The organism is Paenibacillus oryzisoli (assembly GCF_050467285.1).
Lineage (GTDB): Bacteria > Bacillota > Bacilli > Paenibacillales > NBRC-103111 > Paenibacillus_E > Paenibacillus_E oryzisoli_A.
In genome coordinates this window covers 1-57,671 of sequence record NZ_JBCMUN010000031.1, presented here as the reverse complement: position 1 = coordinate 57,671, position 57,671 = coordinate 1, and the positions used below count along the sequence as shown (strand labels likewise).

Sequence of the window (57,671 nt, the reverse complement as noted above, 5' to 3'; positions counted from 1 at the left end):
TGTAAGGGAGTGCGCAAAGCTTGGCTTTGCCGTCCGGATGATAGAACTTATGATCCAGGAACATATGCGGCGTCCCAGGGTCCTCTTCATTGCGGCATGGCCAGAATACGCCATTTTGCTTCTCGATTTTCTCCCAGGTTGCGCCGTAGTAATCGGCATAGCCGCCTTTGGAAGCAAACCGGAATTCTTCGGCTACATCCTTGGCCGTCCTCAGGTGGCTGAAGTATTGCCCCCTGCCGAGTCGTTCAGCCAATTCCGTTTGAATCTGCCAGTCCGGCTTGGATTCACCGATCGGCTCCTGTGCTTTATTGATTTTAATGATGCGGCCTTCCAGATTCGTCACCGTTCCCTCGTCTTCCGACCACGTTACGGAAGGAAGCACCACATCGGCGAATTCCGCCGATTCGGACAGATAAATATCCGCGCATACCATAAAATCGAGCTTCTTGAGCGCCGCACGAACAAAGTTCTGATTCGGCGCGGACACGGCCGGGTTCGAGCACAACAGATACAGACCGCGAATCGTCTGCTGATCCATCAGCTCGAACATTTCATAGGCGGATACCCCGGGCTGAGGCATTTCTTCGGGGGTGATTCCCCACACCTTGCAGATCTCTTCGACATGCTTCGGATTGGTCAGCTTGCGGTAGCCGGGCAGCAAGTCGGACTTCTGCCCATGCTCCCTGCCGCCTTGGCCGTTTCCTTGCCCGGTAAAGGTCGCCACGCCCGCTTTCGGACGGCCGATTTTACCGGTGACTAAGCACATATTCGTGTAGGCAGATACGTTATCGGCCCCTTTGTGCTGCTGCTCGATCCCGCGAGCAAACATCACGATCGCGTTCGGCGCTTTGCCATAGATCTCCGCAGCGCGGAGTAACTTCTCCGGCGCGACTCCCGTGATTTCACTTGTATATTCAACTGTGAATTCTTTCACAATCTCTTTCATTTCATCAAAGCCATTCGTGTGATCGGCGATAAAGGCTGCATCCACGTGACCGCCCTGGATCAACAGATTCACCATGCAGTTCGCCAGCGCCAGATCGGTACCTGGACGCAAATCAAGATGAACGTCCGCACGGCGTGCGATCGGCGTTTCCCGAGGGTCCGCTACGATCAGATAGCCGCCGCGGTTCTGCACTTCCCATACCCGGAACATCGAGGTCGGGTGACATTCCGCTGTGTTGCTGCCTGCAATGAACAGGCAATCCGTTTCATGGAGATCCGTCCAAGGCAGCGTAGAGCCTCTGTCGACCCCGAAGCTGCGAAGAAAGCCTGCGGCCGCGCTCGACATACAGAATCGGCCATTATAATCGATGTACCGCGTTTGCAGAGCGACCCGCGCAAATTTGCCTGTCAGGTAGCACTTCTCATTGGTCATGGAAACGCCGCTGAATACGGAAAGCGCATCTTTGCCATACGTCTTTTGCATAGCTTGAAATTTCTTCACGATCAACGCATAAGCTTCGTCCCAGCTTGCTTCCCGGAACCCTTCTTTCGTGCCTTTGAGCGAGGCATCGTCACGGATCAGAGGACGCAGCAGCCGATCAGCGTGGTTCGTTTGTTGATACGCTGTTACACCCTTCGGGCACATTTTGCCTAAAGTGACAGGCCAATCATATCGCGGTTCTACACCGATAATTGTATTGGTTGATTTATCTACGCGAAGATTCATACCGCACTGCATGCCGCAGTAAGAACAATGTGTCGGCACCAACGTTTCGTTCGGATGCTGTTTATTGGCAATCGTCTTGAAGAACTTATCCTTTTGCATGCTGGTTGGCCTCCTTCACGCGAATCTGATGAGTGGGTATGCCCGTGAAACGGGACATTCGGTATTTCCGACGGCACGGGAGGCAAAGCTCAGCCAAGTGAAAGCCCTCTTCCGTTTTGAACTCGATCTCGTTCACCTTCAGAACCGCGATAACGTCATTGGATTGCTCAACCGATACAAAGCCGTTTCCGCAAACCTTGCAGCTTTTGGTCGCTTGTTCGGCGTAGTGCTCCCGATAATTGCGGGCAAACACGCTCATCGGACGGAACGGGATATGCGCCAGCTTGCCGAAAGGGATATAGATCAACGTCACGATCACAGACCATTGGTGAACTAAGGTAACGATTGGGTGACCGTAGCCGTGAAGAACCATATTGCAGAAGGTGAGCATCAGCCCTGTCAAGCTTACGAACAGCAGCATATAGAGCGGGAGGAAATCATAGATTAACGTTTGTTCCGCACGTGCCTGCATGTTTTTAATTCTGCGGTACAACGCCATACACACGCCGCCGATGACCATGAAGGCTGTGATATTCAAAGCGTTGTAGAAAAGAAAGCCCAGCAAGCCATCCGCTTTAATCCGCATAATGTCAATACCGAAGCCGACGACCGTATAGAATCCGTTCTCCTCCATCGTGAAGTACATCCAGCCGAATACGAGCGGGAACGTGACGAAGGCTGACAAGATGCAGCCCCAACCGAGAAGAACGTGCTGTGTCCATCGGTACCAGCCGCGGTTCCAAATGAAACGGTACGTAACCAGATGCTCGGCCGTCGTCTTTGGCGTGCTTTTTCGGAACAGCAGCTTGATGCCTTTCTTCAGGATGATCTTTGTCGGCGGGCGCTCCCCCCAAGCAATAAAGCGATAAAAGAAACCGCACACGAATACGACAGTGCCTACCATATATCCGTATAGAGCCATGTCGATATGTGTAAACATTCTTGAGCCGATTCCCATAAGAATAACCAAACCGCAAACGGTAAGAAAAACACATTTAGCGAACTTTGATGCGAATGCTCGATCCATGTTTATCATTGTCCCTTCCTCTTCAATCTCTTGATTGTATTAAACCATGAGTCGACTGCTGCGCTCTGTGAGAAAAATCACTGTGAACCATTTTCGCATCGGAAACCTGCACGATTCGTTTCTCTTACCGAGTGAACACACGGGCGATTAGGCTCATATACAGCAGCGAACATACCGAAAGCAAGCAGCCCCCGATCCCGACTAGCGGGATGCCGTTCATGGCAAGCCCGGCAAGGATCAGCAGAAGGCCGCCGCACATGCCCGCCATTCCGTACTTCACGTACCGGTCGTTAATCAGATCATTCATAACGGGAACCTTCCTCGTCCCTGCCAGCGGCCCGTACTTGTGCGTCCACCACAGGAAAGGGACAATCTTCGACAGGTAGCCAAGTATGGTCAAAGCCACCCAACCGTATAAATACAGCCACCCTGTCAGGCTTAGAAACCTCGCGTTACCGAAGAGATCCGGGTTAACGAGCCATCTGACAACAAGGAATCCGGCAAATACAAGGAGCCCCCTGGTACAGTAAACGGTCCACAGAATTCCGGAACCAGGTGATCCTTTATGACGATGTTGACGGATATCTCTGATGTGAATCTCATATAAAATAAGCGCAGCCAGTATGAGCACCAAGGTAATCCCCATGAGATAGGCAGGGCCATTCATTAAAAAATGAAGCGCTCCGAGCAGCGTCGCCGCGTTCCAAAGGAGGACAATGATTCGCGGCCGTTTCGTTGATTCTCCATGGGATAAATAAAACATCGGCAGCATTTTGTAGCTGAAACCCGTAATGAGCAATCCGAACCATCCGACCGTTCCCATCCATATATGGGCTGCAAGCAAGCGATCGTGAATACCGCCCCAGATCGGATGCACGAAGTCAACTCCCATCATCATCCCTAGTACTCCTGTCGCAACCAGATACCCTGCCGCACAAGCCGCACTTATCGTAATCGCATTCCATTTTGCGGTAAGACGCATCGTCTGGCCGATATTCCAAGCGAACAGGCAAATGCCTGTCCAGGCTGTGACAGCCCCCGCGGCGATCCAACTGACTTCCAAACAGAGAAAGCCAATCAGCAGAACAGTAGAACCCCCAAGGAAGCAGGCATAATGCACGTAACCCAGCTTACGGCTGTAAAGCTTACGCTGCAGGACAACATCCATCAGCTGATAAACAGCTCCCATTGCGATCATTGTCCCCCAATCCAGCACCAGCAAATGGATGCGGAACCACCCCTCCGGATTTCGAGGCGGCTGCCCAATCCATGTTCCCAGTGAAAACAGGGATAAGACATGAAATCCTACAAAACTGAGAATCCCCGTCGCGATGAACAGCAATGGAAGCTTGAACATGGTGAATGTCCCCCTTAAAAAAAACAGTATCAGCTCGCTAGCTACACGCGATTAAAAAGGATGTTGTTCTCCAGATGGATGTGCTGGAACATATCTGCCTCGAGCTCTTCCAGCTTCAGATACGTCAGACGAAACGTTGTGCAGGCGTCCTCCGGCAATTCGTAATCGTGGGTGATCTCCCGAATTTGCTTAAGCAGATCACCTGAGCCTTCATGCTCTTGCTCCAACAGGTCCAGCGTCTCCAGCAATCGCTCTCGATTCGATGCTGTCGGATCCTTCTCGTAAGCAAGTACAGCCGGGAAAGCTTCCGACTCTTCTTTTTCCATATGATGCTCCATGTCGGTTCGCAGCGTTTCAAACCATTGATAGACCTGAAAGAGATCAGGATGGTTAAGTCCATGCACGCGAGCAATTTTTTTCACATATTCGCTTAATTGCGGCAGCGCGCTTCTTAAATAATCATGGTGGTTGCCGACAATGTAATCGATCAACTCCGCTGATCGTAACTCGGTCCAATTGATCTCTTCGGCTGTCGGTGCTTCGGCTGCCGCTCGAAGGTCGTTCAGCAGATCTTCCTCCTTGATGTCGCGGCTGCTGATAGCTTGGAGGAGCGATTGGTTGCCGCCGCAGCAAAAGTCAATCCGGAATGCCTTGAATACCTCCGCCGTTTTGGGATAGTTGGTCACAATATCTCCCACGCGATCTGTTCCATGTATGTTAACTCCCATATAAAACCCTCCCAATCACTATTTTCTACCTTGACTATACCCGAGTACGGCAAACGTGAATGTGATAGGCGTCACAACAGTTGTTTACGTTCTGTGAACAAAAAAATGGCAGCCACTCTGCGAAATACATCGCGTGAGTGACCGCCATTTGCGCGTACATGTGCCTCAGGAATCCTAACCGCCAATGTGAGACATTTCTACTTTTTGCACAGGTCTCGTCTGTGTAAGTCTTGTTTCCGAATAACGATCCTCCCGCTTGCCCCACACCTCGGCAATGAACGATCTTAACTCGTTATCGCTGGCTCCTGCTCTCATGACACTTAACAGATCTGTCTTGTTCGAGGCGAACAAACAGGTATACAGATGCCCTTCCGCAGAAAGCCTCGCTCTTGTACAGCTTCCGCAGAACGCTTGGGTCACAGAGGAAATCAACCCGATCTCATCCTTCGAACCTTGATAACGGTAACGCGTCGCCACCTCGCCAAAATAATTCGCTTCCGCCGGCTCCAGCGGCATCTCTTGATGAATCATGTCGACAATCTGCTTGCTGGGGACGACATGCTTCATGTTCCAGCCATTGCTGTTGCCGACATCCATAAATTCGACGAATCTTAAAATATGTCCGCGCTCCCGAAAATATCGCGCCATCGGCACAATGTCCTGATCGTTGACTCCCTTTTGGACGACCATATTCACCTTCACGGACAAACCTGCCTCGGCTGCGGCATCAATGCCTTCAAGCACACCCTTTACCGGGAAGCCTCTCCCATTCATCGCGCCAAACCGCTCATCGTTCAAGCTGTCCAGGCTGACGGTGATGCGCGCTAGTCCGGCGTCTTTCAAGGCTTGCGCCTTCTGTTTCAGCAGCGACCCATTGGTCGTCATCGCGATATCTCTAACCCCTTCAATATCGCCGAGCCGCGAAATGATTTCGTCAATATTTTTCCTGAGCAGCGGTTCGCCGCCAGTAATTCGCACCTTCTCAACGCCAAGCGATACGAAAATCCGTGTTAATCTTTCCAATTCAGGCAGGCTCAGCAGCTTTTCCTTCGGAAGGAAGCGAAAATCAGGGCCAAACACCTCTTCGGGCATGCAATACCGACATCTGAAATTGCAGCGATCGGTAACGGATATGCGCAAGTCCCGGAGCGGTCTGCCCAGAGCGTCTGAGACTGGCAGCGCGTGCTTATCACGATTTTCCATCATTCATCCTCCCTTCCGAACAAGGTTATTTCATAAGGCAGCGGAATAATCTCAACCTGCCGGCCGGCGGAAACGCCTCCAGAACCGGACGGAATTAGCATGAGGCAATTCGCATGTTGAATCGAAACCAGCATGCTTGAGCTGTTCTTTTTCAGCGCACTTACGCGCAATTGCTGATTCGCATAGCTCGTAACGCCTCTTACATACCGATCGTGCGGACATCCCTTATCAAAATCATCCGTCAGGATCGCTTGCATTTTAGGATGAAGCGGCTCTGCGATCCCTTGCATGGCGAGCAGCGCCGGACGTACAAACAGTTCAAACCCGACAAAGCAAGCTCCCGGGTTTCCGGACAACCCGAACAAAAGCTTCGTATGCACGGTCGCAGCTGAAGTCGGGCTTCCCGGCCGCATCGCAACTTTATTGAAAAGCAGCTCCATGCCTTTACCGTGCATCGTTGTAAAATATTCAGCCATGACGTCATAATCCCCGACGGAGACTCCTCCGCTCACTAGAAGCATATCACATTCTTCTAACGCTTTTCGAATCATCCCGTTAACTTCATGGATGTCATCGGAAACAGTCCCATACTGGATCGCCATCCCACCGTATTGTTGGATTTGCGCTGCCAGCATGAGAGCATTGCTGTTGCGAATTTTCCCTGGTGTCAGCGGCTCCCCCGGGGGAATCAGCTCGCTGCCGGTTGTTAATACGCCTACTTTCGGGCGGCGGACAACCCGGACTTTCTCATAGCCCAACGAAGCGAGCAGCGCGATTTGGCCGGGACCGATCCGGGTTCCAGCTCCCATCAGCCATTGCCCCGTCGCGATTTCATCCCCTATATTGGCAATGTTTTGTCCACATGCGACCTTATGTTTAATCAGGATACAACCCTGTCCATCCGCCTGAAGCTCTTCTGTCTGCTCGAACATGACAACCGCATTCGCTCCCTCAGGAACGGCTGATCCCGTCATGACGCGAATCGCTGTGCCCGGAACGACCTGTTTGCTTGAAACGCTGCCAGCCGGCACCTCGTCAATGACCTTGAGGCGCGCAGGTATTTGCGGCGTCGCCAATGCTGCATCTTCGCTCGCGACGGCATATCCATCCAATCCCGATCGGCGAAAATGCGGCATGTTCTCTTTGGAGATCACCGATTCGGAGAGTCTTCTATTTAAACTTGCCTCAAGCGGCACATGCTCGAATGCCAACCGCGTTACACGCTGCATGATCAAGCTCAGTGCCTGATCGACCTTGACTGCTCTTCGGGCAAATCTCCGGCTACTGTTGATCATCCCGAACATCCTTTCCGCATCCTCTAGTAGTTGAATCATATCTGTTTAAGCTTGAAACGGATGTGACATTTATCACAATTGATGATGACCTTACAAGCTGAACCTGACTTGAAATGGGCTAAAAAAAACTGAGGTATACAATGGCTCAACACCATGTATACCTCTTTTCTCGCTGCTATCCCTCGCAAGTTACTGGAATCTTACCTCATACTCGCAACGATCGTCGCCATTCACATTGCACTTAACCTCCTTAGCCAGTACGCGCTTACCTGTTATTTTACTCAATGCGCCTTCCATAATGGCGCCCTCCAAATCACAAACGTGCTTGCCCACCATAACCGGTAATCCTTCGCAAAAACAATCATCTACCGCTATGCGCATGATTCGTTCATCCTGCTGAACGATGGAAGGAATTCCGATCTTTAGCTCCTCGAATAATCGCAGCAATTCTTCAATGGAACTAACCGGAAGACTCTCGCCTATTTTTCTCCCGATGGTGAGCGTGGTGCCTTTTCCTCCCAACGGCAGGCTTTGATACATACCGATTAGGCGGATCGTTCGAAAAAGCTCTAGCGGAACCTGATTGCCAAGCTTTTCTCTGTTCATTTTCTTCATGTCGTTAAATGTAAATTGATCTTGGCCCATCCTCTAGCACACTCCCTCGTCGAATGTAAATTCTTACATCACCGTACACCTTCTAGTAGGCAAAATGATCATACCACTCCACGTTTTACCGAGGTGTGAGGGATATCACAGTTTTCCGAAACGCGGTTCGTACACGCACGACCGCCTTCCAAAGAATTCATGCCAGATGTGACCGGGCTCACAAAGATCATCTGCAGCTTCCCCTATAATCAATGGCGTAAGCAACTTATATTACATTTCCAGGAGGAATGAACCCATGCGTACATTTGCCGCTACCATTCATGCAACGGAGTATCCGCCCCACTTGAAACATAAGGTTATCTTCGAAACGTTCAACAACCTAAAGCCTAACGAAGCGATGCTCCTCGTGAACGATCACGATCCTGTGCCGCTTCGGTTCCAGTTCGACTCGATGCATGCAGGGAAGTTCACCTGGGACTATATCGAGCAAGGCCCTCTTACTTTCCAAGTCAAGATCGGAAAATTGTGAAATGAAACTAAAAGGGGTGGTCCGGCTTCCGCCAGATCACCCTCGTATGATGCTACCAACAGTTTTCAAGACTAAGATAAGCCAACTACAGTTTCAGCCACTTCATGGTAATTAACGTAATCGCCCTTCCAGTAATGTGACCTTAAACACACTTCCTAATTCGGAACTCGCCTCCAGTTCAACCGTCCCCTGGAAAAAGGCAAGCAAATGACGCACAATCGACAGACCCAGGCCAGCCCCGCCATTCCGACGTGCCCGTGACGAGTCGACTCGATAAAACCGCTCAAAAATCAGCTCACTGGACGAAGGAGATATTCCCTTCCCTGTGTCCGAAACCCGAACCACAACCCGTCCATCTTCATGCACAACCTGCAGCGTAACGTTCCCATTGGGCCGATTATACCGGATGGCGTTGTCCAGCAGGTTTCGAAAGACCAGAAATAAGAAGCTTTCCTCCCCCTTAACCAAAGCCGTGCAGGGCTCCACCAGATGAAGCGTCACTCCGTATTCGACTGCCATCGGTTCCATAAATGAAGTTGCGTCCGCGAGAATGTTGGCAAGCTCCACAACATTGTGCTCACCATGCGTCCGATCGTACGTCCCGTCAGCCAGCAGCAGCAAATCCTCTGTCAATGACTCTAGCCGCGAAAGCGTCCGCTCCGTTGTCGCCCTGTAGTCTCCCCATTCGCTTGGATCAATACCATCGTCGCTGTCCCCGGCCACTTCCAGATTCGTGCGCAGGATGGAAAGCGGTGTTCGTAATTCATGTGCAGCCGCAGAAACAAAACGGGCCTGCTGTTGAAAAGCGTGTTCCAACCCATCCAGCATCGTATTAAATGTGATCCCGAGCTTCTTCAACTCATCATGAAGCTCGTCAATCTCCAGTCTTTTGTGGAGGGTAGTTGCCGTTATTCCCGCAGCTGTTTCACTCATCCGTTTCACAGGCTTAAGTATAATCACTGCGAGCCACTGCGCGCTGAGAATCATGCCCACCAAAACGACAAGCAAGCTTATGATTCGCCCCTGCGCCTCTGGCACAATCCTGATAACTGAGAAGAAAGCTTCTAAAGCCGTATAGAGAATAAGCAATATCGCCAAAAAAAGAATTTCAAGCAGCGTTAATCTTGCTCGCAGTGAAAGACGATTCCATGGTCTCATGTCGTTTCCTCTTTCTTTCCAGCCATGCTCAGCGCCAATCTATACCCATGGCCTTGAACGGTCTGAATATACCTTTCTCCTGCCTCTGGATCATGGCTCGCGAGCTTTCTTCGCAAGGAATTGATGTGAACCCGGACCGTTGAGGTAAGAGGATCCGCATGGATATCCCAGACGTGCTCAAGGAGCCGTTCAGATGAAATGACCTCGCCGGGATGCAGCATCAGATATTCGAGCAAACCGAATTCTTTTCTCGTCAATGGAATAAGAACATTCTCGAACCAGACTTCCTTCGTTTTCGAATCAAGAGTAAGCTGCTCGAACTGCAGAACGGAGCTTTTCACGGACGAACTCCGGCGAAGGAGCGCCCGGATGCGGGCAAGCAATTCATTGAAAACAAAGGGTTTACGGAGGTAGTCATCTGCACCTGAATCAAGCCCTTCTTCCACCTCATCCGGATGGCTGCGCGCTGTCAGCATGAGGATAAACACATCGCTATGGTGCGATGACCGGCGAATTCGTTGACAAAGTGAAATGCCATCCAGTTCCGGAAGATTGATGTCGAGAAGAATCACATCATACTCATTGGTATCCGCCAACTCCCACCCGATTAGCCCATCCACTGCGATGTCCACTGCATAACCTTCCCGCTTCAAACCCTTGGCCAATGCACGTGAAAGGTCCTCCTCATCTTCAACAATAAGGATTCGCATATCATCACTCCTTCCTTCCATGGCAATAGAATATCACACATTTTTCCGCGAAACGAGGCAAATCCGTCTTTCAGAGCTTTACTTAACAAGGATTTAACAGCTCGAACTTTATAATCAAAATAAATCTTCCTTTTGCCTGGAGGATGTTGAACAGAATGGAAAAGAAGGAGGAGTTCTTTTGTTAATTGAGGTGGTAACAGCCGGACTGGGGTGTTCCATTTGTCAAAAAGCGCTAAAGGTCGTGAAGCAAGTCGCGCTGGAATTTCCGCAAATCGAAACGCAGGAGTTACATGTGGTCGATCAGTTTGAACGTCTCCAGGAACTGGGCATTTTCAGCGCCGGAGCGATTCTCATCAATGGGAAAGTGGAATTTGCCTCTCCCCCCTCAAAGCCTAAGCTTCGTGAACGTGTATATGCATTGCTCAATAATTAAGATCATCCACTGAATAAAAGGAGAGCCAATGGAAAACTTATATCATTTCACAATCACAGGCGGAATTTCCGTCACAACCTACCTACTTGTGTTCATCGTCGGAATCGTGAGCGCAGTTTTGGCCTGCTATTTGCCTGTGCTTGCTATGTTTGCTAGTTATGTCCAGAGAGGAGCAGCCGGTGATAAAAGAAAAGCCATGCTAATTGCGATCAACTTTATCATGGGGATGGTTGTCACCTCACTGTTAGCTGGTTTGATCATCGCGCTGCTTGGCCAGCAGTTCATGCCCTTCGTTGAGAAATACCGTTTACTAAACTGGGTACCGCCCGTCTTTGACATCTTGGCTGGATTGCAACTGCTTGGTATCATTTCATTCGCAATGCCTACTTTCCAAAAGCCGACAAACCGGCCAGAAAGCCCTCAAAGCGCCGTAGCTGCTTTCAAACTAGGGATTCCTTATGGACTTGTCATTTCGCCCTGCGCGGTCCCTATCTTTTTTGCACTGATTAGCTATATTGCACTGCAAGGAAACCCGCTTCACGGAGCATTGCTCATGACTACCTATTCGTTAGGGAAAGGCTTAGTACTCGCCGCTGTTGCAGTCTTTTCCATTTCCATTCTGCGCAAACTGGCAAAGTGGGGCGGTCCTGTAAAAAAAATTGCCGGCTACCTCTCCATCGTGATTGGCATCATTTTTCTCAGTATTGGGTTCATGAAGTAGCAGCTTAACGTAGAAAAAATCACTTTATATTTAGGAGGACATTCATTCATGTCATTAAATCAAACGCTGGAAGAAATGAAACAACAGCTTATCGCCCATTCACCCGCAGAAGTCCAGGCTGCGATGTTCCGTTCCATTCGGGAGCAGATGGCATCGGGCGTGCAGTATGGCCTGCAGGAAGGGCAGAAGGCGAAAGGTTTTACGTTGAAAAATCCGATGGGCATCCCCATTCACTTGTACGACGAACTGGCCAAAGGACCCGTCGTGCTCACCTTCTACCGCGGCGGCTGGTGTCCTTACTGCAACGCCCAGCTCCGGGCGTATCAGAAAGTACTGCCGGAGATTCAAGCGCTGGGCGCCAGGCTCATCGCCGTTAGCCCACAAAGCCCAGACAACACACTTTCCCATCAGGAGAAGGAACAACTCCAGTTCGAGGTGCTGAGCGATACGAACGGTCTGGTGGCCGCCTTTTACAATATCTTGTACGACGTACCGCCGTACATGCAGGAGATCATGACGAACCTGTTCAAGCTGAATCTGGCCGAATACAACGCGACCGAGCGGTGGATACTCCCCATTCCTTCCACCTTCATGATCGACGAGTCCGGCATTATCCGCTCCGCGTACGTCAACCCGGATTTTATGAAACGCTTGGAACCGGAGGATATTCTGGACGAGTTACGGAAATTGTGAACTGCCTGCCATCGACAGGAATTAAGGCAAAGCCCCATGCGCCGACGACGCGTGGGGCTTCTTCTGTCATGACTTAAATACGTTTTATCCTGCTCATAAAATTCAATATAGCTTCAAAGCGTATTTTATCGGCACATTCTTCGCAACAAAAATACTTAACCTTTCTTTCCTTCGCTTGTTTATATTTTAGTGAACCTTCGTATGCTCTAAATGTTTTTTTACAACTAAAACATAGTACCTCATAGTAAAACATTTGATCCCCTCCTAAGTGAGTTCCCTCGACAAAGTTCATCCTATTGACACCATCATCGCGATGCGTTATAACGGAATATATTCTAAATAACACACTGTATTATTTAATTTAGCACAGTGTGTTAAAAAAGACAAGGGAGCGTTACCGTTGCCAAAAATCGTCGACCACGAACAAAAAAGAAAACTAATCGCCGAATCGGCCTGGCGTATTATTGAAGAAAAAGGAATCGAACATGCATCCATCCGCGCCGTCGCCGCTGCGGCAGGATTGTCGCCCGGCGCCTTGCGGCATTATTTTTCAACGCAGGACGAGCTGTTGCTGTTTATCGTGGATTATTACTTGACAAGAGGAGTCGATAGAGCAGCAGAGGGGCTGGTCATCAGCCCTATTCCGATAAAGGCTGCGAAGGAAATTCTGTTACAGCTGCTCCCCGTGGATGAGGAAAAACGAACTGCCGCCGGCGTCTGGTGGATCTTCGCCATCCGCTCCCTCACGAGTTCGGCGTTGCAGACTAAAAAAGACGAGCTCATGGACGGACTCCACCACCTGACTAAAGCCGTCCTTGAAATTCTAGCTCAGGCACAGCTTCTCTCCTCTGCGGTGGACATTCAACTCGAAACCCTACGATTGGCCGCGCTGATCGAAGGCTTGACGATACTTGCCTTGCTTCGCCCGGAGCTCTACACACCGGAGACCGTTGAGCAGATCGTCATCCGCCATCTCCATGAGCTGTGCTCACGTGATGCGGATGGTTAAGTAAAGGCTATGCTACATCTTAATGGTGATTTGCGAAAATAAAAAAACGCCTTCATGAAAAGGCGTTTTTGAGTGATATCATTTTCCGTTCATAAAAAAAGTCCGATGTAAAATCAATCACCGGGACTTGTTGGAGTTACTATCTAATATTTTACTAATAGGTAGGAGCAGGTGGTTCGTCTATTTTCATTCGGAGTAAACTATAAGGCTTCTGCCACAGGTCATTTCCATAATGAAATCTGGACTGCCGATGTAATTGGTTCACGATGAAATATAAGTATTGATCTGGACCAATAGAAAAAGTATCCGGCCATAAAATTCTCGGGTCATGTGCGATGGTTTCCATTATGCCATTCGGCACAATCTTCCGGCTTCTTATGGTATTCGTATTTAAATCTACAGCGACTAACTTCGCCCCCCCTTTGATGGGTTCTGAGAAATTTGGAGCCCCCGTATCCAGTACCCAAAGCGTTCCCTGTCCATCAGCAACGACACTTTGGACACTAATGAAGGACGTTGTAATATTCGATGGGCTCACCACATTAGCGTCTAAACTAGGATAAGGCTGCAATGTACCGCGAACGATTTCGGCAACCGTAAATTTAACATCGTCTCCCCATTTTGGAAAGCAAATGAAAATACGCCCGGTTTCAGAAACAGTAACGCCTGTAGGCATGGCATCGTAAAATAAAAAAACCGCCTCAAACTTACCGAAATACATTTCGCTCGGTAACATCACTTGTATATAATCCCCCTCATCCAGTTCGAACTGCTATCACCTATTTATATGACTGAATGTGGTTCAATTGCCTAAAATATTTTTACGGATCCCCTACCGAAAATGAATTCAATCCCTGCCATGTTCCGGAGCACTTATCAATGAGATTCCTTCCGTAATTTCAAATACTCCGTCGAATAATACGCCATGGCGATGGTTGGCAAGGCGATGCCGATCAGTAATGCCGCCTTCCAGCCCCCCGTTGCGTAAGCCCATCCCCCTGCCGCTGAGCCGATAGCTCCCCCTAAAAAGAAAATGGCCATATACAAACCGTTAAGCCTACTGCGAAATTCCGCTCCTAAAGAGAAAATCACCCGCTGCCCGAGAACCATGTTGGCGGAAACCCCCATGTCAAGTAAAATCGCGGCAACGACGAGGACGGGGACTGCGAGTCCGGTACTTGATGGAACCAACAAGGGAAGCAGCCCGGAAAAGATGACGATGCCCAATGCCCATCCCGTAGCCGGACGAACCCATCCGCGGTCTGCCATACGACCCGCCGCTGGCGCCACAATTGCCCCCATTACCCCGACTAATGCGAACAGTGCGACCCCTTCCTGCGTGAAATGGAACGGCGGACTCGTCAATACTAACGGAACTGTCGTCCAAAACAAACTGAACGTTCCGAATACACAAGCATGGTAAATTGCCCTCCGGCGCAATGCCGGTGTCGCCTTCAGCAGATGCAGCATGGAGTGCAGCAGCGCCGGGTAAGCTGTAGCGGTTGGAGGCCTCCTCGAGGGTAGTGCCTTTGCCAAGACAAGAGCCAGTGCGAAAATCAATGCTGCGGAGATGAAATATATAGCGCGCCAACCCATATACTCCGCCACCAAGCTTGAAATGGGACGCGCGAGCATAATCCCCAGAAGGAGCCCGCTCATGACGTTGCCCACATTGCGACCGCGCACGGCTTCAGGTGAAAGATGCGCCGCATACGGCACAAGGATTTGTGCTGCTACGGAACCAACTCCGATCACGAGTGAAGCAGCGAGGAACAGGATGGCGCTTTTGAGTTCAGCGGCAATTGCCAAAACGGCGGCTGTAAGGAGCAAAGATGACAGGATCAACTTACGATTCTCCAGGATGTCGCCCAACGGTACGATAAATAACAAGCCGATTCCATAGCCGACTTGAGTCAAAGTAACGATGAGTGCGGCAGCCCCGGATGAGAGCCCGATGGTCGAACCGATCGAGCCGATCAATGGTTGAGCATAATAAAGATTGGCCGCGATGATCCCGCAAGCGGCAGCCAGGATAAAAATCAGCGATGGCGAAATTGACTTTTCCTTTGGAATGGAAGCTGAATGCATAGAAAGTCCCCTTTACTCACCAAAAATTTTCCGGAACAATCATTCCGGAATGTGCAAAAAAAAATTTATAGCATTTCTAACACCATGTCTGTCATCTTCTGCATCTTGCTACGGTCACCCTGCACCTTCGCAATGATATTTATACTATGATTCAGGTTTGAGAGCAGATAAGATAATGTCTTGATATCTTTCTCAGGCATGATTTCTCCCGTTTCCTGTCCTTTGCGCAGCAGCTCGTAGAAGGATTTCTCCAATTCGTCAAACCGCTCCCTGATCAGCGCATTCAGTTGCTCATCGGGCGATTCCATGCCGACTGCTGCATTCGTTATAAGACAGCCCTTCGGCGACTCCCCATCCAAGGCGGAATCGATGTGGGTCTCGAAGTACTGCCGGATTCCCGATTTTGCGGATGTCGCATTGACAAGGATGTCCCGCTTGGCTTGCTTCCACTTCTTGTACCAGTTAATCGCCTCGATATACAGCGTTTGTTTGCCCCCGAACGTTTCGTACAGACTTGATCTGCTAAGATCCATCGCCTCCAGTAAATCGGGAATGCTTGCCGCTTCGTAGCCCTTCCTCCAAAAAACAAGCATCGCTTTATGAAGCACCGCTTCTTTATCAAACTCTTTGTAACGCCCCATGGTTCTCCCTCCTTTTCCGTAGGTACAGTATATGCTTTTTCGGAACGATAAGTCCAGTATTTTCTGGAGAAATGAAAGTTAGTTAAGGCTGAGCTTCCGTATTGGGGCATGCCTTGGGCAATAAAAGTTTGCATATTCTTTCCATATGCGATATGATTTTATTATCGACAAATTTGCAGGTCTAATGAAGGAGGTTCACACATCGATGTGCCCCCGTACCAAAGAACAAAATGAACACATTCGCACACAGCGTAGAGAACAAATTCTTGACGCCGCCGCGCGCGCTTACTTCCGCACGGGCGGCAGTTTTGATATTCGCGATGTCGCCCGCGAGGCCGAGCTTGGTTACGGCACGGTTTACCACTATTACCCCAACCGGCATTTATTGATAGAAGATGTGCTGGATAGCGGTTTTGAACGATGCGAGCTCGCCCTAGCTGAATGGGCACACCTCGCCGTCAGAAGCCCTGATGAGCGGCAGGTTCTTCTGTATTGCAAGGCGCTGCTCCGGCTATGGCAGTCGGACGCCCGCGCATATCTCGTCTACAAGATGGCGGCCGAACATTATGCGGGCTTGCCTTACAAGGATCAGCTCCCCGCCCAGAGACGATTCATGGAACGGCTGTACGTGCCGCTCCAATCGATCACCCAACGCAACGACGACAGCGTCGACCATCTGCTTGCCGTGCTGGTCGGCTGCTGCGGGCTGCACTACTATGCAGGTACTTCCGAGCTGGACGTCGATCGAATCGCCCAGCTTGCGATGCAAGCCATCACAAAGGAGCCCTGATTCAAACATGATTATCTTAAAAAGCAAACATGAAATCGAGGCCATCCGCAAGGCATGCCAAGTGGTGGCCGAATGCCATCGCACGATCGCACCGCTCATCCAACCGGGTATCACGACCAACGAGATTGAGCGCATCTTCGAAGACCTTATCTTGAAGCACGGGGCCAAGCCCTACACGAAGGGCTACAAGGGCTATCCCTATGCGACCTGTGCCTCCGTCAACGACGTGATCGCGCATGGCTTTCCTAGCGATAAGCCCCTAAAAGAAGGCGATATCGTGACGATCGACACCGTGGCAGAGCTCGACGGCTGGCTCGGCGATTCGGCCTGGAGCTATGCGGTCGGGAAGATCTCGCCAACGGCAGAGAAGCTGATGCGCATCACGAAGGAATGCCTTGACCTCGGCATCGCGCAGGCGCAGCCCGGCAATCGGCTCGGTGATGTGACGAGCGCGATCCAGCGGCACGCCGAATCGAACGGCTTCGGCGTCGTGCGAGACCTTCTCGCGCATGGCATCGGCCGGGATCTGCACGAGGATCCGAACTATATGCATGTCGGCAAGCCCGGCAAAGGCCCCCGCATCAAGGAAGGCATGGTGTTCACGATCGAGCCCATGATCACCGAAGGCACCTACTACATGACGATTGATGCGGACGGCTGGACCGCAAGGACACTGGATCGCAAGCTCGCCGCACAATACGAGCATACGATTGCCATCACCTCTGAAGGTCCGCAGATCCTGACCTCTCAGTAGAATAAAAAGAAGTCGGCCAACAAGGTGGTCGACTTCTTTTTTAATTTCCGACTTACCGGCTTGCCGCAAACCATCGCTGCCTGCCGACCGTTCTTATGATGACCTCCGGGATGATCAGCAGCAGCGCTATGGCGCAGTAGATACCGATGGTATAGCTGACGGAATAAGTGAAACCGAATCCCTGATGAAACAAGGACGTAAGGAGATGAATCGCCATATTCGTAAAACAAAAGGCGTAGCTTCGAATCATCCAATTCCGATGTTTGAGGATTTGTTTCTTCTTGATTTGGACAAGCGCCGCAATGGTCATCGCCGGCCAGATGAGATTCAGCAGATTGAATCCCATGCTGCTGATCTTGCCACCGGTGGCGTGAGGTGCCATATAGCCGGAGGTTACAACGACAAGCAGAACGGAAACGATATAAACGCAGCCATTGATCCGGTGGAGCTTGCGGCTTTTTTCAAAGAACCGGATGGAGAAGTTAAGCAGCCCCGAAAGCATGGCGACGCAGGCAAAGGCGACGTGCACGTACATGACGTTGAGCCAGACTGAAAGATTCAGCTGACGTTTCAATACGGTTTTATGGCTTAAGAAGCTTTCTGCTCCAGGATCGAACACATAATTTTTCGCTAGCGCGTACAGAATGAACAGGATGCTGACACCGGCAAGCAAGCTATACCATGATACCGCTCTCTTCATAGGATTCTCCTGCCCGTTAATTTGGATGCCGGCAGCATGCCGGCCTTCGCGACCCCCGTCATCTGATCTCCGTCAACAACCACTTCAAATTTCAGATTTAAGCGCATCGGCTTTGTAATTTTCAGCAGCCAGACTAGCTTGTCGCCCTGTAGAACCGCGTCCAAAAAATCAACCGTTTCATTCCCCTGTACGGCCTTTCCGTGAACGACGCCATTGTAGGTAACAATGGATAGCCTCACCTGCAGCTTCCCAATTGGCGTAGCAATCGTCGTATCCCATTCTCCATCAAATGCGAATTCTTGCTGAGTCTTCCCTGTCGGGGGACCAACTTTGATCGCCGCTTGCTTTTCTGCTTTCTGAGGCTCGCCGCCTGTCATCGGCATTGGCGCCATGCCTGTCGCCCGCCAGACCGTTCCCCTTCGCTCGAATTCAAACAAATGTTCGATTTTATGCGCGATGCGCGGTCCAAACTCGCGCTCCACCAGATAGAGAGCCACATCAAGCCCCGACGTGACGCCGCCGCCGGAAACCAGGTTGCCATCATCCACGACGCGCGCCGGGATAGGAACGGCACCGGTCGCATCCAGTAAATCCATGCCCAGATGATTCGTTACTGCCGGTCTTCCTTCAATCAGCCCGGCCATAGCCAACACCAGGGACCCGCCGCATACCGTTGCGACGACGACGTCTTTTTGTTCGAGCGCCTTCCCTAGCATGCCGGGCAATGCCGTATGGACGGTCCGTCCCAAAATGGACGGAACCGTATTGGGGCCTTCTCCTTCAACGGGACCGGACGCTCCGGGCACGAGAATAATGCCCGGGCGCACCGGATCCAGGCGGTCGCCGGCTTCGATTTTTAACCCGTTCGTGCCGCTAGGCACAGATCTTGCCCCCTCGGCAGTAACGAGCTTTACGCTTAACGCGTTTTCCGTCAACATCTCAGCAGCACAAAATACCTCGTAGGGCGCTAGGGCGTCGAGCAGATCGAATCCGTCAAAAAGCACGATTTGAACCGATAACATGCATTCATCCTCCTTCAACCATTTCAGCCGAGCAAGTGATCTTTTTCACATTTGAAGCATAACAAAGGAGTATCTCAAAAGAAGGGACGAAAAAGTCACAAAACCATAAACAAATGATCACAAAATGGCAGACTGCTCTAATCCTTTCACAATACGTGATAAGATAGGGGCAAGAGGTGGGATATGCACATGAGCGATTTCAATACGATTCTCGTTGTGGATGATGACCAAAGCATCGTTGAGCTATTAAGAGACTTTTTGGAGAATGACAACTTTAGGGTTGTAACCGCGAACGATACTGCCCAGGCATGGACCCTGTTTCAACAACATGCCGTGCATTGCATCATCCTGGATATCATGATGCCGGGACAGAATGGATTTGAATTCTGCCGGCAAGTGCGGACGGAGAGCGGCGTTCCGATCCTGTTCCTCAGTGCGCGCAGCGACGATGTGGATAAAATCCGCGGACTAACGCTCGGCGGGGACGACTATATCGTCAAAACCGCATCGCCCGGCGAGATCATCGCCCGCGTGAAGGCGGTCCTTCGACGTACCGCCTCGCAGCAAGATAGCCGTTCCCGCGTGCTCGACTATGGCCGTATCAAGCTTGATTTAACCACACGGGAAGTGCTCATCGATGGTCAAGATATCTCCCTTACGCCAAAGGAGTACGACCTGCTTAAGTTGTTCGCGGAGCATCCGAGACAGGTGTTCACCTATGATCAACTGCTCGCGAAGTTCTGGGACGGCATTGGTGACCGGCATACGATTCGTGTGCATCTAAGTCGTCTTCGCGAGAAAGTCGAGCAGGATCCAGATGAGCCGAAATATTTGACCAACGTATGGGGCGTTGGCTATCGATTCGAGGGTGCTTACTATGAAGAGACTTAACATACGAACGTCTTTTTTTCTGAGTTTGGCGCTGCTTCTGCTGCTGCCTTGGCTTTTTTTCGTGACAACCTTTTGGCTTGCGACGGGGTCGCTGGATATTGGCGGCGGGCAGCCCGGCTCTTATATCGTTACGCATATCGCCGCCTTTGCAGGCCTGCTGCTCGCTTTATTGATCATTGGCCTTCGCATCCGCCGGTATCTGCTTGACCCCCTCGAACAGCTTGGCGCTGCAGCCCGGCGAATAGCCGGCGGGGACTGGGACATCCAACTCCCCCCATCCGCTGTCCGGGAAATCGCCGAGGTTCGGGACGGGTTCGCGTTCATGGTGAACGGACTCCAGAGCTCGAGTCAGAAGCAAGCGGCGCTGGAGGAGGAGCGGCGGTTCGTCATCGCGGCCGTCGCGCATGATCTGCGCACCCCCTTATTTGCGCTGCGGGGGTATTTGGACGGGCTTGAGCAAGGCATTGCGCGCACGCCGGACCAAGTTTCGAAATATGTCGCCGTATGCAAAGAAAAGTCGGCCCAGTTGGACCGGCTGGTTGAGGACCTTTTTACATTTACAAAAATGGAGTATCGGGAGAACGGGCTGAGCAAGGACAACTGCAACTTCTATGACATTGTGCAAAAATCGATTGCGAGCCTGGAGCCCCAAGCGCAGCAGAAACAGATTACAATTCATGCCGGATTCCAATTTGAATCGGGCGAATGCTTAATAAAAGCTGATGCTCATTTGCTGGAGCGCGCGATATGCAATGTCTTGGACAATGCCGTGCGGCACACGCCTGCTCAGAGTCGAGTTGTCTTAGAGTGCCTAAGGGAGAAAGACCGTGTGACGTTCACCATCCAAGATTCAGGTCCCGGGTTTACACCGGAGGAGCTTACCCGGATTTTCGAGCCCCTCTATCGAGGAGAACAATCGAGAAGCCGCGCGACGGGAGGCGCCGGGCTCGGCCTGACCATCTCCCAACGGATCATCCGTCAACATGGAGGCGATCTTGCGGCAAGCAATCATTCGGACGGCGGCGCGGTCCTATCGGGCTGGATACCGTTATAGTGCTGCCGTCTTCTGCGATCCTATTTCCCCCGGGCTAGTTATCATCCTTTCCGTGGCACCCCGTGACTATTTCGGCTACCTACAAAACGGTTTCTTGCTGCGCCTATACCGACAAAAAAGAGCAGGACTGCAGCGCCAAGCAGAATGAAAAGCGGCAGGTTCCAACTATTTGTCGCATCATGCAGATATCCGATAAGAGCAGGACCGACTGCGGCAAGAAGATATCCGATCGATTGCGCCATGCCAGACAGTTCTGCTGCTTGATGCGCATTTTTAGCACGTAGCCCGAAAAACATCATGGACAAACTAAAGGCGAAGCCTCCACCAATGCCCAGCATGATGATCCACAGCAGAATGATGCTAGAGCTTCCATAAAGAAGTCCGATCGTTCCCGTCAACAGCAAAATGGTTGTAATGGCCACTAGCATCCGTTGGCTAGACATGCGCCCAGCAATAACGGGGACTATAAAGGCAAATGGAAGCATAGCAAGCTGCATGATCGAGAGGTACCATCCGGATTGATTGGCGTCAATTCCTTGCTGCTTTAACATTTCAGGCAACCATGCGATCAATACATAGAAAACCATGGACTGTATCCCCATAAACATGGTTACTTGCCAAGCAAGTGGCGATCTCCAAACATTCACATCGTTGCTGGCCATCTTTTGACTCGTCGTGGCTATATGCTTCGTTTGATTTCTTAATTGGGGCAACCAACAGAGAATCGCTACAAAGCTTAGAATTCCCCATATTCCCAATGCTCCCTGCCATTTTAGACCTGCATTCACGGCTAGCGGCACACTGATACCCGAGGCGATTGCTCCACTTAAACTCATTGATATGGAATAAACACCTGTGATGGAGCCAATTTTATTTGGAAAATCCCTCTTGATTATACTTGGCAATAATACATTACATACGGCAATTGCGAATCCAAGAATGGCTGTCCCAATAAACAGATTCACTGCGCCAGATAAAGAACGTATTACAATACCTACCGTTAGAAAGAGTAAGGCGATCATTATGATACGTTCAACCCCATACCTTTGTCCTAATTTTGGTACTAGAGGCGATAAAAAAGCAAAGGTAAGCAAAGGTACCGTTGTAAGCAAGCCTGCTAATGTATTCGAAATATGAACGTCATCTCTTATGAGACTCACTAAAGGACCGACTGACGTTAAGGGCGTGCGTAAATTAGCTGCAATAAAAATAATGCCGAGAATGATCAGCCCTGTAGAGGATGGTACGGCTTTACTTTTTTGTTTGTTCGGCATTCTTAATTTCTCCTTTGCTTCCTGCTGATTGAAAAAAATGATACATCCGCGCGAATAACGAAAGTATATTATAATATACCGTTTTAATCAATAAGTATTTTATAGTATATTATTATTTATCTAAAAACAAAAATACAACTCTGAAATTCCCGTCATGGAATTCAGCGTTGTATGTAATAAGTGGGATTTTCAACTTTAGAAACCGTACTTTAAGGATATATGGAGCACTGTTTCGCTATCCGTATGATTGGTATAAGAATGAGGACAATCTGCACGAAAACTGATCGTATCATATTGATTCAATGTGTAAATCTCTCCGTTGACTTGAATTTCAACAGAACCCGTCATGACTGTCGCGATTTCAGATGTATTGACATGATGACCTTCAGGCTGATACGAGCTATTTGGCTGTAAGTAAGCCCGACACATTTCAATATTGTTACTTTTAAAGACTGGTTCAATGATCCAATTTTTTTGATCATTAGAAAACCGCAGTCCTTCACCTGCTCGATACAAACTAGCAGAATCCTCTGATTTGAACAAAGCCAATAGCGGTAAAGATATACCTTTTGAAATTTTCCATATCATCGCCAACGTTGGATTTGTCTCGCCACGTTCAATATTTCCCAGCGTAAGTTTGCTTACGCCCGTTAGTTCCGATAAGTCGTCTAAGCTCATGTTTTTTTCTTTTCTGTACTTTTTCAAGGCAACACCGATTTGTAATACAATTTCTTTTGAATCATTGATTTCATCCATTAGATTCACCTCAACAAAAAACAGTTATTGCTAGTATATTATTTATCTAGCTTCTTTTCCATTCTAGTTGTATTTACAATTCTTGTTGTCGTCCCCGATATAATGTGTCTAAGATCCATACTGAAAAATACATCCAAAAGATGATTATAATTCCAATTGGCACAAAAGCACCTTCCCAGAAGAGTAAAAGATGACCTCTATACCCCAAATAAATCAAAGTACCAACCGAAACTAAGGTTATTATTTTCCAAATCCAATGTTTTTGGAAATATCCCCATATAACAAGTATATAGTTTACCAAAGTAAAGGTTAGATATAGACCATAACGACTTATTCTAGGGTGGTCAGGGAACAAAGTTGTCGTAAATCGCATATACCCAAATAAATCGAGTACACCCCAAAAAAACAGTATAGTACAGATTGGAAACATGCCCAAGATCAAATAGCCATAAAAGTATATTGATCCGACACCCCGAGTTAAATGAGAATACATCCATTTGGAAATGGCGAAAAAAAGGAACAATGCTATGAACGTCATCCATGTTTTCCACCAATGGTGACGATATATACCCAAAAATTCAAAGAGTACTTCTACCATAGCGTAAATAAAGGAGACAATCACGTTCCAGTAAAAAGGTTTTCGACGAACAGCCAACAGCAGCGCTGATGATGCCACTCCAAACTGCGAGAACAAATTCCCCGCTAATACATCATTATAGGGGTCAAGGTTTGGATTTCGTATGATTTTCGGGAAGTATGCATACGCATCCAAAAAAATTAAGATAAATGTTTCAAAATACAGCGGAAGCCCCACTAGTGATAAATAGAAAGCGAATGTTCTTAAGCGATCCGTTGAATGATACAGCGTATATATGAGTTGAGTTAAGGTTGCTACACCTAATATTAGATACCAGAGGGTGTGTGACCAGAATAAGTTCATAACGTTTTTTCCTTTTGGATGAAAAATATACCAGTATCATTAACCAATTATTGTCGAGTTATTCTGAGCACCATCATTCTTCGGCGGCAAATGATATGCTTTCAAAAATACGTCCTGCCCTACGTCCTCGGCGTTGGAGACCGCTCCCGTCAACTGAGGTTGAACAACAGACCTTTGAGCCATTGTACGTGTCACAGAACGGTTGGCTCGGTCGTTATATGTATGTCGGGCAAAACAAGAGGCTTCATTTAAACCTAATCGCCCAGCAGAAACGGGCTAAAATCCAGGAGGAAATTTATGAAAATTGTAGTGATCGGCGGTAGCGGACTTATCGGTAAAGGGCTTGTACAGAACCTGAACAATTTAGGTCATGAAGCGGTGGCGGCTTCCCCGTCCCTGGGCGTCAATTCGGTAACAGGCGAAGGCCTGAGTGTGGCGCTAGCCAGCGCGCAAGTCGTCGTCGACGTCACCAACTCGCCTTCGTTCGAAGAGCAGGCGGTATTGACGTTCTTCGAAACGTCGACCAAGAATCTGCTGGCCGAGGCGGCGAACGCGGGCGTGCAGCACTATATTGCCCTGTCGATCGTTGGTACGGACCGCCCGCCCGGAAACGCTTATTTTAACGCCAAGGTCGCCCAGGAGAAGCTGATCCAAGCGTCCTCGATTCCTTACACGATCGTCAGGGCGACGCAGTTCTTCGAATTTGCCGGCACCATCGCCTATACGGCGACGGAAGGTCAAACCGTCCGTTTGCCGTCCTCCGCCATGCAGCCGATAGCGGCCGCGGATGTGAGCGAGGCTTTGGCTGACTACGCGCTAGCGGAACCCGTGAACGGCATTGTCGACCTGGCCGGACCCGAGAAGTTCGGGATGGACGAGTTCGTCCGTCTATCCTTGAAGGCGGCTGGGGATAATCGTGAGGTCGTCACGGATAACGAGGCAGGGTACTTCGGCGGTCAAGTGGACGATAGGTCGCTCGTTCCTGCGGACGACAGCAGCACGCGTATTGCACCGACCCGTTTGACGGATTGGCTCGCTCGCTCCTGATTGCAATATCTGGGGGATATATTAGACTCACCCTAAAGTTAGGGCCGCCGCAGCTTATGACTTGAAAAATAAAGTCTTAGACTGTGGCGGCTTTATTGGAGAAATTAGGAGGTAGACATTATGATTAACGTGGAACCAATTGCTTTTGTTAGAAACAGTAGAGAAACAACAGAAGATGATTATTGGGGTGAAGTGATATCCACTATTGAGCTTGCAGATGGATATACGGAGCAAAGTCTTGTGGGCATCGAAGATTTTTCACATGTGGAAGTCATCTTTTACTTTGACAATTTTCACAAGGGCGGTTTTTCTTATGGTCAAATATCAATATTAGCTTAGAAAATAAAGTCGTCGACTTCCTTTTATTATTGAGTTATCGTTCCCACTTAGTTTTACCCATCGTTTATCTTGATATGAATAACTTTAATCAAATCCCACAATTACTCCAATATTAACTTTCCATCGAATCTTTTATAATCCTCAAACACTCTTTGATTGGATTAGCTTCATCCTCTCTTGCACTATATTTACTGATAGCACAAAAGTGCTACTTCTAGATCGAAAGGCTCAATTTAAATAGATTTCACAGGATATTTGTAATTAAATGGCGAATGTTTCCATATGAGGTTAGGGTTAACTGTAAAGTGAGGTGAAAGTTCTTGAAATGCCTCGTCATTACATTAATTTTGCTTACATTTCCTTTCTTGGCGGGAATCCATTCAGCTCATGCTAAGGAAACCTTGGCTTGTTGCATCGAGTCATTGAATATAATCATTCAACCGATAGCAGAAACGGTAACTGATACCTTGAATCCAATCACGGATACAGCTGGGGAGCTGACGGATAAAGTTGTGCAACCGGTCGCAGAAACGGTAACCGATACGTTGAATCCAATCACGGATGCGGCTGGGGAGCTGACAGATAAAGTTGTGCAACCGGTCGCAGAGACGGTAACCGATACGTTGAATCCAATCACGGATGCGGCTGGGGAGCTGACAGATAAAGTTGTGCAACCGGTCGCAGAAACGGTGACTGACACGCTGAAACCGGTCACGGATGCGACTGGGGAGCTGACGGATAAAGTTGTGCAGCCGGTCACAAAGTCGTTGACTGATACGCTGAAACCGGTCACGGATGCGACTGGGGAGCTGACGGATAAAGTTGTGCAGCCGGTCGCACAGACGTTGACTGATACGCTGAAGCCGGTCACGGATGCGACTGGGGAGCTGACGGATAAAGTTGTGCAGCCGGTCGCACAGACGTTGACTGATACGCTGAAGCCGATCACTGATGTGGTAGAAGAGCTAACGAATGCAGTTGTGCAACCAGTCGCAGAAACAGTAACCAATTCGCAGAAGCCGTTCGCGGAAGATGTTGGTGTGCAGTCAGTGTTGTACTTGGATAGTTCGCCCGCTGGGAATGATTCTTCGGATAAATCACCGACTCCGAAAGATAGTTCTTTGGGAATAATACCTTCATCCACCCCTTTATTGCCTGTTGCGAGCCGTTTAGAAACTGCGGGAGGTTCCTATACCACAGCAATTCAATCTATACCGAAGCCTACGCCGCTTTTATCCAAGGAAAAAGGTCACCAAACGGCAATCGTGAATTCGTCAAATAAATTTATATCTGCAAACACAAGTCAATTTCCGGAAAGAGAACCGTTCCCGACCATACCGTTATCAGAACCTACAATGCCTCCACCTGCATCGAATCTAGGCTCGCTGTTGCCTTTGCCTGCTAGTGCCAAAAATGGCAATGCCAAATCTTTGTATGCAGGAAGTGATTTCAAAGCGGTTCTGATTGATAAATCCGATCCTATGATACCGTGTAGCCGAATGTTATGGCATTGCCGGATCCGACATTATTTAAGTTGGTCTCATGCTCCGCCGCTCCGTCCTCCTGTCGCTCCTGCTCTCGATTACTGATTCAGCCAATCGAGAACAAAGGAGTGTAATTAAGAATGATATGCACAAAAGCCAAGATCAAGTTAACGTTAAACGACAAACTGATTATTGTGAATGCTTTGGTACAATGGTCAAAGAAGACGGAAAGTCGGTTTCAGTCCAGAATGAACCGCGAGCTGGCGAAAAAAATAATAAACAAAAATGTGATAGACACTTTCGATGGTCAGGAGCTAACCATGATGGCAATTGCTTTGGAACAGGCGGCGGGCAGCTCACCGAACCCTCAGTATAAGCAAATGTATAAGCAAATGGCTCGGAAATTGATGCTTGAAAAGAAAGAATTCCACCGGAATGCATTTCAAGAGTTATCTAAGCGTTATCTGTATAACTAGTTAAACAAGTACTGCGTTGTGGTAAAATAAAGTTTTAGACTGCTCTTATGATTAGGTCAGCGGTAGCCATGGACGTGAAAATAGTCCTAGACTGCCGCTTTTTTATTGATCACATATTATAAAAAAAACGCGATTTACATGGCCACTAAAGTGACTTTAATTGGCTTATTTTCCACGCGCTACTGCCCTTTAGTTCAACGAAAAAGCAGCCGATCTTTAGGGCCGGCTGCCTCGCTGTTCGTATTGTATTAACGTTCTCCGATAGCTTAATCATTTCGAGCAATATTCCGAATAATCAGTTCAGGTGAGTTTGAAGTAGAGCACCAATCGAAATGCGAATGTCCAACAAACGACGATGCCAAATGTGCACATGAATGTGTCATTAATTCAAGTCCTAATCTTGAGGTGTTTAATAATACTAGGTCTTTATCAGCATCAATTCTTAACTGTTTTTCATATTTCCAGCTTTCCCATTTACCCCAAAACCCCTCATCCTCGTTATCTTCAGTATTGACGTCCATTTTCTCTTTCACTTTAGAGCTCTTAAGAGCCAATTTTATTTGCTTGATAAGCTTTCTATCTAAGGGAGTGACAGCACCATTGAAGATAAATAGGTCAGCATTCTCGGGTCTTTTCCTTTGAATATAAAGCACATCATCAGTATCAAGACAGTGCTTAAGCAGGGCCGATAGTAAAAACATCTCAGGCGAATCTTTAGCGTCAATAAGTAAAAACCGCCCCATTTCTTCTGTCACAATTATCCCAATTTCTTGTTGGTGTAGATGAATGACTTTTAAATCGAGTGCGCCTACTCTAAGTTCGTTTCGATTTAAAATCATATGGTTAATACCTCCATCAAATGATTGCTTGCTTATCATTAGCTTGCATTTAAACTAACTCTTATTTCTTAGCAGACTATAATGATTTATTGTATTAGTAACACTAGAGCCATTTTGCAAATCAATTATCTCTCTAAGTTTCATGTTCCAGCATTTTATGTTTAAAGCGCCGCATAAAACTTGGCAAATTCGTAGTGCTTCAGTTACGCTTCCCTCGTCTCGATAAATATTAGTTCTTATTGAAATGTCTTCAGCTTCTTCTGTAAAATTTCCTGTATTAAGCTCAATTTCAACCTTGTATTTCCCATCAAAATAAAGAAAATAGCATTCATCATCAAAAGTATTCCATGACTTCAATGTTGAGTCATTCTGGATATGAACCGACTTTCGGAGTATATCTACAGCTTGATAAAAATTGAATTTATTTTCTCCAACAAACTCTATACCCTCTTCCGAGATATTTGGAACGTTCCCTATTGGAAACAGAATAAATTGATAATCACCAATCGCCATAATGGACACCTCATAAATGATTGAGTGCTAATTATTATTTCAAGATATTTCCACGTTATCCTGCCCGTTAGCTTAACGCCTACACCAGTCTAATACTTTATTTTCATTTAACAAAAAATGTTAGGTGATATAAAAGTCTGGAACCAGTTTTGTTGATTTTACTGGGTTTGCCGCGGCACGTTATAAAGACGAAAAAAAGAAAGTGTGGAACCACTAAAAATCATCTTGTTATTAAAGTTAGAAACCGCACTTCAAACGACATAATCTAAAATACTAAGAAAAGTTATGAAACCCCTTCTTCATTCATCAATATCTTCTTTAATGACCTGTAGTTCTTAAAAACTTCTAGCAAAATTGTAATATAATATTTACCGGGTATATATTTCTTAATACCTCTCAATAAAATCCCGACTTTTGTCCCCTCAAGCCTAAGACTTCCACGGAAGAACGATCAAGAAACAAACGAAGATGGAGTTCCCCAACCAGTACATCCACAAAAACCTGACGAATGCCCCGGGACCTTTGCCCGAATGGTTTCGGTCAAACGTAAGCATGCAAGTATTCCGATCGTATGTAAGGACGGTTGCTTCTTGATACGAAAAAGAGAGCCTAAAGGCCAATGTCATTAAGTTACGTTTAGAGACTGGACTGGTTGGCCCGCAAGCTCCCTCCTCTTAATCCTCCAACTGTATCCACTTCGCATACAGCCGATCCAGATCCCCCTGGGCCGCTTCGCGCTCTGCCCATAGGCGGCTCAGCTCCTCAGGCACCGGATTCGCCAGCGCCTGATCGAACCCGCCGAGCCGCGCCTCCGCTTCCGCGATGTCCCGCTCCAGCCGCTCGCGCGCGAACGCAGCCGTGCTGCGTGACTTTCCGCGCGGAACAGAGGCCGCACGCGGCTCCGCCTTGGCCGCCGCTGCCTGTGACCCTGCTCTGGCGGACTTCGCAGGTGGAGCGGCATCCCCCTTGCGCGCATGTGCCGCGCGCAGCTGTGCGCTTGTCGCTTTGTAGTCATCAAAGCTGCCCAAATAAACAGTGATGCGCCCTTGATCCAGCTCCCAGATTTTCTGAGACAGCCGATTTATGAAGTAACGGTCGTGCGTCACTGCAAGCACCGTGCCCGGAAACTCCTCAAGCGCTTCCTCTAGCGCCTCCCTTGAGACGATGTCCATATGATTCGTCGGCTCATCTAAAATAAGCAGATTCGGCTTACGCAGCACGAGCAGCGCCAGCCGCAGTCGCGTCCATTCTCCGCCTGAGAGGGAGCTAACCGGTTTGAAAACATCTGCGCCATAGAACAGATAAGCCGCTAGCCGGCTTCTCGCTTCCCCTTCTTCCAGCTTCGCTTCCTCACAAAAATAAGCCAGCACCGTTTTCTTCTGGTCCTCAGGGTACTCCTGCTGCGCCAAGTAACCGATGTCCACGCGCGCGCCTATGTCCAGCTCGCCGCCATCCGGCTGTACCTCGCCCAAAAGCATTTTCAACAGCGTCGTTTTCCCTGAACCGTTATGCCCCAGAAGCATCACTTTCTCGCCATACTCGAGCAAGCCGCTTGCCTTCCGCAGCAGCACTTTGTCCCCATACTGCTTGCTTACGTCATCAAACACAATGACCCGCTTGCCCGAGCGATCATCCACCTTCAGCCCGAATTCAGCGGCCTTCGGATCGAGGACAGGACGCTTCAGCTTCTCCATCCGGTCCAATGCTTTCTGCATCGATGCCGCTCTGCGGAAAAACTTATCGTTCCCTCCGATACGCCCCCACTCCATGAGCTGTTTGATCGTCTCTTTCATTTTCTTGATGACCTTCTGCTGCTCCTGATAATCCGCGAATTGCTGCAGCAGCCGGACTTCTTTCTCCTTCATGTACCCCGTATAGGATGTCAGATACGACGAAGACTCCCCGTCTTCCAACTCGACAATTTTGGTGACGACCCGATCCAAAAAGTAGCGGTCATGAGAGACAATGAAACACGCGCCCTCATAATGGGTCAAGTATTCTTCCAGCCATTCAACGCCAAATAAATCGAGATGATTCGTTGGCTCATCGAGCAGCAGCACATCCGGCTTGCCGATCAATTGGGAAGCAAGCGCAATCTTGGTCTTCTCCCCTCCGGACAGCGAGGCGAAGCTTCGTTCATACACTTCGCGGGCAATGCGGAGTCCGGTTGCCACCTGGTCAATTCTGGCATCCAGCTCGTAGCCGCCTTCCCGCTCAAAACGCTCCTGCAGCTGCGCATACCGCCCAAGCAGCTGATCAAGCCCGTTGATAGCCAACGGGTCCGACATGCGCTGCTCAAGCTCCGTCATCGCGGCGCGGCACTCCAGCAGCCCCGCAAAACTAGCCGCGAGCACATCATACACCGTGCCGCTCTCCCATTCCGTCGGAATCTGGGCTAAGTAGCCGATTCGCGTATCTTTGCGCACCGTTAGCAGCCCCTCGTCCGGCTTTTCCATTTTGGAAACGAGGCGCAGCAAGGTCGATTTCCCGCTTCCATTTCGTCCGACCAATCCGATTCGTTCGCCTTCGTGAATCTCAAACGTAACGTCCGCCAGCACCAGCTGGGCACCGTGGTATTTCTTTATATGTTGACCATTTATCAGTAACATCGTGAAGGATCCTCCTTGGTTATGAAAGACCCCCTCCTGAACATCTTGAACGCAGCAAAAAAGGCCGCAGGAAAATTCCTACGACCTTCAGCGGATCATCCGATTGAGGTTAAGGTAGGTGTCTTTTCGTGAGTTGTGATACCGTATGAACAAATTTGGACAGACTTCTCCCGTTGCACGCAAATGCATGAACGATGCCAGCCATCGCGATAGGTAACTGGCTCACACGGTTGTTCACAAACTCTCGATTCATCCTACCTTCACCTCCTTTTCTTCACTATGTACAAAATCATATCATAACCATCGGTCAATTCGCAACCGCAAAACACCCGTCATCCGGGCCTAATGCTCGCTTCGCATCTTGTCCGTCACTTCCAGATAAAGCACTTGCAGAAACTTTTTGATGTTAATTTTACTTTTCTCCGATTTCAAATTCTCATCGATCTCTTTCATTTTCAACCGAACATCCTGAAATTCAAAATAGAGCGGCGCATAATGCTCAAATTTCGGATTGCTGTAATCCGTCAAACCGATGCTGGCTATATGGGCTAAGGCAACCATAACTGCACGACGAATACGCTGCTCGACGGCTTTCCCTTCCTTTTCCACATCAGCTTCTTCCAGTTTGTGGCTGCGAGCCGCCGTCTCGTACAGCTCCTTCAGTGGCGGGATCCCGTCACCTCGATGATGCTTCGTCAGATGCTCGATAATGTCCGTCACATCCCGACTCCCGCTCTCCCCGACAATGCCCATGTCCATGAGAATGGGTTGGACGATCTCGCGCACGCTGCGCTTTTTACGAGGGCTCTCCGGACTGAGGTTCATTAGGCTCAGCTTCGTCAAAGAGTCCTGAATCTCCTTCAGGGAACGGCTGATCTTCCACTGTTCGTTGACCTTGGAAAGCACCGCTTCCACTTCGATTTTGTTAATCGGCTTTTGAATATAGTATTCGACGCCGGCTTGGTAAGCCTTGCCGATCATCTCTTTATTTTCTATCTGCGATATCATGACGTATTTGCCTTGAAAACCTTGCTCCTTGAGCCGAATAATCGTCTCAATGCCATCCTGATCCGGCATCAGCAGATCAATGACAACGACATCAGGCGACGTTTCGAGCAGCACTCTTTCGCCTTCGCTCCCGCTGCCTGCCGTGCCTACGACTTCGCCTAACCCGCCTTTTTCAATAATTTTGTGCAGCATCAATCTGCTTACCGCATCATCGTCCACAATTCCGAAAGACAGCATGATCTCTACGCTCCTTTTTTCAACGTATCGGTCAATACGATGATCACAAAAGTTGTCTGAGCGCCAGGCTCATCAGAACGCAAATGAATATCCCCGCCTAAGGAATGAACAATATCCCGTACGTGAGAAAGCCCGATGCCGGTTGCAGCAAAACCTTCCTGATTAAATTTCGTTGTGAAGCCCGGCTCGAAAATCATATCCTTTTCCAGATGAGCAATCCCCGTCCCCGTATCCGAGACCGTCAGAATCGTTTCTGCGCCGCGTTCGTATGCACTTACGTGAATCGTCCCCTGATCCTCGATCGCTTCCACACTGTTGGACAACAGATTATTCATGACCGTCAGCAAAGGAAGATAGTGATCGGAATCATAGTTAATGCGCAGATCGGTGGTGAATTGAATCCGTTTGCCGATCATCCCGCTGTATCCCTGATTGGATTTTATCGCGAACTCTATAATTTCCGCCAGCCTCATATTCGAGGCGAATTCCCGGTCAAACAGCTTTAATAAGCCGGCAAGGATGCGCTGCGAGTCTTTTTTCACCTCATGGATCTGTTGCGTGATTTCCAAAATCGTGCGGGCATAACTTTTCAGCCCCGTGCCGTTCACTTTTTCGTATAAATTGTGGCTTTTGGCCGTCAGCTGCTCAATCGTTTCCATGGACTTACGCAGGTAGAACACCTCGCCATACAGTCCGCTGTTCGTATTTAACATCTGCTCCATCCGCTTCTGCTGCTCACTGTGAAGGACTCTCATCTGATGGATGGTCACGCTGCTGTAGATGCCAACCACAAAATAGCTTCTTACGAGGGCAATCACCGAAATGTAGACTAACTGCTGCGAAAACTTGTAGGGTGCATCGAAAATGACGCTGCGCGCCAGCAGCTCAATCTCATTGGACATGAGATCAATGAGCGACAGAAATAAGCCAAGCACGAGGGGATGGAATTTCACCATATTCTGCTTTATCAAGCTCATCCCTACCGCAAAAGCCATATAGTACAGCATCGCTGGCAAGTGGGTCTGCATGCTCCAGCCAAGCGATGCAGCTCCGTGTGTCATAATCCCCGCCTCTATGGAGCGAAACAGCAAAACGGTAATGCCGGTAATAAGGCCTGTATAGATAGAAGGCAAATGTTTGAGCAAAAGCAAGCACAGAAGAAAGGTGCTGCTCCCTAGACCGATCCGAAACACTTCGCCGCTGAAGGGCGTTATTTTGAACTCGCCGGCAATCGCCGTCACAATGGCGATCAGAATCATTTGTAGCCCTTCATTTTTCAAGCGTCCCAGCCGATCACCCCCTAGATGAGATCCCATATCTGCCCATCGGAATCCCGATCTCGTAGTTGATGGAACCCAGCACCATGAATGTAAGCTCGCTTCTTCTTCCTGCTCAAATTCTCTACACCATTCTCGCTTCAAATCTTCGCGCCGCCAACGATAAGGCATAATTGACAGCAAAATAAAGCACAGCCACGACAAACAGAATTGGTATGGTATAGCTATAACTTTGTCCAATTACTATTTTCGCATGATGCATCAGTTCAGGCAAGGAAATAACAATGGCAAGAGATGTATCTTTGAGCAGGGAGATAAACTGGCTGACGAGCGGAGGAACCATACGGCGAAGCCCCTGTGGAATCACGATATGCCAAAGCGTCTGGACATAGCCGAGTCCAGACGAACGAGCGGCTTCGATCTGCCCTTTGTCGATGGAGTTGAGCCCGCTTCGCACAATTTCCGCGATCATCGCCCCTTCAAAAAGCGTTAGCGCCACAATCGTCGCATTCATCGGACCTAGCTTAATACCGATATCCGGCAGGGCAAACCGAGCGAAAAATATGATCAAAAGTAAAGGCAAGTTACGAAGCAACTCTACAACTACGCCTAAAACAGGTGAAACGATGGGTATTTTCGTATAACGGACCGTTCCCACAACGCAGCCTACAATAAAGCTGAGAATGATGGCAATCAAGGCAACTTTTAGCGTCATGTAAAACCCTTCGAGAATAAATCTCATATTCTCCACAGAGAAAGCATGCAAAATATCCATTCATTCACCCCCTCGCCAGCTTACGTTCTAGATACAAGGCACCGTAGCTTAGCGGCAGTGTTAAGAGCAAATAAAGCACAGCGATGAAAATATACGTATCAAATGTGGCGTACGTCTCGCTCGCTATCATGTCGCCGAAATACATAAGATCAAGGCCCGCAAACACCCCTAGCACCGACGAATTCTTAACTAGGTTAATAAATTGGTTGCTCAGTGGCGGTATGACGATTTTGATCGCTTGCGGAAGGACGACATGCCACATCGCTTGCCCGTAGGTCAGACCAGAGGACCTTGCGGCTTCCGATTGGCCGAGCGGGACAGACATGATACCGGCCCGAATCGCTTCGGCGATGAAAGCTGCCGTGTAAACCGTCAGGCCCAAGGTTCCGCAGACGAAGCCGCTCAAGGTTACACCCAGGGAGGGCAAGCCATAAAAGAAGACAAAAACCACGAGCAAGAGCGGAATGTTTCGAATGAACTCCACGTAAGCCGTACCTAGCCATCGCAAGGGCTTTACGGATGAGATCCGGCAGATGGCAATCAACGTCCCCAGAATAAAACTGCCGATTAATGCAATGAGACTAGCCCAGATGGTGTTTACAAAGCCTTTCATAAAAATATCCATGTGATCGGTAAAAATCGAAATATCCGGCATCGGCTCACGCCCCCCTCATAGACAGAAGATGGGCAGCTTGCGGCCACCCATCTGATCTTGGTTATTTGGATGGCGCCTCGCCGATCCATTTCTTATAAATCTTGTCGTATTCGCCGTTGGATTGCAGCTTCTTGAGACTGTCGTTGACCACGGTTTGAAGCGCTGTTTCGCCTTTTTTCATCGCGATGCCATAAGGCTCATCCGTGAACGGCTCACCGACAACGGCAAAGTTCGGATCCTGTGCCACCATGCCATAGAGGATCGCATTATCCGTGGTCAGCGTGTCCCCTTGTCCTGCTTTGAGTGCGCTGAAGGCATCTTGGTAGTTATCAAACTCCAGTACCGTCGCTTCCGGTGCTTTGGCTTTAATGTTTCCAACGGACGTAGCGCCTTTTACCGCCAGTACTTTGGTGCCTTTTTTAATGTCGGCAATCGATTTGATCGGGCTGCCTTTCTTCACTAGCAGGGACTGTCCCGCTTTAAAATAAACATCGGAGAATTCAACCTGCTTTTTGCGCTCGTCCGTAATCGTCATCGTGGCGACAATCATGTCGATCTCCTTGTTGTCGAGCATCGGAATACGCGTTTTGGATGTTACTTCCTTCAGCTCGATTTTCTTCTCATCGCCGAGAATTTCCTTCGCAAGCGCTTTGGCGATGTCCACGTCGAAACCTTCGACTTCTCCGCCTGTCGGATTTTTCAAGCCGAACAGCTTCGTGTCGTATTTGACGCCAACGACCAGCTTGCCTCTGCTCTTGATCTCATCGAGTACCGATGCCCCGCCTGCAGGCTTGGCCGTGCTTGGCGCGCTCGCGCTTGCTGCCGGCGAGCTTGCTGGCGCACTGGCTGCGCCTCCCGTTGTTGATGTCGACGCACACCCTGCCAATGCGAATATGGCTGTTAACATCACGATAAAATTCCACTTTTTTGCTATCATAATATTTCATCTCCTCATTATTTATGATTCAAAACGCGGGATTCATGATGCAGAACGAATATTAGTGATTTAAAACGCGGTTGAGGAACAGTCGTGCCCGCCCTTCTTTCGGATTGACAAAAAATTCCTCCGGCGGCGATTCTTCAACGATTTGCCCTTTATCCATAAAAATAACACGATCCGCCACTTCCCGGGCAAAGCCCATCTCGTGCGTGACCACAACCATCGTCATTCCATCATGCGCCAGCGCCTTCATGACGTCCAGCACCTCGCCCACCATCTCTGGATCCAGCGCCGATGTCGGTTCATCAAACAGCATAATTTTCGGCTTCATCGCCAGTCCCCTGGCTATCGCCACCCGCTGCTGCTGACCGCCTGAAAGTTGCGAGGGATAGCTTCCGGCTTTGTCCTGAATGCCTACCTTCTCAAGGTAGTACATCGCCGTTTCTTCCGCTTCCTTCTTCGGTAGGCCGAGCACTTTCATTGGCGCAAGCGTGATGTTATCAATGACCTTTTTATGCGGGTACAGATTAAAATGTTGGAAAACCATCCCAATGTCTCGGCGCAGCTTGTTGATATCCGTCTTTTTGTCACTGACTTTGCACTCGTTCACGGTCAGTTCGCCGCTGGTGATCGTCTCCAGCCGATTGATGCATCTGAGCAGCGTACTTTTGCCTGAGCCTGATGGACCGACGACGACGACAACTTCCCCCTGCTGGACCTGGAGATCAATTCCTTTGAGCACATGAAAATCGCCGTAATGCTTCTCTACTTGCTGGAATGAGATCAATGGAACCCCCCCTTCACGTAAAAGCTTAACGATGTAAACTATTTGTCATGTTAACTCACACTTGATGTCTTTAAATCTTAATGTCAAACTATGGAATCTTATACAATCCGACATGGGACAAAAAAAGATTTAAAATTTTTGTTAAGACGGGGCGGCGGCCTATAGTATAATTAACCGTCTCATCGGTGGGTGAAACAATGGGGTTGGGGTGAGCAGGGCGGACGGGCGTAGCGCGGGACGGCGGAGACGGGGCAGCAGCGACGGGCGCAGCGCGGGACGGCGAGGCCGGGGCGGAAGCAGCGGGCAGCCGGCGATTATAGTACGGATGCTGATTGATGGGAACTACGATCCTCTATTTCGCCGATTTAGGTGGAAACAAGGAGGCGGATAAGACCCTGTAGGTCCGCCCAAATGCTGAAAACAGCCGATTGGGATCAAACAACGGCTTGTAGTTCCCTTTTGCTGGAGTAGCTATAGCAAGGGGAAAAAGACCGTTAGGCATTCAGCCTGACGGTCTGTCTATGTTGTACAAACCATTCTGCCTTCAAATCGTTCATACTAAATAACCGATCAAATTCGGCAGAAGATAACAGGGCACTTGGATGTACTTTGGAATTTCCTTGTTCGAATACAAATTTAAGTAAGACATACACCAATAAAGCTGTGTACAACTGGCCATAAACGGCATTTGGCGTTGTTCCAAATATCGTCGGTATATTTAAATCGTCTACAGAGTAGCATAATTAAGCCCACATGAACATTTTTTAAGGGGATTCCCTCCGCTTTGTTTGCTGTACGATTTTTCCTTGTTTACACATAAAAAAACGGCACAGGGATATTCCCCGTGCCGTTTCAAAAATTGTTCGCAAATAATAATGTTTTAGACTGAAGTTGTCGATATAGTAAGGTTTTCGAGTTGAAAAAATCGTTGAATCATCAAAAATAAGTATTAGACTGAACCATCTTCTAAAAAATTTCATTATACAAATCGAATAATAAAGTATTAGACTAAGCACTTGTTGAACTAGTATACCGTTCTATAATCTTAATATCATTTGAATTCAATTCGTATAATTTATATACAATCTGATTCAGTTTACTTTCATAATGACATAAATCAATGCTATTTTCACAATTTTCAATTTGATTAACTACTTCCACTAATTCATGAAACACATTACTAGTTTCAGACTTTAAAATAATAGGATAATTCTTCATTGTTCCAGTCTGAAATCTAAACTTATGTGAATGTATCTTATTCGGGTTCTCTTTTTTATGAAAAAACTCTATAACTTTACTATTCAGAATTCCAATAAGATATTTATAATTATCTATATTTTGATCTCTGTTTAATGTAATCCCATACACAGTACCGTTGCAGAAGAAACCTTTAGTGTCTAATACAAAAGTGCACTTCGAAGCAATATCAGGGGTAATAATCTTAATTTGTTCAAACGTCTTATGCGATACTGGTACCCATAATTCATACCATTGTTTACCACTATCCTTAAAATATTCGCGGCTCTCAAGATCAACTTTATGAGTATGCAAATATCTTTCTACATTTGGGAATTTTTCAAGCTGAACAGGAACGGTTTTATCCAATATCTGCTTATAAGGATAAATTATACTCGTATCAGTGTTTTCTCTATCGCCTGTCCAATTAACTGTCCATCTTTTTAAATTTATTCCCCTTAATAGAGGCTTAATAAGTTTTTTCTCAAGCTTATTTTCTTCGATAAATATATTTGTGATTGGTTTGCAATAGACACTATCAGCTGTAGTTTTTATACCAACAAAAATATTGGACAAATCACCTAGCCTTTCTGTTTTCACATTTTCTTTAATCTTTATGAAAACATCTTCAGAAAATGCATCAGCATACCGCCAACTATCTTGAATCTCTACACTACCAATTGTTTCAATTGTAACGATAGAGTCATCTAACACTCTTACTGTATTAAGGATAGGGGTAACAACATTTTTAGTTTTTGTGAAAAAAAAAGCAGATGATAACACCGCTGCATCAAAGGGAAATACTTCCCTCAAATCAAGCACAAGTAATAACGTGGAGGTTTCTTTTACAAACTTTCTTATACCTTTACCATAAGCTGATGTCATAAACATATCTGAGCAAATTATACCTATGTACCCATCGTTTTTCGCCATCATTATTGCCTTTTCAATAAAAATAGTATAGAGATCATACCTTCCTGTACATGATTTATATTTTTTCGAAATAAGTTCTCGACTTTGTATATCAATCGATTGATATCTTAAAAATGGCGGATTGGTAACTACAACATCGAAATTATTCTCTTTTAAGATTTGATTGTCCGATAATAAACTATTTAAATTATAGATCGGTAATTTCAAGTCACAATTAAATTCAATTTTCGAACGTAATAGTTCCATTAACATCCGCACTTTAGAAATAAAACACGCAATTTCTTGAATATCTACACCAACTACAAATTCCCCTGCACTGAGTCTGTTTAAAAAATCAGCTGAATCCCCTGAATATCCTTCTATACCTCTTCTTAAAACTTCAACAATGAAATTTCCAGAGCCACATGCTGGATCAATTATTCTTAACTCATCAATCTTTTTGGATTGTTCTTTCCTTAACTCAAGCAATTGATTAACTATATATTCCACTAAATCAGTTCTTGTATAATGCTCACCCATTCTTTTTCTATGTGAATCTGAAGAACATAATAAATATATACTTCCTAAAATATCTTGCGTTGTATCCAATGGAGGATTATTAATTAACCAATGCATAATTTCGATATTACTTATTTCATTTGCATCGAAAGATACAAAAAGCTCTTTATTGATTCGATACATAGCTTCATGTTTTAACTGTCTTAGATCAAACTGATTGATCGTTTCAGACCAAGTATTTAATTTAATAAATTTATTGAAATATGCAATTAAATATAGCTGAACAAAACTATTAATTTTCCCCGGTCCCAATTTTTTCAAAAGTGAACAAGCCTCAATTATATACTCTGGGATGTTACTATCCGTTTTTATCACTTATGATACCTCACAGATCTCCTTGATTGATTCTTGTAACTTATTAATGAATTTACTATAAACATTTTCCACACATAGTATTATTTTCTTTTGGGAACAAGCCCATGAAAGTGTACGAGATATATTCTCTTCACTTTCTTTATTAAAATACGAGGTTACTATAAAACCATCAAAAATATCACAATAAGTAGACGAAATTTTTTCTACCGTCTCCTTGGTTACCTTGTTAAATTCTTTTGAATTTCGTTTTGATTCAATCGGTATTATGTAATCCTTTTGCATTTCAATGTTTCTCACCAATAGTAAGCAATCGATATCTCTGGTTGCATTTTGAGCATTTTTTTCAGATAATAAATCAAATTGATGATCGATCTTTATATCGATAATTTGTAAAGCATATCTAGATTCATTCCATGACGATTGTATTTTTATAAGTGCTTCCTCGACAAAGTGTTGATGCCAATACGATCGGATGTAATAAAGCAAATCATGATGAGTAGAAAAAATCCTTGTAAACTGTGCTTGTTGTATCCTCTTAGGATCAGTTTTATTTTGTTCTTTGTAAACAGTTCCTGTCGATAACCCAAACCAGACCATATTAGATAAATGATTTTTATCTATGCGATAAAATGGCAAAAGAAATTTTCCTATATTTTTATCATGGGATAAATCAGAATATTCTTTTTCAGATACATACCCTTTGCCGCATAATTTTGACAATAACTGCATCATATTTTCCGCTGATTCAGTATTCTTGGTTGTTTTGAGAAATTGTTTCATTAGATCATTTTCTGCAATAAATGAATCTGTTGTTCGGTAGCCACTAGATATTTTGCGATTTAATAGACGATTCCACTTTAAATTATCTTTAAAAGTTATTTCTCCAAAATTCTCCGAGAATTTATCTATAATGGTTTTAACAATATCGTATTGAAATGTTTTGATTCTTACTTGAAAGCCTGTCTCTCTCTTCATGTATCCAACAAAGCAAATACCATAAAGCATATCCAAGCAAAAAATAGCTACATTTTTCATTCGTATATCATGTATAAGTGGCATGCTAGAATCAAAACTATATTCTAAATTTTCAAAATGAACATGCTCGAGATCGTACTCATGGACCCTACCAAATACTTGTAAAAAATCGATGAATTTCTCTTCTTCTAAATCATCATCATTTATTACAAGATCAAAAATAAATTCGTCACACTCAATTAACTTTAACTCTAATATTTCTTCATCTGGATCCATTTCAAAAGAAGGATTGTTATTAAGAATATTTTCAAAAATAGCTTCTTCTAATTGAAGAATGTCTGAGGAATTCGGTCGATCCTTCTCCTCAAATAGAGCTATATTCTCTACCACAATTCTAGATACTAATCCGCACTTTTTAATTAAATCCTCAAAGTTAAACTCAAATAAATCACATCTTAGTTCTAGTAGTATCCATTTATTCTTCATTGTCATTCCTCACAGTAGCAGTTACATTATCGAATATTGGCCTTACCCTTTGAAGTAGATTTTCTCTTAATCCAATATCTTCAGCTATCATAAATGCTAACAGGTCATACATATAAGCTTCTTCGATCCCGATATCAATAATTTCAGGATGTAGCTTCATAGAATTTATCAAACTGTCATTTCTTGACTCAAAGGAATATACAAAACAAAACTTAGGCATAACTGCAAAATCTTCTAGATTTATTTCATCTTTCATATTTAAACAATCATCAAATTTCCCAACCAGTATCTTACCGCTTTTGGCCGGTGAAATATAAAAGATAAACGGTAATGTATTCTCTTTTAGTGTTTCTATTCTAGATACATCCTCAGATTTCTCAGTTAATTTTGCTAAACTAAAACCGACTTCTGGCAAAACCTTCTCTAAAGCAGATTTAAATTTTGATTTTTTTATTTTTTCATTTGATTTCTCCCAATCTAGTCGAACTAAATTGATGAGTTGACTGTATGAATCTTCTGATTTTTTTAGTTCCGGTGGTGTCTGTGTTAACAAGGGATCTTCCTCAAAATGTAATGAGAATAAATCCAACTGACCAACCTGTCTTGTCGGCATGATGCTCTTAGATTTTGGTGGAAGGTATGGCCGATTTTCCCTAATTTCGTCCATTATTATGATTAAAGTTGAGACTGCTTTTCTATAGTTAATTGCATGTGTCACATCTAATCTTTTTAATAGTGACTTCGGAATATCTAAAACCATATCTTTTGTAATTTCAAAATCATATGCCTTTTCATAACGAACGATTAAATGACTCAACAGTTTCTTCAGATTGTCATTAGATAATGTAAATGATTCCAATTCAACCATATGTGGTTCTAATCTAGTCCACATTGCAGTCTCAATATTTTCTTCTTTTTTATTTCCCTTCGCGTACTGCTCAGTGAAAGCTGCTATGAATGAAGTTCTTTTAAATGCAGGTCCTGCGGCGTCATAAAATTGTTTAAAACTTTGAAAAAATACTGTTCTAGCTCCCGCGGGAAGCCCGTATGCATGTTCAAACTCATCCAATATGATAATAAGTAATTTATCTTCTCCAGAATGTTCGGTAAATAACTGTATTACCTTAAGATAATCTTGGCTTGTTAGTTCATTAATCTCCAATAATTTTAACTCTGTTTTTCCATAACTATTGCCTAATACTCGAATTGACGCCGCTTCCAGATCTGGATCATGTGATAATTTGAATAATAATTTCGCTAATTCATCAGAAACATTTAATTGATTACGTATTACATCAAGTTCATTATCAAGGTTATTCCCTTTTTGTCTAGATAAAGAATTCTTTGCTAAAAAATAAAAGGTATTACGAAATTGTTGATAATACTTAGCAAATATTTCAGAAACAACTGTTTTTATAAAATTCCGTTTATATCGCTCTGTTTCTTCCACTCTTAATTTGATAATAAAGAAATCTTGTGAATTCCTCTTGAAGTGGGCATGGATATGATTTAAAAAGTGAGTTTTTCCATCACCTATAACTCCTTTGAGTACAATGCAAGAAAAAGCATTCTCACGAAGAGAATGTTTTAATTTTGATCGTATTTGGCCCTTTGCATCATGCTGATTTATAAAGAAAGTCGGTTGCTCAGGAGGCTGGGTATTTCTCATTGCATTTATTTCAATTCTACAATTCTCATCTGTTAGATTATTAGTATTATAGTCTTCGAATAGATTATCAATGTGTTGCAAACTGAAATCCTTCAATTCTGCACCCCCATTAGAATAATGTGTCTTCTTCAATAATATAATTCAACAATTTCATGAAATAATAATTCTTGTTATTAATTACATAATACCCCATCCCTGCAAATTCCACATTAGCAGTTGTAAAGGAAATATTTCTTGATAATAAAATATCCGTATATAGACTATTAAGATATTTTTGAAATTGTTCAATAGAGTAGTTATGTTCCTTTATTACATAATCACGTAATAGCACTATGGGGATAGGTTCACCTATTCTCTCATGGCTGGTATGAAAATAGCTTTCTTGGAGTACCTTTATAAATTCATAGTAATTTTTATAATTATAAAATGGATTCTCCAATATAAGAGTACTATCAGATATACAACAGCTTATTAGACGTTTAATTGCATATATTTTTTCTCTTCCCGTTGCTAATTTCTCACTTTTGTAACCCATTGAGTAAATAATACTTAATAAAACAGGATTATCTATTTCCATAAAGTTATCAATGCTAAATAAGTCATTACACAACTGGAAAAGTGATGGTTGCTTATATATATAATAAAGTAATAATTGTGCTAAGTCCTTATCCATATCCATATATAACTGTGTCTCAGAAGAGAGCATAATATTATTCATTCCCGATAAAACACCTAGATCTCGAAGATTCCTTATCGTTATTTCCGATCTTGATTTTCTTTTACCATATAGCTTCTGAACTAAAGCAGCAGCGTCACTTTTACTAATAGGTTGTACTTTCTCAATTTCAGATAGTAATTGAGCTAATTGTTCTAAATTCGGGGGGAATTCATAAAGAGGATATATTTTCACAACTCTCACCTCCTAAGAAACATCGATAATCCAAGTTTATCGATGTATTGATTCAGTGTCAATAATTTATCTGTACTTAATAAATTGTATTCACCATATCTGTCCACTATATTCATATGGAATATAATTTTTTAATCCTTATCTCCTAAACAAACTGAGTCAAGCCACACTAATAAGAATATTGAAGATGGTGTAGATTTAAGCCTAGGTAGATAAGAAACAGGCTTGAAAGTGATTAGGTCCAAAATCTATTTTATCCTTCTAAATTCAATACTCTTGGACTATTTTTCCATATATTCTTTCTGCCCAAGCATCATTATCATCATTTTGATAATGCTTTAACTTTTGGATATCTAAATTAATACAGCTATTTAAAATATATTGATCCCAATGTCCACCTTTTTTCACTACTTCCTCTAATAGATACTTAAGGTTCTGTTCAATATCCGAGTGAGACAGTTTGTTCTTAATCGTTAAAATTAATGTCGAGATAGACCCAACCATCCGGACGGGCCATCTCAAGAAATGCAAAGAACCCCGAAATTATGAAAAACATAATTTCGGGGTTCAGATGCATGATGTAGTCTTGAAGTTCTAGTTGGATGAATTACCCGAGCAGAGTCAGTCTAATACTTTATTATTCCAGTCTACAACTTTATTATTGGCGGACAAAAATCACCTCTTACATACCAATCCCTACTCCACCGTCACACTCTTCGCCAAATTCCGCGGCTTATCCACGTCATTCCCGCGCGCCAGCGACGCGTAGTAGGAAATCAACTGCAGCGGCACCACCGACAGCGCCGGCGTCAGCACATCGAGCGTTTTCGGTATCACGAACGTGCTGTCCACCGATTTCTGCAGCTCAAGCTCGCCTTCCAACGCGATGCCAAGAACGTTCGCGCCGCGCGCCTTCACTTCCTTGATGTTGCTCACGGTTTTCTCAAGCAGCTCATGCTGCGTCGCGAGCGCGATCACAGGAATGTCATCTACGATCAACGCAAGCGTGCCGTGTTTCAATTCTCCAGCGGCATATGCCTCGGAGTGAATGTAAGAGATCTCTTTGAGCTTCAGCGAGCCTTCGAGCGCCACCGCGTAGTCCAGACCACGGCCGATGAAGAACAAGTTGTCGTGCTTCGCCATCTCTTCCGCCACGCCTTTCAGCGCCTCGGACTGATTCAAAATCTCTTCCACCTGACCCGGCAGCTCTTTCATCGCCGCGATCACGTCAGCCACTTCCTCAGCCGTTTGCGTGCCCAATTCCTGTGCCATATACAAGCCCAACAGGTAGAACGCGATTAACTGCGACGTATACGCTTTTGTCGACGCCACCGCGATTTCCGGTCCTGCCCATGTCGTAATAATGTCATTCGCTTCACGCGCCACGGAGCTGCCGACAACGTTCGTAATCGCCAGCACGTGCGCGCCGCAACGCTTCGCTTCACGCAGCGCAGCCAGCGTATCCGCCGTTTCGCCGGATTGGCTCACGACGATCACCAACGTATCTTTCGTAATAATCGGGGAACGATAACGATATTCCGAAGCCACATCCGTCTCAACCGGAATGCGGGCCAATTTCTCGATCACATATTTGCCGACCATCCCGGCATGGAACGCCGTACCGCACGCAACAATGTGCACACGGTTGATCGAACGCAGTTGTTCCGGAGTCATGCTGATCTCATTCAAAACAACACTCCGGCCGTCCGGAGAAATACGGCTGCCCATCGTATCACGGTAAGCTTTCGGCTGATCGTAAATCTCTTTCAACATAAAATGGTCAAATCCGGCTTTTTCCGCGGTCACAATATCCCAATCGACATGGAACATTTCCCTGGAAATAAAATTCCCCTCTAAAGTCATCAATTCGACACTATCTTTCGTCAACAGCGCCATTTCCCCGTCGTTCAGAATGAACACGTTGCGCGTATACTCGAGAATCGCCGGAATGTCCGACCCGATAAAATTCTCACCTTCACCGATCCCGATAATAAGCGGGCTAGCTTGACGTACGGCAACCAGACGATCTGGTTCATACTCCGTCAACACACCCAGCGCAAAAGCACCTGTCATCTGTTTCACGGCCTTCTGCACGGCTTTCAGGATGTCTCCCTCGTACAGGCTCGCGATCAAATGCGAGATAACCTCCGTATCTGTTTCCGATACAAACACGTGGCCCTTCGCGATCAGCTCTTCTTTCAGCGCAATGTAGTTCTCGATAATGCCGTTATGCACGACGGAGAACTTCAAGGAATTATCGGTATGCGGATGCGAGTTGACATCCGATGGCTTCCCGTGGGTTGCCCAACGCGTATGTCCAATGCCCACATTCCCGCTCAGCGGCGTTTCATCCAGCTTGGATTCGAGGTTTGCAATGCGGCCCTTTGCCTTCTTAATTTGCAGGCCATCCGCCGTATACACCGCTACACCCGCGGAGTCATATCCGCGATACTCCAGCTTTTTGAGGCCTTCCAATAAAATCTCCTGAGAATTACGCTTTCCAATATAGCCAACAATTCCGCACATAGTTAATAAACCTCCAATAAGTTATAAGCCCCTTCACAAGGCTGTTTGTCAAAGATCATCACGAAATAAAACCATCTATAAGAACGATTGCTACCATTCACTATTCATCAAAAATGGATGTTGGATCCTTGTCTGCCCGGTCGCCCGCGCAATTTTGCTCTCCAACTTAACGGCATTCCTGTGTGCCGGAAGGTCCCCGCCGAATGTTTCGAACACCTTCACCTCGTCAACTCGCCGCGCAGCAGCAGCAACTTCTCCCTGCTTTTCCGTCCCGCTCGCGAGTCCTGGCGCTATTTAAACCTGGTACAACTTCTGCCCTGCCTTTCCTGCTTGAGTAACTACATCATATGCATTTTTCACGAAGCATGCAACCACTATTTGCTAGAGGTTCAAAAAGCCGTCTTTTGATCACGAAGAGAAGTCAGGAAGCGAATTCGGCGTCGAATCTTGCGTTCAGCTTTGAACTGCGATGCTCATGTAGTTTTGCCTACACTCCGCTCCTCCTTCTTCAGCTTCTCGCAACCTTCTCGGTGCCGAAAAGCCTGCTTTTTGAACACGTACTTATGCCATCCCCAAGCCCGCCCATAACAGGCGAACCTGGGATTCCATAAACGCAATTTTACACCAATTGCTCTTGAATCACTTTCGCAATATCGTGCACGTAAGCTTCGACTTGTTCCTTGTCGGGGCCTTCCGCCATGACGCGGATCAGCGACTCCGTACCGGACGGACGCACAAGCACGCGGCCATTGTCGCCGAGCTCGGCTTCCACCTTGCGGATCGCTTCCTCAACCACCGCATTGCCTTGCAGCTTGCTCTTATCCGCAACGCGCACATTCACCAACAGCTGCGGGAATTTGCGCATGATGCCTTTCAGCTCGCTCAGCTTGCGGCCGGACTCGACCAGCGTATTCATCAGCTGCAGCGCCGTCAAAATGCCATCTCCCGTGGAGATATAGTCGAGGAAAATCACATGCCCCGACTGCTCGCCGCCCAAGTTGTAGCCGCCTTTGCGCATGGCTTCCATCACATAACGGTCGCCTACGGCCGTTTGTAAAGCCTTCAACCCCGCTTTTTCAATCCCCTTGAAAAAGCCGATATTCGCCATCACCGTCGTCACGATGGTGCCGTGGTTCAGCTTCCCTTGGCGATTCAGCGCATCGCCAAGAATGCTCAAGATGAAGTCGCCGTCGACTTCATCGCCGTTCTCGTCGATCGCGATCAGCCGATCCGCGTCGCCATCAAAAGCCAAACCGATGGCTGCGCCATGCTTAACCACCTCGGCACGCAAGTGCTCCGGGTGGGTTGAGCCGCACGCATCGTTGATGTTCCGCCCATTGGGCTCCGCCCCAATGGTGATCACTTCCGCGCCAAGCTCGCGGAAGACAGCTGGCGCCAGCTCATAGGCGGAGCCATGCGCGCAATCAAGAACGACCTTGTATCCATCGAACTTCGCGGATACCGTCTCCTTCAAAAACGCCAGATAAGCCAGCTTCGCATCAGGCTGATCCGTCACAGTGCCAATCTCGCCGCCGACAGGGCGAGGCAGTTCATCGACAGCTGCGTCCAGCAGCTGTTCGATTTCATTTTCCGTCTCGTCCAGAAGCTTGAAGCCGTCCCCGCCAAAAAACTTAATCCCGTTATCCTCAACCGGGTTATGCGAAGCCGAAATCATGACACCGGCATCCGCGCCCAGCGTTTTCGTCAAATACGCGACCGCCGGCGTGCTCACCACACCGATTCGAATAACGTCCACGCCGATGGACAATAGACCGGCCACGAGCGAGGCCTCCAGCATCGGTCCCGAAACCCGCGTATCGCGGCCGATAACAACCTTCGGATGCTTCGCTTGTCTCGTCAGCACATAACCGCCGCAGCGGCCTACTTTATAAGCTAATTCCGGTGTCAGTTCGCCATTGGCGACGCCGCGCACACCGTCCGTACCAAAATATTTCCCCATTTTTAACTTCTCCTCTTTCTCTATCTCCCATTATGGCGCCTTCGTTTTTTCACTGATTTCAACGCTTGCTTTAACCTCTTGTGGAACAGCCAACTTCACGTAAGTCGGTAAGTTCATCGTCACCTTCAGCTCATGCTTGCCCGGCGGTAAATTGCTTACATCCAGTATCGCTTGTATATCCTGAACTTTCAATTGGTCAATGATGGCAGGAGCACCCTCAACGGTAATATTGAGGTTCCCGGTCTCCGGCTGCACCACTTTCGTGACGTAATTCTCATTGCCTCCGATAATCGTAATCGGTACATTCTCGATCGCCTTCGTAACGGACGGAACAATTTCCACATGCACCGTGACTTTGGCCGGATCTACCTGTGTTACTTTATTCCGGAGAGGAATGTCCTGTGTAAAGTCTTTCGTTTCTGTCAAATCCTGCAAACTCAGCTGCGGACCTTGGTAAAACTCCAGACGGTCCACGACATCTTGCGTTCCATACACCGTCACCTTGTCAGGGGTCTGCGTCACCATCGCAACCGCATAGCCCTTCGGTGGCTCGCCGCTGATTTTGAGTTGGAGCGGAATCGTCTGGAACGGACTTGTAATCGGCACTTCGATATCGACGACGGAAGGATTGAGGTTAATGTTTTGCGTCAATTCCTTGCCATCTTTGTCGTAAGCCTGCAGTCTGACCTGCTTCGTGACCGCCGATTGCGCTTTATCCACCGATACTTCGCCGCGGACATTCTCAATCTTGTCAAGCTGACTCGTCGGCGCCGTAATATACACCTTGGCCGGCTTGATGATCGGTTGTCCCGCTTTCAGCCCTTCTGATGGCGTGCCTTTCACATTAATGACGACAGGCACCTCTTTCATCTGCAGCTCTTCAATCACCACATGTACTGTTCGCGGCACAATCGTGACATCGACATCCGTCGGAAAACCGACAGGCGTCAGCATAAGCTGGTGATCCCCTTTGCCCACCTGCGTCAAATCCAGCTGGATTTGGTACGAATTGCTCGCAGTCACTTTTTTGACCGCCGATTCTTTCCCTTTAATCAACACCTGTACGTTCGCAGGCTCCAAAGTGGAGAGATAATAATGCGTGTTATCATACTTCGTGGTAATCGACACATTATTAATCGTTTCCTCGCGTTCACGAATCGGCGAGCTTCCGGAAATATTCGTCTCTTCCATATGTACGACAACCCACAGCAAAATTCCTATCACAAGCGCGACAACCCGCACCACATTCGTATTACGCAGCCATTTATCCATTTGAACGCCCCCACCACTTCAAGAATGGGTTCTTTTCTTTCGCTTTCGCCTTCGGCTTCAGCTCTTCGAACAGCTTCGCGATCAGCGATTCTTCTTTGATATCCCGTACGATATGCCCGTTCATCGACAGCGAAATTTGGCCGGTTTCCTCTGACACGACAACACACATCGCATCCGACACCTCCGTCATTCCAATCGCCGCCCGGTGACGCGTACCTAATTCCTTGGATATGAAAGGATTTTCAGAAAGCGGCAAATAGCAGCCCGCCGCCATTAATTGCCCTTGGCGAATAATCACCGCGCCGTCGTGCAGCGGGGTATTCGGTATGAAAATATTAATGAGCAGCTCGCCGCTGATCTTGCTCTCGATCGCGATGCCCGATTCAATATAATCCGTGAGCCCGGTCTCTTTTTCAAAAACAATTAACGCCCCTATTTTTCGCTTTGCTAAATAATTCGCGGCCCTAATGACCTCGCCGATCCGTTTATTCACGTCCTGGTCCTCTTCCGAGGAAGCCCGGCTGAATATTTTCCCCCGGCCCAGCTGTTCCAGCGCTCTTCTGAGCTCCGGCTGAAAAATCACGATAACCCCCAGCACCCCAAACGTAAACGTTTGATTCATCATCCACTGCAGGGTGCTCAGTTGAAACCAGATACTGACCGCCCATGCGATCACGACGACAAGAATCCCTTTCATGAGCTGAATGGCCCTTGTCCCGCGTACGAGCAGGATCAGTTTGTAAATCACATAGCTGACGATTAGAATATCTACAATATCCTTAGCCGATATGCTCGTGAGTAAATCCATAGTAGACTCCCCCAGGCGACTGAACCTTTGTTCTCTCTGTACCTAGAATCATATCATAATCCTATGTATACTTCTATTTTTCCGGCCTTTCGCGGCAAGAAATGGTTCAATTTTCCTATAGAACACAACAAAAACGCCCTCCCCTAGCAATCCGCTAAGAAGAGGACGTAAGATTATGACGTCAGTTCGTTCACAAACTCGCCAATCTTGTACCATACCCAGCCCAACGCTTCATCGACTTGTTTGACTTGCCCCGAAATGTGAGCCGTTGAAGCCAAATTCAGCGAGCCGTCAATGACGACGAGATTCCCCGTCACGTCTCCCTCAACCTGCAAATTTCCCCGTTTCACCACGAGATCGCCATTCACCGTATGCCCTTTCGGCACAATCACCGTATCGCCTTGGATCACGACCTCCTGCAGGTTCGTTCCCTGAACCATCAAGCCTGCGTCATTGTTCCACATCGAGACATAGCTTCCGAACATCACCACGGCAAAAACCGCCGCAACCGAAGCCGCCGGATGTCGGCGTACCCAATTCATCCAGGAGTTCCGCGACTTCTCCGGCGGCAGTCCGCTCATAATCTGTGCGGTAAGCCCAGATGGCGCTTTAATGGATGGCAGCATTCTAACCAAGGCGTCCGTCTTCTCCAATTGCTTAAACGTTTCGTGGCACGCCCTGCAAGCGAGCAAATGCTCCTTCAACTGAATCGATTCGGGCCCTCGCAAATCACCGTCGAGATATTCATGTATGAGCGGGAGGGCTTCCTTGCAATTCATGTGCAGCCACCCCTTTCTTGGATAATAAGCATGATGTCTGCGCAGGCCGTCCATACCAGCTCACGCAACTTGTGCATTACAATACGTATGAATTTTGGAATTGTTTCACTTTGGAACAGGATTTGTGCTAACAAATTCTTCCTCCTGCTCCAGCTTCTTGCGTAAGTACTCCCGGCCGCGATGCACACGCGTTTTGATCGTCGTTACCGGCATATCCAGCACATCGCTGATCTCCTGCAGCGACATATCGTGCAAGTAACGCAGCACAACGACTGACTTATATTTTTCAGGCAGCGAAGCAATCGCACGGTGAATCTGCGCCTGCGTCTCCGAGACGATCAACTGCTCTTCGGGCGTATCGTCGTCGCTTGGCAGCATCGCATAGAAATCCGCGCCTTCGCCATCGCTCATTTCTGCATCGAGTGAGTACGTATTTCGTCTGCGACGGAGCTTATCGATACACAGATTCGTGCCGATGCGAAAAATCCACGTCGAAAACTTCTGATTCTCATCATAGCGATGCAAATTGGTATACACGCGCAGGAACGTCTCCTGCACCGCATCCTCGGCTTCTTGCTTGTTATTCAGCATGCGGTAAGCTAAATGAAAGATCTTGTCCTTGTAGAGCTCTACAAGCTCGGCAAAAGCGTTCCGATCCCCATTTCTGGCCAGCTTAGCCAGTCGTGCTTCAACAAAGTTCAATGCATTATCCTCCGACTTCTCGACAATTCAAATCTCAATCTTATCTATACGCAGTCAGGCCTTTTTATTTTCAGAAATCAGAATTCCGCCCAAAATAAATACCATCCCGACCCACTGGATCCAACCCACCGGCTCTCCTAGAATCAGCAAGGCAGCGATGATCGCTACCGGCAGCTCCACGGACCCCAGCATTGCAGCCAGCGTACTGCCAACTCGCGGTATCCCGATATTAAAAGCGATCGTCGGCACCACCTGCCCCAGAAAGCCCAGCAGCAGGCCCCAGAGGATGAGCTCCCCGCTGCCTGCCTCCACAAAGACGGTTGGCGGATACAGCACATACATAATTGGCAGCGAAGCCGTCAGCATAATGGCTGAATTCATCAGGGGCGGAAGACTGCTTGGAATCTGGCCCGTGAAAAAAAGAAACAAACTGTACGTCAGCGCCGATAACAGTCCGTACATGACGCCCAGCGGGCTGAGCTGCCCCCAATCCGTCTCAAGCACGTTCACGGCCAGCAGCGTCCCCACGAAAATCAACACAATCGCGAGCAGCTCCGCCTTCCGCGGCAGCCGTCTGCGAACGAGACAGTCCAATCCGATCGTCATCCACGTGAACTGGAACAGCAGAATGATCGAAAGCGACGCATTCAGCTCATTCAGCGCGATATTATAGAACACCGTCGTCAGCAGCAGCCCGAAAATCCCCACCAAGCCGAGCTTCACCCAAGGCCCTTTAAAAGGATTCACCCTGGACGGCTTATGGCACAAAATAAGGAACCAGACGAACAGCGTCCCCATTGTGACTTGCGCCGGCGTTATTTGACCATCGGTGAACCCTTGGCCGTACGCCAGCTTAATGAACGAAGACAGCAGCCCATAGGATGATGCTCCGATGATGACGAACATAATTGCCAACCAACGCCCCATGTTGCGCGCTCAATCCTCCAGTCGACGGGTACCTTACGAGAAGGAAAGAAAAGCCGGAATGCCTGCATCTGCAAGGCCCCCGACTTTGTCATCCTGTCATGTATCCGTATCGTTATGTGCGTGGGATCAGCCTGTATTCCGAAGTCCTGCGGCAATCCCGTTAATGGTGAGCAGAACTTCCCGCAGGAGGTCCGTGTCATCTTCATTGTTATCCCGAAGTGAGCGCAGCTCTTTGAGCAACTCGACTTGCATGTAGCTCAGCGGATCGACATAAGGGTTGCGCAAGCGAATGGATTCCTGAATAACAGGCACGTTATCCAAAATCTCCTGCTGACCCGTAATTTGCAAAATAATCGAAGAGGTTAATTCATATTCTTCCTTAATCAGGTTGAAAATACGCTCTGCGATCGGAGAATCTTTCACCAGACTGCCGTATTCCTTCGCAATCAGCAGATCGGCTTTGGCCAGCGCCATTTGCAAATTGTCGAGCATTGTCTGGAAGAACGACCATTCTTCGTACATTTGCTTCAGTACCGCGAGATTAGCCGCATCCCCCTGATAAAAGCTTTGGAGGCCCGTGCCCGCCGCATACCAAGCCGGCAGCAGATATCTCGTCTGCGTCCACGAGAATACCCATGGAATCGCCCGCAGATCTTCGAATTTATCGCTGTTTTTCCGCTTCGACGGACGGGAACCGATGTTCAGCTCACCGATCTCCGGCAGCGGCGTCGATTCCTTAAAGAACGTCAAGAAATCGGCGTCTCTGAAAATCAGATCCTGATACTTCGTCTGCGCCTGCTCCGAAATGCCGCGCATAATGTTCTCCCACTTGTCTTCCAGCGGGTGTCTTTGCGGAGAGCGGGATTCCTTGGACGCCGAGATCAGCGCGAAAGTCGCCTGCTCCAAGCTGCGGTATGCAATGCCCTGCAAGGAATAACGGGAGGACAGCACCTCTCCCTGCTCGGTAATCTTGATCCCACCGCCTAGCGTCTCAACGGGTTGCGCCAAAATGCTTCGGTTCAGTGGCATGCCGCCCCGACCGAGTGCACCGCCGCGGCCGTGGAAGAACTTCAGCTTCACGCCGAATTTTTTCGCTGCTTCCGTAATGTCCTGCAGCGCCATCCGCAGTTCCCAGTTCGCCGTGATCACGCCGCCGTCCTTGTTACTGTCGGAGTAGCCCAGCATGATTTCATGCAGCTGTGTCTCCGGATCCAGGCTCGCTCTGTACGCAGGAATCGCGAGCAGTGTGCTCATGATGCCAGGCGCCGCGTGCAGGTCATCGATCGTTTCAAAAAGCGGCACAGACTGCAGCGTGCTCTTCACGCTTCCGTCGCTCTCTCTGCGATAGAGACCCGCCTCTTTCGCGAACACAACGACTTCCAGCATGTCGCTGGCGCCCTGTGTCATCGAAATCAGGTACGAGCTGATGCAGCCCTTGCCGAATTCCTGCTGCGCTTTGTGAATCGTGTGATATACATTCAGGCACTCTTGCGTACCTTCGGAATATTCCAGATAAGAAGATGTGATTGGACGCGGATCGTTCAGCACGCTCGTCAGCAGCGTAATTTTCTCCTCTTCGGACAGCTTGCTGTAGTCGTTTGTAATGCCCATTTTCGCCAAAATTTCCGTCATGGCGTTCTCATGCTCTTTACTATGCTGTCTCACGTCCAGCGTAGCCAGATGGAATCCAAACAGCTCGACTTGGCGAATCAGCTTTTTGATATAGTTGTCTGCCACGAAATCCGCGTAATGCGAACGCAGACTCTCATCCATAATCGTCAGATCGTGAATGAACTCTTCCGGGCTGTTGTACTTCTGCGAGGCAGATACGTTCGCATTGCCCGTGTTGTTCACTTTTTCGATCATGTACGTTGTTTTGATACGGTACGGTTCCTTCTCATTGCGCCATACGTCCTGCACATTGCCGAGCGCTTCTTTATCGCTTTGGATGGAAGTTAGCAGCGCATCGCTGACTTTCACGATATTTTTGCTGAAACTCATATGCTCGAGCGAATCCTTCAAAATCTCGCCATACTTCTGAATCGCCAGCTGTCTATGCAGACCAAGTGTTTCCCAGGTCACATTGGCTTTTACTGATGGATTACCGTCACGGTCGCCGCCGATCCAGGAACCGAACTTGAGGAAGGAAGGCACATGCCACTTCTCTTCCGGATAATACTTATTGAGGCAGCGCTCCAGCTCATGATAAATTTCAGGCAGAACGTCGAACAACGTCTCGTCAAAATAGTACAACCCATTGCGAACCTCGTCGATAACCGTTGGCTTGCGGTCGCGAAGCTCGTCGGTTTGCCACAGGTTCAGCACCTCGCCCAGCAGCTTCTCACGCAGCTGCTCGCGCTCGCGGTACGTCAGCATCGGATTGTCCAGCTTCATCATCCCATCGGAAATACGCAAGTTGATGTCCAACACTGCACGGCGCATCGCCTCTGTCGGGTGAGCTGTCATCACTAGCTCCAACGAAATCGCCTTTAAAATTTCACGTACTTCACCAGTAGGCGTATTCGCATGCTTCAGTTCCTGTACGATGCTTTCAATCGAACCTGGCTGCACCGACTCGCCGGAAGAACGCTCATAATCTCGTTTACGACGAATCCGGTGGTTCTGTTCCGCAATATTAACCAATTGAAAATAAATAGCAAACGCACGAATCACTTGATGGCGAATATCTGAATTTAACGAAGAAATCGTATTCTTAAATTCATCATAAATCTCCAAGACATAGTGTGCGCGCAAAGACTTGCTCATTTCACGAATCCGTTCTACGACATCTAGCAGCTCATTGCCACCTTGATGCACGAGTACCTCGCCTAGAATATGCCCGAGAAAGCGGACATCTCTGCGTAGAAAGTTGTTCGTATTCTGCTTCTGTTGACCAACTTCAGTTTCAACCATAACTTTCCACCTCAACTATTCACTATGTTGCATTAATGCTTCTCTCTGGAAAAGCTACACGCTACAAAAACTCATTTCAGAATATTTTACCACAATCTCCGCTTCACACATAGTGTTTCTCCAAAAAAAGAAGTATTATTGTCATGGTAATTTATGTATTGGCGGTTATCCCAGGACGGAAATGCGCAGATTTATGGAAGAAATCCGAGTTCATTTGATACGTGCCTTAGCTGTTATCTTATTAGTTGAAGCGCCGTTACACTACCCTGAATTACAATTCATCCGTCGACTCGTCTCATCACAGCCCCCCCATAAAATGCCCCATGACACAAAAGCTTCTCTGATTTGTTAAATTTTATGCATATGAAAAAAAGCCACCCGAAGGTGACTTTTTCGTTAAGCGGGCGGCGGGAATCGAACCCGCGCGATCAGCTTGGAAGGCTGAAGTTCTACCATTAAACTACGCCCGCGTGTGTTTATCGGGACGACACGATTTGAACATGCGACCCCCTGCTCCCAAAGCAGGTGCTCTACCAAGCTGAGCTACGTCCCGATAAAATAAGTTGTAAAAATGGCGCGCTCTGAGAGATTCGAACTCCCGACCTTTTGATTCGTAGTCAAATGCTCTATCCAGCTGAGCTAAGAGCGCATCTTATGGAGCGGAAGACGGGGATCGAACCCGCGACCCTCGCCTTGGCAAGGCGATGCTCTACCGCTGAGCCACTTCCGCATAATATTGGTGCGCGTAGAGGGACTTGAACCCCCACGGTCGCCCGCTAGATCCTAAGTCTAGTGCGTCTGCCAATTCCGCCATACGCGCACGTTCTTGCAAGCAGTTAAATGGTGAGTCATGTAGGATTCGAACCTACGACACCCTGATTAAAAGTCAGGTGCTCTACCAACTGAGCTAATGACTCATAAAAGGAAACTGGGGATCTAGGATTCGAACCTAGGCATGACGGAGTCAAAGTCCGTTGCCTTACCGCTTGGCTAATCCCCAACAGAAACATGCCGTCGAGAGGACTTGAACCCCCAACCTACTGATTACAAGTCAGTTGCTCTACCAGTTGAGCTACAACGGCATATAGTTTCGGGGTCCCCGAAAAGTAATCGGAAACTCCATCTTGATACCACTTCACTTTTTTGGGCAAAGTGGTGGAGGCTGACGGGATCGAACCGCCGACCCTCTGCTTGTAAGGCAGATGCTCTCCCAGCTGAGCTAAGCCTCCATGAAATGCTTATTTAAATGGTGACCCGTAGGGGACTCGAACCCCTGTTACCTCCGTGAAAGGGAGGTGTCTTAACCACTTGACCAACGGGCCGCAATCATAAAAAAACTGGAGCTTCCAACCGGGATCGAACCGGTGACCTCATCCTTACCATGGATGCACTCTACCGACTGAGCTATGGAAGCAATGGCTCCCCGAACAGGACTCGAACCTGTGACAACTCGATTAACAGTCGAGTGCTCTACCAACTGAGCTATCAGGGAACAGTGCTTGGCAACGTTCTACTCTCCCAGAACCCTGCGGTTCAAGTACCATTGACGCTGGAGGGCTTAACGGT

The 57,671-nt window shown here is 47.4% G+C and carries 51 protein-coding genes, 12 tRNA genes and 1 pseudogene (1 of these 64 running past the window's edge); 13 read left to right on the top strand and 51 right to left on the bottom strand.

Going from position 1 to position 57,671, the window contains the following annotated elements:
- From ABE504_RS31740 to ABE504_RS31710, 7 genes are all read right to left on the bottom strand, one after another.
- Window positions 1-1,771: the 5' portion of a molybdopterin oxidoreductase family protein gene (locus ABE504_RS31740; protein ID WP_430096593.1), read on the bottom strand. Its footprint begins 401 nt before the window's first position; 1,771 of the gene's 2,172 nt are visible here — the first part of the coding sequence; its start codon is at window positions 1,769-1,771; its stop codon lies beyond the left edge, outside the window.
- Window positions 1,758-2,798, bottom strand: a complete 1,041-nt coding sequence (locus ABE504_RS31735; RefSeq protein WP_430096609.1) for a hypothetical protein — start codon at window positions 2,796-2,798, stop codon at window positions 1,758-1,760. The genes ABE504_RS31740 and ABE504_RS31735 overlap by 14 nt, the downstream gene beginning before the upstream one ends.
- Window positions 2,799-2,922: 124 nt before the next feature.
- Entirely contained in the window at window positions 2,923-4,155 is a 1,233-nt protein-coding gene (locus tag ABE504_RS31730) for a hypothetical protein (protein ID WP_430096591.1), read from the bottom strand.
- A gap of 41 nt (window positions 4,156-4,196) precedes the next feature.
- Entirely contained in the window at window positions 4,197-4,883 is a 687-nt protein-coding gene (gene ric / locus ABE504_RS31725) for an iron-sulfur cluster repair di-iron protein (RefSeq protein ID WP_430096590.1), read from the bottom strand.
- Between the two features lie 174 nt (window positions 4,884-5,057).
- Window positions 5,058-6,086, bottom strand: coding sequence for a GTP 3',8-cyclase MoaA (moaA, locus tag ABE504_RS31720; protein ID WP_430096588.1), 1,029 nt, complete (start codon window positions 6,084-6,086; stop codon window positions 5,058-5,060).
- Window positions 6,086-7,381, bottom strand: coding sequence for a molybdopterin molybdotransferase MoeA (locus ABE504_RS31715; protein ID WP_430096586.1), 1,296 nt, complete (start codon window positions 7,379-7,381; stop codon window positions 6,086-6,088). Before ABE504_RS31715 ends, moaA begins: the two co-directional genes overlap by 1 nt.
- A gap of 189 nt (window positions 7,382-7,570) precedes the next feature.
- Window positions 7,571-8,026 (bottom strand): V4R domain-containing protein, encoded by a 456-nt coding sequence (locus tag ABE504_RS31710; RefSeq protein WP_430096584.1) that lies wholly within the window; start codon window positions 8,024-8,026, stop codon window positions 7,571-7,573.
- Between the two features lie 256 nt (window positions 8,027-8,282).
- Here ABE504_RS31710 and ABE504_RS31705 point away from each other — a divergent pair, with 256 nt between their 5' ends.
- On the top strand, window positions 8,283-8,516 hold the full coding sequence (locus tag ABE504_RS31705) for a DUF2249 domain-containing protein (RefSeq protein WP_430096582.1): 234 nt from the start codon (window positions 8,283-8,285) through the stop codon (window positions 8,514-8,516).
- 111 nt (window positions 8,517-8,627) lie between these two features.
- On the opposite strand, the gene ABE504_RS31700 is transcribed toward ABE504_RS31705, so the two are convergent.
- Together ABE504_RS31700 and ABE504_RS31695 are read right to left on the bottom strand one after the other, a co-directional pair.
- The gene (locus ABE504_RS31700) at window positions 8,628-9,674 is read right to left on the bottom strand and encodes a sensor histidine kinase (RefSeq protein WP_430096581.1); all 1,047 of its coding nucleotides are present in this window, start codon (window positions 9,672-9,674) and stop codon (window positions 8,628-8,630) included.
- Window positions 9,671-10,384 (bottom strand): response regulator transcription factor, encoded by a 714-nt coding sequence (locus tag ABE504_RS31695; protein ID WP_430096579.1) that lies wholly within the window; start codon window positions 10,382-10,384, stop codon window positions 9,671-9,673. The genes ABE504_RS31700 and ABE504_RS31695 overlap by 4 nt, the downstream gene beginning before the upstream one ends.
- 178 nt (window positions 10,385-10,562) lie before the next feature.
- Between ABE504_RS31695 and ABE504_RS31690 the strand changes: the two genes are divergently transcribed.
- The 4 genes from ABE504_RS31690 (at window position 10,563) to ABE504_RS31675 (ending at window position 13,240) form a co-directional block, all read left to right on the top strand.
- Complete coding sequence (locus ABE504_RS31690) at window positions 10,563-10,817, top strand: thioredoxin family protein (protein ID WP_430096577.1); 255 nt, start codon at window positions 10,563-10,565, stop codon at window positions 10,815-10,817.
- Between the two features lie 28 nt (window positions 10,818-10,845).
- A complete protein-coding gene (locus ABE504_RS31685; RefSeq protein WP_430096576.1) occupies window positions 10,846-11,538 on the top strand; it encodes a cytochrome c biogenesis CcdA family protein in 693 nt (230 codons plus the stop codon).
- 48 nt (window positions 11,539-11,586) lie between these two features.
- Window positions 11,587-12,231, top strand: coding sequence for a peroxiredoxin-like family protein (locus ABE504_RS31680; protein ID WP_430096574.1), 645 nt, complete (start codon window positions 11,587-11,589; stop codon window positions 12,229-12,231).
- Window positions 12,232-12,631: 400 nt separating this feature from the next.
- Window positions 12,632-13,240, top strand: coding sequence for a TetR/AcrR family transcriptional regulator (locus tag ABE504_RS31675; RefSeq protein ID WP_430096573.1), 609 nt, complete (start codon window positions 12,632-12,634; stop codon window positions 13,238-13,240).
- Window positions 13,241-13,394: 154 nt separating this feature from the next.
- Here ABE504_RS31675 and ABE504_RS31670 read toward each other — a convergent pair whose 3' ends face one another.
- The 3 genes from ABE504_RS31670 to ABE504_RS31660 all read right to left on the bottom strand — a co-directional run bounded on the left by ABE504_RS31670 (window position 13,395) and on the right by ABE504_RS31660 (window position 15,969).
- Entirely contained in the window at window positions 13,395-14,003 is a 609-nt protein-coding gene (locus ABE504_RS31670) for an L-dopachrome tautomerase-related protein (protein ID WP_430096607.1), read from the bottom strand.
- A 113-nt stretch (window positions 14,004-14,116) separates the two neighbouring features.
- Complete coding sequence (locus ABE504_RS31665) at window positions 14,117-15,328, bottom strand: MFS transporter (RefSeq protein WP_430096571.1); 1,212 nt, start codon at window positions 15,326-15,328, stop codon at window positions 14,117-14,119.
- Between the two features lie 65 nt (window positions 15,329-15,393).
- Window positions 15,394-15,969, bottom strand: a complete 576-nt coding sequence (locus tag ABE504_RS31660) for a TetR/AcrR family transcriptional regulator (RefSeq protein ID WP_430096569.1) — start codon at window positions 15,967-15,969, stop codon at window positions 15,394-15,396.
- Between the two features lie 205 nt (window positions 15,970-16,174).
- On the opposite strand from ABE504_RS31660, the gene ABE504_RS31655 reads away from it, so the two are divergent.
- A complete protein-coding gene (locus ABE504_RS31655) occupies window positions 16,175-16,759 on the top strand; it encodes a TetR/AcrR family transcriptional regulator (RefSeq protein ID WP_430096567.1) in 585 nt (194 codons plus the stop codon).
- 7 nt (window positions 16,760-16,766) lie between these two features.
- Window positions 16,767-17,513 carry a type I methionyl aminopeptidase gene (map, locus tag ABE504_RS31650; RefSeq protein WP_430096566.1) on the top strand — a complete coding sequence of 249 codons (747 nt, stop codon included), beginning with the start codon at window positions 16,767-16,769 and terminating at the stop codon, window positions 17,511-17,513.
- Window positions 17,514-17,565: 52 nt separating this feature from the next.
- On the opposite strand, the gene ABE504_RS31645 is transcribed toward map, so the two are convergent.
- Window positions 17,566-18,213, bottom strand: a complete 648-nt coding sequence (locus ABE504_RS31645) for a DUF2306 domain-containing protein (RefSeq protein WP_430096565.1) — start codon at window positions 18,211-18,213, stop codon at window positions 17,566-17,568.
- Window positions 18,210-19,235: a DJ-1/PfpI family protein gene (locus ABE504_RS31640; RefSeq protein ID WP_430096563.1), complete on the bottom strand. Its 1,026-nt coding sequence runs from the start codon at window positions 19,233-19,235 to the stop codon at window positions 18,210-18,212. Before ABE504_RS31640 ends, ABE504_RS31645 begins: the two co-directional genes overlap by 4 nt.
- 189 nt (window positions 19,236-19,424) lie before the next feature.
- On the opposite strand from ABE504_RS31640, the gene ABE504_RS31635 reads away from it, so the two are divergent.
- Complete coding sequence (locus ABE504_RS31635; protein WP_430096562.1) at window positions 19,425-20,126, top strand: response regulator transcription factor; 702 nt, start codon at window positions 19,425-19,427, stop codon at window positions 20,124-20,126.
- On the top strand, window positions 20,113-21,180 hold the full coding sequence (locus tag ABE504_RS31630) for a sensor histidine kinase (RefSeq protein ID WP_430096560.1): 1,068 nt from the start codon (window positions 20,113-20,115) through the stop codon (window positions 21,178-21,180). Before ABE504_RS31635 ends, ABE504_RS31630 begins: the two co-directional genes overlap by 14 nt.
- Before the next feature lie 41 nt (window positions 21,181-21,221).
- Here ABE504_RS31630 and ABE504_RS31625 read toward each other — a convergent pair whose 3' ends face one another.
- From ABE504_RS31625 to ABE504_RS31615, 3 genes are all read right to left on the bottom strand, one after another.
- Window positions 21,222-22,454: a CynX/NimT family MFS transporter gene (locus tag ABE504_RS31625; protein ID WP_430096558.1), complete on the bottom strand. Its 1,233-nt coding sequence runs from the start codon at window positions 22,452-22,454 to the stop codon at window positions 21,222-21,224.
- Window positions 22,455-22,649: 195 nt separating this feature from the next.
- Window positions 22,650-23,210 (bottom strand): helix-turn-helix domain-containing protein, encoded by a 561-nt coding sequence (locus tag ABE504_RS31620; protein ID WP_430096556.1) that lies wholly within the window; start codon window positions 23,208-23,210, stop codon window positions 22,650-22,652.
- A 73-nt stretch (window positions 23,211-23,283) separates the two neighbouring features.
- The gene (locus tag ABE504_RS31615) at window positions 23,284-24,150 is read right to left on the bottom strand and encodes a hypothetical protein (RefSeq protein ID WP_430096554.1); all 867 of its coding nucleotides are present in this window, start codon (window positions 24,148-24,150) and stop codon (window positions 23,284-23,286) included.
- Window positions 24,151-24,447: 297 nt separating this feature from the next.
- On the opposite strand from ABE504_RS31615, the gene ABE504_RS31610 reads away from it, so the two are divergent.
- The 4 genes and pseudogenes from ABE504_RS31610 (at window position 24,448) to ABE504_RS31595 (ending at window position 27,496) form a co-directional block, all read left to right on the top strand.
- Entirely contained in the window at window positions 24,448-25,197 is a 750-nt protein-coding gene (locus ABE504_RS31610; RefSeq protein ID WP_430096553.1) for an SDR family oxidoreductase, read from the top strand.
- A gap of 120 nt (window positions 25,198-25,317) precedes the next feature.
- A pseudogene (locus ABE504_RS31605) lies at window positions 25,318-25,482 on the top strand (tRNA (N6-threonylcarbamoyladenosine(37)-N6)-methyltransferase TrmO); the annotation flags it as partial.
- 521 nt (window positions 25,483-26,003) lie between these two features.
- The gene (locus tag ABE504_RS31600) at window positions 26,004-27,125 is read left to right on the top strand and encodes a hypothetical protein (protein WP_430096551.1); all 1,122 of its coding nucleotides are present in this window, start codon (window positions 26,004-26,006) and stop codon (window positions 27,123-27,125) included.
- A gap of 35 nt (window positions 27,126-27,160) precedes the next feature.
- Complete coding sequence (locus ABE504_RS31595) at window positions 27,161-27,496, top strand: hypothetical protein (protein WP_430096549.1); 336 nt, start codon at window positions 27,161-27,163, stop codon at window positions 27,494-27,496.
- Between the two features lie 266 nt (window positions 27,497-27,762).
- Here the strand turns inward: ABE504_RS31595 and ABE504_RS31590 are convergent, their stop codons facing one another.
- From ABE504_RS31590 to ABE504_RS31425, 34 genes are all read right to left on the bottom strand, one after another.
- Window positions 27,763-28,335: a hypothetical protein gene (locus ABE504_RS31590; protein ID WP_430096547.1), complete on the bottom strand. Its 573-nt coding sequence runs from the start codon at window positions 28,333-28,335 to the stop codon at window positions 27,763-27,765.
- Window positions 28,336-28,389: 54 nt separating this feature from the next.
- A complete protein-coding gene (locus tag ABE504_RS31585; protein WP_430096545.1) occupies window positions 28,390-28,848 on the bottom strand; it encodes a hypothetical protein in 459 nt (152 codons plus the stop codon).
- Between the two features lie 674 nt (window positions 28,849-29,522).
- A complete protein-coding gene (gene abc-f / locus ABE504_RS31580; RefSeq protein WP_430096543.1) occupies window positions 29,523-31,457 on the bottom strand; it encodes a ribosomal protection-like ABC-F family protein in 1,935 nt (644 codons plus the stop codon).
- Between the two features lie 342 nt (window positions 31,458-31,799).
- Complete coding sequence (locus tag ABE504_RS31575; RefSeq protein ID WP_430096542.1) at window positions 31,800-32,702, bottom strand: response regulator; 903 nt, start codon at window positions 32,700-32,702, stop codon at window positions 31,800-31,802.
- Window positions 32,703-32,707: 5 nt separating this feature from the next.
- Entirely contained in the window at window positions 32,708-33,961 is a 1,254-nt protein-coding gene (locus ABE504_RS31570; RefSeq protein ID WP_430096540.1) for a sensor histidine kinase, read from the bottom strand.
- 142 nt (window positions 33,962-34,103) lie between these two features.
- The gene (locus ABE504_RS31565; RefSeq protein ID WP_430096538.1) at window positions 34,104-34,754 is read right to left on the bottom strand and encodes an amino acid ABC transporter permease; all 651 of its coding nucleotides are present in this window, start codon (window positions 34,752-34,754) and stop codon (window positions 34,104-34,106) included.
- A gap of 4 nt (window positions 34,755-34,758) precedes the next feature.
- Complete coding sequence (locus tag ABE504_RS31560; RefSeq protein WP_430096536.1) at window positions 34,759-35,409, bottom strand: amino acid ABC transporter permease; 651 nt, start codon at window positions 35,407-35,409, stop codon at window positions 34,759-34,761.
- 61 nt (window positions 35,410-35,470) lie between these two features.
- Window positions 35,471-36,346, bottom strand: a complete 876-nt coding sequence (locus ABE504_RS31555) for a glutamate ABC transporter substrate-binding protein (protein ID WP_430096535.1) — start codon at window positions 36,344-36,346, stop codon at window positions 35,471-35,473.
- A gap of 61 nt (window positions 36,347-36,407) precedes the next feature.
- A complete protein-coding gene (locus ABE504_RS31550) occupies window positions 36,408-37,136 on the bottom strand; it encodes an amino acid ABC transporter ATP-binding protein (RefSeq protein ID WP_430096533.1) in 729 nt (242 codons plus the stop codon).
- Window positions 37,137-38,144: 1,008 nt separating this feature from the next.
- The gene (locus ABE504_RS31545; RefSeq protein WP_430096532.1) at window positions 38,145-40,178 is read right to left on the bottom strand and encodes an Eco57I restriction-modification methylase domain-containing protein; all 2,034 of its coding nucleotides are present in this window, start codon (window positions 40,176-40,178) and stop codon (window positions 38,145-38,147) included.
- Window positions 40,179-41,639 (bottom strand): hypothetical protein, encoded by a 1,461-nt coding sequence (locus ABE504_RS31540; protein WP_430096530.1) that lies wholly within the window; start codon window positions 41,637-41,639, stop codon window positions 40,179-40,181. It abuts the gene before it with no gap.
- Window positions 41,629-43,404, bottom strand: a complete 1,776-nt coding sequence (locus ABE504_RS31535; protein WP_430096529.1) for a hypothetical protein — start codon at window positions 43,402-43,404, stop codon at window positions 41,629-41,631. The genes ABE504_RS31540 and ABE504_RS31535 overlap by 11 nt, the downstream gene beginning before the upstream one ends.
- Before the next feature lie 13 nt (window positions 43,405-43,417).
- Entirely contained in the window at window positions 43,418-44,218 is an 801-nt protein-coding gene (locus tag ABE504_RS31530) for a hypothetical protein (protein ID WP_430096527.1), read from the bottom strand.
- A 267-nt stretch (window positions 44,219-44,485) separates the two neighbouring features.
- Complete coding sequence (locus ABE504_RS31525) at window positions 44,486-44,626, bottom strand: hypothetical protein (RefSeq protein WP_430096525.1); 141 nt, start codon at window positions 44,624-44,626, stop codon at window positions 44,486-44,488.
- A 288-nt stretch (window positions 44,627-44,914) separates the two neighbouring features.
- Complete coding sequence (gene glmS / locus ABE504_RS31520; RefSeq protein ID WP_430096523.1) at window positions 44,915-46,744, bottom strand: glutamine--fructose-6-phosphate transaminase (isomerizing); 1,830 nt, start codon at window positions 46,742-46,744, stop codon at window positions 44,915-44,917.
- A gap of 619 nt (window positions 46,745-47,363) precedes the next feature.
- Window positions 47,364-48,704 (bottom strand): phosphoglucosamine mutase, encoded by a 1,341-nt coding sequence (gene glmM / locus ABE504_RS31515; RefSeq protein ID WP_430096521.1) that lies wholly within the window; start codon window positions 48,702-48,704, stop codon window positions 47,364-47,366.
- Between the two features lie 30 nt (window positions 48,705-48,734).
- Window positions 48,735-49,976, bottom strand: coding sequence for a CdaR family protein (locus tag ABE504_RS31510; protein WP_430096519.1), 1,242 nt, complete (start codon window positions 49,974-49,976; stop codon window positions 48,735-48,737).
- Window positions 49,969-50,784: a diadenylate cyclase CdaA gene (gene cdaA, locus ABE504_RS31505; protein WP_126139605.1), complete on the bottom strand. Its 816-nt coding sequence runs from the start codon at window positions 50,782-50,784 to the stop codon at window positions 49,969-49,971. The genes ABE504_RS31510 and cdaA overlap by 8 nt, the downstream gene beginning before the upstream one ends.
- Window positions 50,785-50,957: 173 nt before the next feature.
- Window positions 50,958-51,563, bottom strand: a complete 606-nt coding sequence (locus ABE504_RS31500; RefSeq protein WP_430096517.1) for a zf-HC2 domain-containing protein — start codon at window positions 51,561-51,563, stop codon at window positions 50,958-50,960.
- A gap of 105 nt (window positions 51,564-51,668) precedes the next feature.
- On the bottom strand, window positions 51,669-52,265 hold the full coding sequence (gene sigW, locus ABE504_RS31495) for an RNA polymerase sigma factor SigW (protein WP_430096516.1): 597 nt from the start codon (window positions 52,263-52,265) through the stop codon (window positions 51,669-51,671).
- Window positions 52,266-52,319: 54 nt separating this feature from the next.
- A complete protein-coding gene (locus ABE504_RS31490; protein ID WP_430096514.1) occupies window positions 52,320-53,192 on the bottom strand; it encodes a DMT family transporter in 873 nt (290 codons plus the stop codon).
- Between the two features lie 126 nt (window positions 53,193-53,318).
- Window positions 53,319-56,105 carry a phosphoenolpyruvate carboxylase gene (ppc, locus tag ABE504_RS31485; protein ID WP_430096513.1) on the bottom strand — a complete coding sequence of 929 codons (2,787 nt, stop codon included), beginning with the start codon at window positions 56,103-56,105 and terminating at the stop codon, window positions 53,319-53,321.
- Window positions 56,106-56,504: 399 nt separating this feature from the next.
- Window positions 56,505-56,575: transfer RNA gene (locus ABE504_RS31480), tRNA-Gly, on the bottom strand.
- 9 nt (window positions 56,576-56,584) lie between these two features.
- Window positions 56,585-56,658 (bottom strand) — tRNA-Pro (locus ABE504_RS31475).
- 19 nt (window positions 56,659-56,677) lie between these two features.
- Window positions 56,678-56,754, bottom strand: a tRNA-Arg gene (locus ABE504_RS31470).
- Between the two features lie 6 nt (window positions 56,755-56,760).
- Window positions 56,761-56,835, bottom strand: a tRNA-Gly gene (locus ABE504_RS31465).
- A 7-nt stretch (window positions 56,836-56,842) separates the two neighbouring features.
- Window positions 56,843-56,925: transfer RNA gene (locus tag ABE504_RS31460), tRNA-Leu, on the bottom strand.
- A gap of 21 nt (window positions 56,926-56,946) precedes the next feature.
- Window positions 56,947-57,022 (bottom strand) — tRNA-Lys (locus ABE504_RS31455).
- A gap of 11 nt (window positions 57,023-57,033) precedes the next feature.
- Window positions 57,034-57,105: transfer RNA gene (locus ABE504_RS31450), tRNA-Gln, on the bottom strand.
- A gap of 9 nt (window positions 57,106-57,114) precedes the next feature.
- A tRNA-Thr gene (locus ABE504_RS31445) sits at window positions 57,115-57,187 on the bottom strand.
- A 71-nt stretch (window positions 57,188-57,258) separates the two neighbouring features.
- Window positions 57,259-57,334, bottom strand: a tRNA-Val gene (locus ABE504_RS31440).
- An 18-nt stretch (window positions 57,335-57,352) separates the two neighbouring features.
- Window positions 57,353-57,427: transfer RNA gene (locus ABE504_RS31435), tRNA-Glu, on the bottom strand.
- Window positions 57,428-57,443: 16 nt separating this feature from the next.
- Window positions 57,444-57,519 (bottom strand) — tRNA-Thr (locus ABE504_RS31430).
- 2 nt (window positions 57,520-57,521) lie between these two features.
- Window positions 57,522-57,597: transfer RNA gene (locus ABE504_RS31425), tRNA-Asn, on the bottom strand.
- Window positions 57,598-57,671 lie beyond the last annotated feature (74 nt).

What these genes read in the sequence shown, in the direction of transcription:
- ABE504_RS31735 (WP_430096609.1), bottom strand. Translation starts at nt 2,798, where the DNA reads ATGGATCGAGCATTCGCATCAAAGTTCGCTAAATGTGTTTTTCTTACC.
- ABE504_RS31730 (WP_430096591.1), bottom strand. Translation starts at nt 4,155, where the DNA reads ATGTTCAAGCTTCCATTGCTGTTCATCGCGACGGGGATTCTCAGTTTT.
- ric (WP_430096590.1), bottom strand. Translation starts at nt 4,883, where the DNA reads ATGGGAGTTAACATACATGGAACAGATCGCGTGGGAGATATTGTGACC.
- moaA (WP_430096588.1), bottom strand. Translation starts at nt 6,086, where the DNA reads ATGGAAAATCGTGATAAGCACGCGCTGCCAGTCTCAGACGCTCTGGGC.
- ABE504_RS31715 (WP_430096586.1), bottom strand. Translation starts at nt 7,381, where the DNA reads ATGATCAACAGTAGCCGGAGATTTGCCCGAAGAGCAGTCAAGGTCGAT.
- ABE504_RS31710 (WP_430096584.1), bottom strand. Translation starts at nt 8,026, where the DNA reads ATGGGCCAAGATCAATTTACATTTAACGACATGAAGAAAATGAACAGA.
- ABE504_RS31705 (WP_430096582.1), top strand. Translation starts at nt 8,283, where the DNA reads ATGCGTACATTTGCCGCTACCATTCATGCAACGGAGTATCCGCCCCAC.
- ABE504_RS31700 (WP_430096581.1), bottom strand. Translation starts at nt 9,674, where the DNA reads ATGAGACCATGGAATCGTCTTTCACTGCGAGCAAGATTAACGCTGCTT.
- ABE504_RS31695 (WP_430096579.1), bottom strand. Translation starts at nt 10,384, where the DNA reads ATGCGAATCCTTATTGTTGAAGATGAGGAGGACCTTTCACGTGCATTG.
- ABE504_RS31685 (WP_430096576.1), top strand. Translation starts at nt 10,846, where the DNA reads ATGGAAAACTTATATCATTTCACAATCACAGGCGGAATTTCCGTCACA.
- ABE504_RS31680 (WP_430096574.1), top strand. Translation starts at nt 11,587, where the DNA reads ATGTCATTAAATCAAACGCTGGAAGAAATGAAACAACAGCTTATCGCC.
- ABE504_RS31665 (WP_430096571.1), bottom strand. Translation starts at nt 15,328, where the DNA reads ATGCATTCAGCTTCCATTCCAAAGGAAAAGTCAATTTCGCCATCGCTG.
- ABE504_RS31660 (WP_430096569.1), bottom strand. Translation starts at nt 15,969, where the DNA reads ATGGGGCGTTACAAAGAGTTTGATAAAGAAGCGGTGCTTCATAAAGCG.
- ABE504_RS31655 (WP_430096567.1), top strand. Translation starts at nt 16,175, where the DNA reads ATGTGCCCCCGTACCAAAGAACAAAATGAACACATTCGCACACAGCGT.
- map (WP_430096566.1), top strand. Translation starts at nt 16,767, where the DNA reads ATGATTATCTTAAAAAGCAAACATGAAATCGAGGCCATCCGCAAGGCA.
- ABE504_RS31645 (WP_430096565.1), bottom strand. Translation starts at nt 18,213, where the DNA reads ATGAAGAGAGCGGTATCATGGTATAGCTTGCTTGCCGGTGTCAGCATC.
- ABE504_RS31640 (WP_430096563.1), bottom strand. Translation starts at nt 19,235, where the DNA reads ATGTTATCGGTTCAAATCGTGCTTTTTGACGGATTCGATCTGCTCGAC.
- ABE504_RS31635 (WP_430096562.1), top strand. Translation starts at nt 19,425, where the DNA reads ATGAGCGATTTCAATACGATTCTCGTTGTGGATGATGACCAAAGCATC.
- ABE504_RS31630 (WP_430096560.1), top strand. Translation starts at nt 20,113, where the DNA reads ATGAAGAGACTTAACATACGAACGTCTTTTTTTCTGAGTTTGGCGCTG.
- ABE504_RS31625 (WP_430096558.1), bottom strand. Translation starts at nt 22,454, where the DNA reads ATGCCGAACAAACAAAAAAGTAAAGCCGTACCATCCTCTACAGGGCTG.
- ABE504_RS31620 (WP_430096556.1), bottom strand. Translation starts at nt 23,210, where the DNA reads ATGGATGAAATCAATGATTCAAAAGAAATTGTATTACAAATCGGTGTT.
- ABE504_RS31615 (WP_430096554.1), bottom strand. Translation starts at nt 24,150, where the DNA reads ATGAACTTATTCTGGTCACACACCCTCTGGTATCTAATATTAGGTGTA.
- ABE504_RS31610 (WP_430096553.1), top strand. Translation starts at nt 24,448, where the DNA reads ATGAAAATTGTAGTGATCGGCGGTAGCGGACTTATCGGTAAAGGGCTT.
- ABE504_RS31595 (WP_430096549.1), top strand. Translation starts at nt 27,161, where the DNA reads ATGATATGCACAAAAGCCAAGATCAAGTTAACGTTAAACGACAAACTG.
- ABE504_RS31590 (WP_430096547.1), bottom strand. Translation starts at nt 28,335, where the DNA reads ATGATTTTAAATCGAAACGAACTTAGAGTAGGCGCACTCGATTTAAAA.
- ABE504_RS31585 (WP_430096545.1), bottom strand. Translation starts at nt 28,848, where the DNA reads ATGGCGATTGGTGATTATCAATTTATTCTGTTTCCAATAGGGAACGTT.
- abc-f (WP_430096543.1), bottom strand. Translation starts at nt 31,457, where the DNA reads ATGTTACTGATAAATGGTCAACATATAAAGAAATACCACGGTGCCCAG.
- ABE504_RS31575 (WP_430096542.1), bottom strand. Translation starts at nt 32,702, where the DNA reads ATGCTGTCTTTCGGAATTGTGGACGATGATGCGGTAAGCAGATTGATG.
- ABE504_RS31570 (WP_430096540.1), bottom strand. Translation starts at nt 33,961, where the DNA reads ATGATTCTGATCGCCATTGTGACGGCGATTGCCGGCGAGTTCAAAATA.
- ABE504_RS31565 (WP_430096538.1), bottom strand. Translation starts at nt 34,754, where the DNA reads ATGGATATTTTGCATGCTTTCTCTGTGGAGAATATGAGATTTATTCTC.
- ABE504_RS31560 (WP_430096536.1), bottom strand. Translation starts at nt 35,409, where the DNA reads ATGCCGGATATTTCGATTTTTACCGATCACATGGATATTTTTATGAAA.
- ABE504_RS31555 (WP_430096535.1), bottom strand. Translation starts at nt 36,346, where the DNA reads ATGATAGCAAAAAAGTGGAATTTTATCGTGATGTTAACAGCCATATTC.
- ABE504_RS31540 (WP_430096530.1), bottom strand. Translation starts at nt 41,639, where the DNA reads ATGAAGAATAAATGGATACTACTAGAACTAAGATGTGATTTATTTGAG.
- glmS (WP_430096523.1), bottom strand. Translation starts at nt 46,744, where the DNA reads ATGTGCGGAATTGTTGGCTATATTGGAAAGCGTAATTCTCAGGAGATT.
- glmM (WP_430096521.1), bottom strand. Translation starts at nt 48,704, where the DNA reads ATGGGGAAATATTTTGGTACGGACGGTGTGCGCGGCGTCGCCAATGGC.
- ABE504_RS31510 (WP_430096519.1), bottom strand. Translation starts at nt 49,976, where the DNA reads ATGGATAAATGGCTGCGTAATACGAATGTGGTGCGGGTTGTCGCGCTT.
- cdaA (WP_126139605.1), bottom strand. Translation starts at nt 50,784, where the DNA reads ATGGATTTACTCACGAGCATATCGGCTAAGGATATTGTAGATATTCTA.
- ABE504_RS31500 (WP_430096517.1), bottom strand. Translation starts at nt 51,563, where the DNA reads ATGAATTGCAAGGAAGCCCTCCCGCTCATACATGAATATCTCGACGGT.
- ABE504_RS31490 (WP_430096514.1), bottom strand. Translation starts at nt 53,192, where the DNA reads ATGGGGCGTTGGTTGGCAATTATGTTCGTCATCATCGGAGCATCATCC.
- ppc (WP_430096513.1), bottom strand. Translation starts at nt 56,105, where the DNA reads ATGGTTGAAACTGAAGTTGGTCAACAGAAGCAGAATACGAACAACTTT.